The following is a 57,671-nucleotide window of genomic DNA, read 5'->3' as shown; positions in this document are numbered from 1 at the left end:
AGCTCGAGCGGTCGCTGCCCGAGCGGCGTAGCGAGCGTGTTGTCGACGGCGACGAGTGCCCCGCCGGCGTGCGCCGCGTCGACGAGCCGCCGTACGTCGCACACATCGAGCCCCGGATTGGACGGCGTCTCGATCCACAGCAGCGTCGCCCCGTCGAGCACGGCCAGCTGGGCGTCGCCGCCCGTCGGCGCTGTCCGCACCTCGACGCCGTACGCCTCCAGCTGCTCGCGCACCAGCGGAAGCGCCTGATAGCCGTCGTCGGGGAGGACGACGACATCGCCCGCCCGCACCTGGGACAGCAGGACCGCGGAGACCGCGGCCATCCCGGAGGCGAAGACGACGGTCTCCACGCCGGACCCTGGGCCCTCCCGGCCCTCCCCCGTACCGCCCTCGGCGTCCGACGGCGCCTCCAGCTCGCCGATGGCCCGCTCCAGCAGCGTCCAGGTGGGGTTGTCGTCGCGCCCGTAGGTGTACGGACCCGTCGGCTCGCCCGGCAGGTGGTAGTGCGCGGCGAAGACCGGTCCCGGGAGCGTCGGTTCGTACTTCCGTGCCTCGGGCAGCCCTGCCCGTACGGCCCTTGTCCCGTCACCCATGCTCATGCCGCTCGCTCCTCAACGGATGTACGTACCGCGGCGAGCAGGCCCTCGCTCGCCGCCTCGACCATCTCCAGGCACTCCTCGAAGCCGTCCATGCCGCCGTAGTAAGGGTCCGGGACATCGAGCTCGCCCTGGGCCCGGGCGGCCGGATCGAAGGAGCGCAGCAGCCGCACCTTCGCGGCGTCCGCCTCCGTCGGCGCGAGCCGTCGCAGCTCGCGCAGATGCCCGTCGTCCAGGGCGATCACCAGATCGAGCCGGGCGAACCAGGACGCGCGGAACTGTCGTGCCACGTGGCCCGACTCGTAGCCGTGCGCCCGTAGGACGGAGACGGTTCGGTGGTCGGCGCCGTCGCCCTCGTGCCAGCCTCCGGTGCCGGCGCTGTCCACGTCGACAAGGCCGTCGAGCCCGGCCTCCTCCAGACGGGAGCGGAAGACGGACTCGGCCATCGGGGAACGGCAGATGTTGCCGGTGCAGACAAAACAGACAGCGAACGACATCGGATGATCAGCCCTTGTCGTCGGGGAGCACCATGTTCAGTGCCCACGACACGATCGAGATGATCAGACCGCCGAGCACCGCCGTCCAGAAGCCCTCGACGTGGAAGCTCAGCCCGAGCTCGTCGGCGAGCCAGGAGGTCAGCAGCAGCATCAGGGCGTTGATCACCAGCGTGAACAGCCCGAGAGTGAGGACGAAGAGTGGAAGCGTCAGCAGCTTCGCGACAGGCTTCACGAGGAAGTTGACCAGGCCGAAGAGCAGCGCGACGAGGACCAGCGTCAGCGCCTTCTTACCGGTGCTGCCACCCGTGAGCGTAATGTCCTGGATCAGCCAGATTGCCACGGCCAGGGCCCCGGCGTTCGCGATCGTCTTGACTACAAAATTCTTCATGTGTCTGATCGTGGCAGACGTGATCGGACCAATGGCAGGGGCGGACGGACGATGAAGGCATTCCGACTGGACGAACTCGAGGCGGAGCGCGCCGCGAACGACGGGGCATATCTGCAGTTCCTTCGCGAGCGGAACATGTCGGCCGGGCTGTACGCACTGAACGCGGGGGAGCTCGACCCCCAGCAGCCGCACCGGCAGGACGAGATCTACTTCGTGGTCAGCGGCCGTGCATCGATCACCGTCGGGACGGAGACGACGCAGGTCGGGCGGGGCAGCGTGGTCTACGTGCCGGCCGGGGTGGCCCACAAGTTCCATCACGTCACCGAGGACCTGCGCGTCATGGTCGTCTTTTCTCCCCCTGAGAGCTGACCGGCCGCCCCGGGTTTCCCTAGGGGACGGATCAGGGGAGTCCAAGGGCTGCGGAGGCACCGTCGGCCCTCCCTCACCCCTAGCATCGAAGCCAGGACAACTCACAGAAGCGAGGTAAGGACGATGGCGGTGCGGGAGATATTCGCGGGGATGCCCTGGTGGGTGAAGTGGGTTGCGGTCCCCTTGATCGCCATCGTCGTATTCGGCGGGCTTATCTCGGCAGTGATCGGGTTTGTCATCGGACTGCTCTTCAAGGTGCTGGTGTTCGTGGCGCTCGTCGGCGGACTCGTCTACGTCGTACGGAAGTTCATGAACTCCTCCTCGTCGTCGAGCGGCGACTGGTAGCGCGTACGCACGTTAGCCCACGCGGGGGAACGGAGAAGGGGAATCCAGCGCCCGAACGGAGGCTGCCATTAGAGTGGCGAACGTCTGCCGCCCCTGGGAATCATGGGTCGACGACCGCAATGAACAGCGGTTTGTACGACTTCCTGGGTAATTTCTGGGCTTGAATCCAGGCATCTTCGACCCGCCCTCAGGCGAGCGGCAGACGCGCGGGGGCGGCCCCCGCGGGCGGGCGTGCCGCCCGTCACCATGCCTGGGGGTGACCTTTGGCTACGGCTACGGCTACGGCTACGGCTCCTGCACCTGCGGCTGCACCCGCACCTGCATCCGCACCCGCGCCCACATCCGCGCCGGCGCCCACGCTGATCGGCTCGGTGCAGCGGGCGTTGAGACTGCTGGAGGCCGTGGGCTCCCACGTGGCCGGAGCCCCCGCCAAGCAGCTCGCGCGCGAAGCGGGCCTCCCGCTTCCCACCGCGTACCACCTGCTGCGGACGCTGACCCACGAGGGCTATCTCCGGCGCGAGAAGGGCGTGTTCGTCTTCGGTGAAGCGGCCGTGCGACTCGCGGGCGGCGGAGCGATGCAGAATCGTCGCAGCACGATCGAGGACTCGCTGGCCCACTGGCGGGACGCGATCGGCGTGCCCGTCTACTTCGCCCTCTACCGGGAGGGCGAGATCGAACTCGCCGCCGTCGCGGACACTTCGTACGCACCCGCCGTGGACGAATGGGCCGACTTCCGCGAGACGGGGCACGCCCATGCGATCGGGCAGTGTCTGCTGAGCCAGCTCGACGAGAAAGCCCGCGAGGACCACCTCGACCGCCATCCCGTAGAGGCGATCACGCCGTATACGGTCCGCGACCGGCGGGCGCTGCTGGTGCGGCTCGGCGCCATGGGTCGGATGCAACCCGTCGTCGAGCGTCAGGAATATGCAATCGGCACGGTCTGTGCGGCTATTCCGATCACGGTGGGTTCCATGGCGGCCACCATGGCGATTTCGCTCCCCCTTCACCAGGAAGCGCGATTGCTGCCCGCAGTTGAGCAGTTGCGCAGCGGGATAGGGAGCCTGCTCAGTTCGTTCGCGTTCTCTATCAGTATCTGAAATATCACTCCTTGTGATCTGCTGGGCGGGTACAGCACGATGGCGTCAAGAGGGCCAAGGGGGACCATTCCTGGCCGTTTTCATCTACTGCGGGGTACATGATGCGCGAGTCGGTTCAGGCCGAGGTCCTGATGAGCTTCCTGGTGTCCGAGGAGCTCTCGTTCCGGATCCCGGTGGAACTCCGATATGAGACGGAGGATCCATACGCGGTTCGGATGACCTTTCACCTGCCCGGGGACGCGCCCGTGACCTGGGCCTTCGGCCGGGAACTGCTCATCGACGGCATCAACGGGCCCAGTGGTGACGGCGATGTGCACATCGCGCCGGCCGCGCCCGAAGGGCTGTCCGATGTGTCCATCCGGCTCCAGGTCGGTGGTGACCGGGCGATGTTCCGGGCGAGCGCCGCGTCCCTGGTGGCCTTCCTCGACCGAACGGACAAGCTCGTGCCGCTGGGGCAGGAGCGCACGCTCGGCGACTTCGAGGACCATCTGGAGGCGGCGCTCGGACGCATCCTCGCGGAGGAGAACGCCGGCTGAGGTCACCTCTTGCGGCGGCGGCCCCTCCCGCCGCGTACTGCGGCTCCACCGTTACCCCCACCGGCACGAGCTCCAGCGGCGGCAGCCGGCCGGTCGGCAGAGACGACGAGGGCCGCCAGCGCTGTGGTCACCGGCACCGACGCGACCAGACCGATCGAGCCGACCAGCGTCCGTACGATCTCCTCCGCCACCAGCTCGCTGTTGGCCACCGTCCCCACGCCGGACTGCGCGATCGAGAACAGCAGGAGGAGGGGCAACGACGCACCCGCGTAAGCGAGTACGAGTGTGTTGACGACCGAGGCGATGTGGTCCCGGCCGATGCGGATGGCGGCCTGGTACAGGCGGCGCGGGCCCATCGTCGGATCCGCCTGGTGCAGCTCCCAGACCGCTGATGTCTGGGTCACCGTCACATCGTCGAGCACACCGAGCGAGCCGATGATCACGCCTGCCAGCAGCAGACCGGACATGTCGATGTTCGGGTACAGGCCGTGGATCAGGCCGGTGTTGTCGTCCGTGTTCCCGCTCAGGGCCGCCCAGCCGATGAAGAGCGAGCCGAGCAGCCCGATCAGCAGCAGCGAGATCAGCGTCCCGAGCACCGCGACCGAGGTGCGGGCGGACAGGCCATGGCACATGTACAGCGCGATCAGCATGATCGCACTCGCCCCGACCACGGCCACGACCAGCGGATTCGAGCCCTGCAGGATCGCGGGCAGAATGAACAGCGTCAGGATGGCGAAGCTGATGGCGAGCGCGATCAGGGCCGCCACCCCGCGCATCCGTCCGACCACGACGACCACGAGCGCGAAGATCCCGGCGAGCAGTGCCATCGGGAATTGCCGGTCCACATCGGCGACCGAGTACTGGAGATCGCGCGGGGCGTCGGGCGCGTACGCCACGACCACGCCCTGGCCCTGGTGGAGTTGCCGAGGAGCGTCCGGCTGCACGATCTCGACGAACGTACGGCCCTTGTTCTCACCGGTCGTGACCTCGACCGTCGCCCTCGCGCACGTTCCTTGCTGGGAGTTGACCGCTTCGCGTCCTTCAGGGGTCGAGGTGTCGCCGGTCGGCGGTACCTGCGCGGCGTTCACGTCCTTGCAGTCGACCTGCTCGACCTTCACCACCCGCCCTTCCTCGGTCTGCCGGTCGAAACCGACTCCGGTGCGCTCGTGGCCGGGCGCCCCGCCCGGCCAGAGCACTACGAGACCGACCAGGACCGCGGTGGCGAAAGGAATCAGCACTGCGGCGATGACCCGCCGCAGATGCTTCGAAACGGGCTCGGCAGGCCCGTGGCTGTGCGTGTGGCCATGGGCGTGATCGGCCGCCTTGCCGTCCGCGGGGCCGTGAGGTTCGGGCGTCTGCTGCGAGGAAGTCACCGCCAGATCATCGCAAGAACGGAAGGGGCCCACTGTTCAGCACGCCCGCTGGGGCGCTAGCGTGGTGACACCTTTGCACACGCGGGAGCTCGGAGCACCGGGCTGAGAGGGCGCTGACCTCCGTCATCCGTACGGGACAGCTGCGCCGACCGCCGAACCTGTTACCGGGTAATGCCGGCGTAGGGAGTAGGTCACGATGACCATTGAGGACACACGCACGCCTGCCTCCAGCTCGAACGAGGGTGGCAACGAGGGCGGCAACGAGAGCGGGAAGTCCATCGGCTGGCACAAGGGATATGTCGAGGGTTCCCGCCCCGACATCCAGGTGCCGGTCCGCCAGGTGCACCTCACCAACGGCAAGGACGTGACCCTGTACGACACGTCCGGGCCGTACACCGACCCGAATGTCGAGACCGACGTCCGCCGCGGACTGCCGCCGTTGCGGGAGAACTGGATCATCGGCCGCGGCGACACCGAGGAGTACGCCGGCCGTCCCGTCCGCCCCGAGGACGACGGGATCAAGCACACCTCGCCCCGCGGCGGGCTCCGCAACCTCGACGCGGTCTTCCCCGGCCGACCCCGTCAGCCCCGCAGGGGTCGCGAAGGCCAGGCGGTGACGCAGCTCGCGTACGCCCGTCGCGGCGAGATCACGCCGGAGATGGAGTACGTGGCGATCCGGGAGAACGTCTCTCCCGAGGTCGTACGCGAGGAGATCGCCGCCGGGCGCGCGGTCCTGCCGGCGAACGTCAACCACCCGGAGATCGAGCCGATGATCATCGGCAAGCGGTTCCTGGTGAAGGTCAACGCCAACATCGGCAACTCCGCGGTGACCTCCTCCATCGAGGAGGAGGTGGAGAAGATGACCTGGGCGACCCGCTGGGGCGCGGACACGGTCATGGACCTCTCCACCGGCCGCAACATCCACACCACCCGCGAGTGGGTGCTGCGCAACTCCCCCGTGCCCATCGGCACCGTCCCGCTCTACCAGGCGCTCGAGAAGGTCGACGGCAAGGCCGAAGAGCTGACCTGGGAGATCTACAAGGACACCGTCATCGAGCAGGCCGAGCAGGGCGTCGACTACATGACGGTCCACGCGGGCGTGCTGCTGCGGTACGTGCCCCTGACCGCCCGCCGAAAGACCGGCATCGTCTCGCGCGGCGGCTCGATCATGGCCGCCTGGTGCCTCGCGCACCACAAGGAGTCGTTCCTGTACGAGAACTTCGAGGAGCTCTGCGAGATCCTCGCGGCGTACGACGTGACGTACTCGCTGGGCGACGGCCTGCGGCCCGGCTCGATCGCGGACGCCAACGACGAGGCGCAGTTCGCCGAGTTGAAGACCCTCGGGGAACTCAACACGATCGCCAAGCGTCACAACGTACAGACGATGATCGAGGGCCCGGGACATGTCCCGATGCACAAGATCAAGGAGAACATCGACCTCCAGCAGGAGATCTGCGAAGAGGCGCCCTTCTACACCCTGGGCCCTCTGACGACCGATGTGGCGCCCGCGTACGACCACATCACCTCCGGCATCGGTGCCGCCATGATCGCCTGGTGGGGTACGGCGATGCTCTGCTACGTCACGCCCAAGGAGCACCTGGGCCTGCCGAACCGGGATGACGTCAAGACCGGCGTCATCACCTACAAGATCGCCGCACATGCGGCCGATCTCGCCAAGGGGCACCCGGGCGCGCAGGAGTGGGACGACGCCCTCTCCGACGCGCGCTTCGAGTTCCGCTGGGAGGACCAGTTCAATCTGGCCCTGGACCCGGACACGGCACGGGAGTTCCACGACGAGACGCTGCCTGCGGAGCCGGCGAAGACCGCGCATTTCTGCTCGATGTGCGGGCCGAAGTTCTGCTCGATGAAGATCAGTAGAAGCATCACGGAGCAGTTTGGCTCCGATGAGCCTCTGACCGGCGACGATGAGATCATGACAGGCATGATGGCCAAGTCCGCCGAGTTTGCCGCGCAGGGCAACCGGCTGTACCTGCCAATTGCGGACTGATCTTCTGGCATCTCGGCGTCCCCCGGCACACATTCCGGGGGACGCTGCCGTTCTATGAGGCTCTGCGCACTCGGCAGGCTTCGAACCTGCAACGCTCTGATCCATAGGATCGGGCACCATGCCGTGGGGAGTAGCGACCGCCTCTCACCCCGATCGCTGGCTGAATGCCCACGTACGGAAAGTGCGACCTTGCCCGGATTCGCGCGGTTCACGGCTGGCAAGTCCTTGCCATGGCGAGGACTTGCCGTCATCAGGCCTTCTCGTCGGCGTTACTGGCCGATAGACCCATGGCATGTTCTCCCCCTCACGATCTTCCGCCTTCCGGCGCAGGCGCTGGCAGCTGATCTCGGCCGCCACCGCGGTGCCGCTGCTGGCGTCGGGGCTCGCAGTTCTGCAAGCGCCCGCTCAAGCCGCTCCGAACAAGCCCACCGTTCCCGCCAAGCCCTCGGCGACCCACAAGGTCACCCTGGTCACCGGCGACGTCGTCACGGTCAGCACGATGGCCGACGGCAAGCAGACAGCCGACATCGACCGGCCGGACAGCGCCGTCGGCGGTGTGAAGGTCCAGGAGATCAAGGGTGACCTGTTCGTCATCCCGGACGAGGCGGTGCCGCTGCTGGGCACGGACAAGCTGGACCGGCGGCTGTTCAACGTCACCGACCTGATCGAGATGGGCTACGACGACGCGAAGTCGGCCGTGGTGCCGCTGATCGCGACGTACGCCCAGCCGAAGTCCCGCTCGGCCGTCGAGCCGACGGCCCCCCGGGGCAGCAAGCTGACCCGCAAGCTCAAGGGCATCCGCGGTGCCGCGCTCAGCACCGAGAAGCGGCAGGCCCGCACCTTCTGGACCACCGTCGCGCCGCAGGGCCGCGCGACGTTGGGCGCGGGCGTGGCGAAGCTGTGGCTCGACGGTCGCGTGAAGGCCAGCCTGAAGGAGAGCGTGCCGCTGATCGGCGCGCCCGAGGCCTGGGCGGCCGGCTACACCGGCAAGGGCGTCAAGGTCGCGGTGCTCGACACCGGCATCGACGTCAACCACCCCGACTTCGCCGGCCTGATCGACGGCACGGCCAGCTTCGTGCCGGGTGAGGCCGTCACCGACGTCAACGGGCACGGCTCGCATGTCGCCGGCACGATCGTCGGTTCGGGCGCCGCCTCCGGGGGCGACAACAAGGGCGTCGCCCCCGGTGCCGACCTGTTCGTCGGCAAGGTGCTCGGCGGCGCGGAGGGCTACGGCCAGGACTCCTGGGTCATGGCCGGCATGCAGTGGGCCGCCGAGTCCGGTGCGGACGTCGTCAACATGAGCCTCGGCGACTCCTACCCGACGGACGGCAGCGACCCGATGTCGCAGACGGTCGACGCGCTGTCCGCCCAGTACGGCACCCTGTTCGTCATAGCCGCCGGCAACGCGGGCCCGGAGAGCATCTCCGCCCCGGGCGCGGCCGCCTCGGCGCTGACCGTGGCCGCCACGGACAAGCAGGACCGGCTCGCGTACTTCTCCAGTACCGGCCCGCTGGCCTACTCCGGCGGCATGAAGCCGGACATCGCGGCGCCCGGCGTGGACATCACCGCGGCCCGCTCGCAGGAGATGACCGACGGCGGCGAGGGCCTCTACCGCACCATCAGCGGCACCTCGATGGCCACCCCGCACGTGGTCGGCGCGGCGGCGATCCTGGCCCAGTGGCACCCGGACTGGACCGGCGCGCAGCTCAAGGAACACCTGATGAGCACCGCGAAGGGCCTGGACGGCGGGTACTCGCCGTACGAGGTCGGCACCGGCCGTCTCGACGTGGCCGCCGCCGTGCGCACCACGGTCCGCGGCACCGGATCGCTCTTCTTCGGCAACTACACCTGGCCGCACGAGCCGAGCGACGGCGCCGTCACGAAGGACCTGACCTTCACCAACTCCGGTTCCGCCGACGTCACGCTGAACCTGGCGCTGACCAACGACGGCGGCCCGTTCACGCTGGGAGCCACCACGGTGACCGTCCCGGCGGGCGGCACCGCCGCCGTCCCGGTGACCGGTGACCCGCAAGCCGCCTCGGCCGGCCGGCACGCCGGCTACGTGACAGCCACCGACGCCGCCACCGGGCAGCCGGTGACCCGCACGTCCGTGGCGCTGCTCAAGGAAGAGGAGCGCTACGACCTGAACATCAAGCTGGTCGGACGGGACGGCAAGCCCGCCGCCGGCTGGGTCACGATCAACCTGGCCGGCGACTTCTGGCCGTGGTCGCTCTACGTCGACGGCTCGACCACCATGCGCATGGCACCCGGCCTCTACACCGTCGCGGCGTACCTCGACGTGGCCGGCGAGAAGGCGGACCGCTCGGGTCTCGCCGTGCTGGTCGACCCCGAGACCGTACTCAAGGACGGCTCCGCGGACGTGGTGCTGGACGCGCGCAAGGCACGCCTGCTGCAGACCGAGGCGCCGCAGCGCACCGAGGACCGCCAGCGCAAGGTCGACTTCAACGTCCACTACAAGGGCCTCGACCCGTTCATGGACTACCGCAGCGCGTACGTGCTGCCGCCGACGTACGACGACGTCTACGTCGCGCCGACGGAGCCGATGAAGCAGGGCGAGTTCATGCTGACCACCCGCTGGCGCAAGGGCGAGCCGCAGCTCAGCCTGAGCACATCGGGCGGCCGGCTCCAGTTCGAGGCACTGGTGCAGGCGGGCAGCGCCCTGGGCACCGCCACGGACACGCTGGACGCGGTCTACGCGGGCAACGGCGCGGCGGCCGCATACGAGAAGGTCAGCGCCAAGGGCAAGGTCGTCGTCATCGAGCGCAGCGACGAGGTCTCGCCGCAGGAGCGCACCGAGGCCGCGGTCGCGGCCGGTGCGAAGGCGCTGATCGTGGTCAACGACGGTGTCGGTGCTCTGATGGAGTACGTCGGCGAGTCGCCCATCCCGGTCGCCACCGTGCACCGCGACGCGGGTAAGGCCCTTATCTCGACGGCCAAGGCCGGCATCTTCAAGCTGACCGCGAAGCAGACCGAGTACACGCCGTTCGTCTACGACCTCACCCGGGAGTACCCCGGCCAGGTGCCGGACCGGGCCCTGGTCTACAAGCCGACCAAGGATGACCTCGCCCGGATCGATGCCCGCTACTACTCGGCCACGGACGGCGGGGTGGCGGAGGGCTACCGGTCCGACTTCACCCTCAGCCCGTCATTCAACTTCCCCGAGCGCGAGTGGCACCCGGGCACCCGCACCGAGTGGGTGACGCCGGGCCAGGTCTGGAGGGAGTTCCACGCGCAGGGCGTCGACGGAGACCTGCCGTGGGTGATGGTGTCGGGCGACAACACGTATGCCAAGGGCAGCACCACCCGGCTGGACTGGTTCGCACCGGCGACCCGGCCCGGCCAGGGCGAGGCCTTCGGCGTGTACAACTCCCGCTGGCAGAACTACATGACCTGGAACGTGCAGGCGTGGGCCTCCGCCAGCGACAACATGCGGCTGGGCGGCTTCCTGCAGTGGGGTGAGACGCCGACCCACCTGCAGGTCTTCCAGGGCGACACGCTGATCCACGACAACCCGTACAGCACGGACATGCAGTGGGTGGAGGTGCCGGCGGGCAACCTGCCCTACCGCGCCGTCCTCGACGCGGAGCGGCCCGCTGACGTCTTCCGGCTGTCGACGCGCACCCACACCGAGTGGACGTTCATGTCCGACACCGTCGACTCGGAATTCTTCGAGCCGTTCTCGGTGCTGAACCTGAACTACAAGCTGGAGTCGGACCTGCACGGCGACGTCAAGGCCAATGCGACCCAGCAGATCGCGCTCAAGCCGGTGTCGATGGACCTCGGCACCGTGCCGGGCACCGTCACCACGGTGAAGCTGGACGTCTCGTACGACGACGGCGCCACCTGGCAGAAGGTGACCCTGACCAAGGGCGCCGGCGGCTACTGGACGGGTTCGTTCAGGACGGCGAAGAAGCCCGGCGGCTTCATCTCGGTCCGCGCGAGCGCCGAGACGGACAGCGGCTTCAGCGTCAAGAACGAGATCATCCGGGCGTACGGCCTGCGATGAACCGCACTGTCGGGCCCCGGGGAGGCGACTCCCCGGGGCCTTTCCCGTCACACCTGCTCCCAGCAGGGACTATTCAGGGTTTGCCGCCATGGCGCATACTCTCCCCGCTGCGGAAGGCGGAAGGGAGTCGGTCGCCGATGCTGGATGTTCTGGGCCTCGGACCCGATGACGAGCGCGTCTACCGGGCGCTGCTCGGACGGCCCGATTCCACCGCGATGCTGCTGGCGGATCTGCTCGTCGTATCGCAAGCCGACGTGGACAAGGCCTTGTCCCGCCTGGTCGAGTGGGGACTGGTGATCAGGTCGGCGGATGAGCAGTTCACCGCCGCGCCGCCGGCCATGGCGCTCGGAGCTCTCATCGGCCAGCGCCGAGACGGGCTGCGCATGGCTGAGCAGGCACTGGTGACCTTCGCCGAGGAACACCGGGCGGCGATGACCGGGAGCAGCATCAACGATCTGATCGAGGTCGTCTCGGGCGTCGATGCCATCCGTCATCGCTTCCTACAGGTGCAGCAGGCAGCCCGCACGCAGGTCCGCACCTTCATCACCGCACCGTTCGTCGCCGTGCCGCCCGACGAGAACACGGCCGAACCCGTGGCCATCGGCCGCGGCGTGCACTTCCGGGCGGTACTGGACCGGGCCGTGCTGGCAGAGCCGGGCATCATCACCGATGCGATCGATTCACTGCACAACGGCGTGCAACTGCGTGTCGCCGACCAGCTGCCGATGAAACTCGTGCTGGCCGACGCCGACCTCGGCCTTGTCCCGCTCGCGGTCACACCGGACGGAGAGCCCGGCGCCGTGCTGCTGCACCGCAGCGGCCTGTTGGATGCGTTGGACGCGCTGTTCGAGACGGTATGGCGCACCAGCCACCCGCTCGAGCTGTCGGGCACCGGCGGAGAAGCCGAAACCACCGTCGAGCTCGGTGCGGAAGGCCCGACCGACGTCGACCGAAGGATCCTCGCGCTACTGCTGGCCGGCGTGACCGACCCGACGGCCGCGACACAGCTTGGTCTGTCACCGCGCACGCTGCACCGACGCCTGCGCCACCTCATGGACATAGCCGGAGTTCGGACCCGGATGCAGCTTGGCGGTTACGCCATCCGACACGGCTGGGTAGAGCCACACTGAAGGTCCTGCGCCGTTCAGAAATGCGTCGCTGCAAGTCGTAGGGACCTGGTGGTGCTCGTAGCACGCACCCGTGATCGAGCTGAGCACGTTCACCTGTGCGAGCTGTGCATCCGTCAGCACGAGGGCGTCGCCCGGAGCTCCTGGGACCCAGATGCGGTTCAGGATGAACAGCGTGAACGCTGCCGCGACCCCGAGCAGAGAGAGCACGAGGAAGCCCACGATGGCCAGGGCGCACCCGCAGCCGCCACCGCCGAGCGCCCAGGGCCACCACCGCAGACGCGGGACGGGACCACCCGTCATCGGCGCGGCGTAGGCCAGTTGTCCATGCTCGGCATCCACCCGTCGCGGTCGTCACATCGGCCACCGCCTGGTCCGGCTGCGCCATCATGCACCTGCTCCGGCCGGGAGCCGACAGCGGGTCCTCGTGGTGGGGACGCTGCCCGACCTCACGCTGCTGCCCAAGTAGCGGCTGATGACTGGTTTATGACGACACATCCCTTCTCTTCGTGATTGCACCGGCCTTTTGGCGTCGGAACGGACACGGTTGGGCGGCAGGAAGGTGAACGTTCTCCCAGTAGTCGGGCAGCTATTGACCGCGTCTTTATGTGTGCCTTACGTTCCGCCTTGCTTGGCCGAAATTCGATGCGTCCCTGACAAAGGGAATGAAAGGAACCGAAGTGAGCTGGTACCTGGCTGTGCTCAAGAACTACGCCGGATTCGGCGGTCGTGCACGCCGCAAGGAGTACTGGATGTTCGTACTCTTCAACGTCATCTTCGCCCTGGTGCTGCTTGGCATCGGCGTCGCTCTCAAGACGCAGATCCCCTACGCGGTCTACCTCCTCGGGACGCTGATCCCGTCGCTCGCCGCCGCGGTTCGCCGACTGCACGACACCGGGCGCTCGGGCTGGTGGCTGCTCATTTCCTTCGTCCCCTTCGGCGGCATCGTCCTGCTCGTCTTCCTGGCGTCCGACGGTAAGCCGGAAGAGAACGAGTACGGCGTGAACCCGAAGCTCGCTCCCGCCGCGGCGTGAGTCGACGATCCGTCAGGATCGGACCAGGGGCCGGGCGCAGCATCGAAGCTGCCCCGGCCCTCGCCATGGAAACCGTCAGCTGTCAGCAGGGAATCCGTCAGTGCTGTCCCGCGCGGTAGAGGTCCCGTGGCAACGCGATCCCGGGTCCGTCTACTCGGGCTGGTGCTCCGGAGGGCCGAAGTCCGGGCTGGTGAAGTCCGGGCTGGTGAATGTCGGCCGGGAGCCGGCCGATGAGCCCTCGCTCGGGCTGGAGAAGTCGGGCCCGCTGTAGCCGACTTTCGGGATGCGGTTCACCCGGCGCGGTGGGGCCGGGGAAGCCGGGTCGGCGCTGGGGTCGGCGAGGGCGGCGCGCAGGAACGGGATGATTCCGCGCTCCAGGAGGGCGTGCCGCCAAGCTTCCCTGGCACGTGCCACCTCGTCGGGCAGTTCGCCCCCCGCCTCCTCGGCGGGCACCTGGGTCGCACCGTTCCGCAGGGCCGTGATCAGCAGGCCGATCGCGGCGGCCAGGAGACCCGCCGCCGTGAGTGCCCCGAAGAACCAGCCGGCCGTCACCAGGGTCTCCGCGAAGGACGGTTCAGGGCTCAGCGCCTTGAGGGCATAACCCACGAGCAGGAAGATCACCGCGGCGGTGCCCGCCAGGACCGGTGCCAGGACGGTGAGGACGGCACCGAAGCCGGCCCCGGCACCCGGTTCGGCCGCTTCACCGAGCGCGGGGCCCAGAACCGAGCTCTGGACCGATCCCGTGGAGGGCGAGCGCAGATCCTCGCGGACCTTCACGAAGTGCTCGTACTCCGCGGACGCGGCGCTGGTTATCAGTGCGGTGGCGTTGAGCGCCATCGTGCGTAGCTGTTCGGCGTTGAGTCGCTCCCCGACGGCGTCGAGATCCGGACGGTCGTGTGCGTTGCGCAGCGCGTCATCGAGGATGCGCTCGTATTCGGCGCGGTCCTCGGTCAGCAGGTGCGGAGCGCTGTTCATGTGCATCCCCCGATGCTCCGTAGGGCCGGATTGCCCGCGTGGGTGGGCAGTTGGGCGGAAACGGAGGAGAGCCTGCTACGGATAAGCCGATGGTAGAGCGGTTACGGCACGGGGTGACAGGGGGTTTCCGGAAATCGCCTTCCCCGGATTGGCTCAGCCATGCAGCGGGAGCTGCGCCACCAGCAGCTTTCCGGCCATGGTCACTCCGCCGTCCATCGCGATGGCGAGTCCGTCCGCGTACACATGAGGGCCCTCGACCACCGGACGCGAGCCCTCCTCACCGTCCGCCGCGTCCTCGGTGCCGACCTCGCCGAGCAGATACGGAATCGGGCTGTGGCCATGGACGATGCGCTGTCCGCCATAGGCGTCGAGCAGCTCGCGCACGGCCTGCGGTCCTTCGTCGTCACGGAAGGCGAAGCGCTTGGTGAACTTGCGGAAGAGGTCCCAGCACTCGTCGGCGTCGTTGCGGTTCAGGATCTCGTGGACGTTGTCGTTGACGTCCGCGATCGTGGTGCCGTACTCGAGGTAGGCGGTCGTGTCGGAGTGCATCAGCAGATGCCCGTCCTCCTCGACCACCGCGTCCAGCCGGGCCATCCACTGGAGGTGGACGTCCTGGAGGCGGTCCATGTCGTTCTTCTGGCCGCCGTTGAGGAGCCAGGCCGCCTGGAAGGTGGCGGTGCCGGCGCCGGAGTTGACGGGGGTGTCGCCGAAGCGCTTCGCGCCGATGAGCAGCAGCTCGTGATTGCCCATCAGGGCCTTGCAGTAGCCGCCGGCGGCCGCGGCCTCCGCGGAAAGCCGCATGACGAGGTCGATGACTCCGATGCCGTCGGGGCCGCGGTCGGTGAAGTCGCCGAGGAACCAGAGCCGGGTGTTGCCCGCCGACCATTGGCCCTCGGAGTCGATCAGGCCCTGCTCGACCAGCGCCGCGACGAGCTCGTCGAGATAGCCGTGGACGTCGCCGACGACGTAGAGCGGGCCGAGGCCGTCCTGGACGGCGGCCTGTGTCTCGACGGGCGCGACGGTCACCTGGACGGTGTCCCCACGGTTGATCACCGGCAGGTCGCGCTCGGTGGGGGTGTAGCCCTCCGGCGGCTCGTCCTCCGGATAGGCGTTACCGGGGTGATCGAGGACGTGTTCGTACGACGGCGCCTGCGACTGCACCGGGACCTGTGCGTACGGGGGCACCCGGAAGTCACGCAACGTCGCCGTCCGCACCACGGGTCCTTGACCGGCCCCCTGAGTCATCGACCCCTCCACCACCGTCGCGCCGCCGTACCCCGTCGGACCGGCCTGGTCGGGGAGGCCCGCGGTGTCGTGCGCCCATCATAGGAATGCGGCTCGTGCTGTGTGACGCACCAGGGGTGCTGAATCCGGGTACAGCCTCGGTTCGCTGGCCGTTTCGCCCGAATTGGGCTGGTCTAGGGCCTGATCCACAAGACGGGCCCTAGACCTGAGAGGGTGACCGCGGGTGGCTCACCGTCGTCCGCGGGGGGCGGCGCTGTGAGGACGTACGGACGATGAGTTCCGTCGGTATCACCTGCTCGACCGGCCCGCCTCCGTCGATGCCCTCGATCGCGTCGATGAGCAGCTGGACGACGGCGGTGCCGATCCTCCGGGGCTTGAGCGAGAGGGTGGTGATGGGGGGCTCGGTGTTGGCGTACACCGTGGACTCGCTGCAGCAGACCAGCAGCAGGTCGTCGGGCACGCGCAGCCCGTACCGCCGGGCCGCCGCGAGCAGATCGGTGCCGTTGGGGTCGAAGAGTCCGTAGACGGCGTCGGGACGGTCGGGGCGGGCGAGCAGTCGGTCGGCGGCGACGGCGCCCGCGCACGGGTCGTGCGCGGGGTAGGCCTCGTAGACGGGGTCCTGGCCGACCCGCTCGCACCAGTCGAGGTACGCGGTGGTCGACAACCGGGTGTAGGTGTCGGTGGAGGTACCGGTGAGCAGGCCGATCCGGCGGGCGCCGGCGGCGGCGAGATGGTCGAGCAGATCGAGTACGGCGGCTTGGTGGTCGTTGTCCACCCAGGCGGTGACCGGGAGGGTGCCGGCCGGGCGCCCGTCGGAGACGACGGGCAGGCCCTGGCGGACCAGCTCGGTGACGACCGGGTCGTGGTCGGAGGGGTCGATGACGACGGTGCCGTCGAGGGCGACGTTCGACCAGACGTCATGGCGTGAAGTGGCGGGCAGGATGACAAGCGCGTAGCCGCGGGCGAGCGCGGCGGAGGTCGCGGCTCTCGCCATCTCGGCGAAGTACGCGAACTCGGTGAAGGTGAAAGGTTCATCCCCGTACGTCGTCACGGTCAGGCCGATGAGTCCCGACTTGCCCGTACGGAGCGTTCGGGCCGCGGCCGACGGGCGGTAGCCCAGCCGGTCCGCGACCTCACGGACGTGGCGGCGCGTGGCGTCCGGCAGTCTGCCCTTGCCGTTGAGGGCGTCGGAGACAGTCGTGATGGAGACACCGGCAGCGGCGGCCACGTCCCGGATGCCCGCCCGACCTTGCCGGCTGCCCCGGCGGGATGTTTCCGTCCGGCTCACTTGGTGCTTCCCTGCTGCTGTCATGGCGAGCCGATAGTAGGGCGATGTCGTGCGGTTGGGCCGGTCGCATATGCAGCCGTTGACAGGCACGTTTCTGCATGGTGCGTAATGCCCAATTGCCTTAGAAACCAAGGGAGTTGGACACTTCCACACTGGTCTCACGGTTGTCGACCGGCATAGACCTGCCAAGGGCCCGAGGTCTCGAAGAGGTCTCAACTCACTACTACGGGCGATGCGCGCCACGGAGTGAGCCACCGGCGCGCGCCGGCTTGGGGAGCGCTCCCCCTTTTTCCGGGATCTGCCACCGCCCATTCGCAGGGGCCGGGAATCCTCATAAGGTGAGCAGTATTGGTGAGCCTGTACGACGGTCGAGGAGGACCTGCGGTGAGCGAGACGAGCCCGAAGCTGCGCCCCGAGCTGGACGGCATCCCCACCTACAAGCCGGGCAAGCCCGCCGCGGCCGGCGGTGAGGGACCCGCCGCCTTCAAGCTTTCCTCCAACGAGAACCCGTATCCGCCCCTGCCCGGGGTGATGGAGACCGCGGTCGCCGCGGCGGCGGGCTTCAACCGCTACCCGGACATGGCCTGCACCGGGCTGATGAACGAGCTCTCCGACCGTTTCGGGGTGCCGGTCTCGCATCTGGCGACCGGCACCGGCTCCGTGGGTGTGGCGCAGCAGCTGCTCCAGGCCACCTCGGGCTCGGGCGACGAGGTCATCTATGCGTGGCGGTCCTTCGAGGCATACCCGATCATCACGCAGATCAGCGGGGCGAAGCCGGTCCAGGTGCCGCTGACCTCGGGCGATGTGCACGATCTGGACGCGATGGCGGACGCGGTCACGGAGCGGACCCGGCTGATCTTCGTCTGCAACCCCAACAACCCCACCGGGACCGTGGTGCACCGCGCCGAGCTGGAACGGTTCCTCGACCGGGTGCCGTCGGATGTGCTGGTGGTGCTGGACGAGGCGTACCGCGAGTTCATCAGGGACGCGGACGTACCCGACGGCATCGAGATCTACCGGGAGCGGCCGAACGTCGCCGTGCTCCGGACCTTCTCCAAGGCCTACGGTCTGGCCGGCCTGCGGGTCGGCTTCGCGATCGCCCATGAGCCGGTGGCCGCGGCGCTGCGCAAGACGGCGGTGCCCTTCGGCGTCAGCCAGCTCGCCCAGGACGCGGCGGTCGCATCCCTGCAGGCCGAGGACGAACTGCTCGGGCGGGTCGGTTCGTTGGTCGCCGAGCGGACGCGGGTGTACGACGCGCTGGTGAAGCAGGGCTGGACCGTGCCGCCGACCCAGGCGAACTTCGTCTGGCTGCGCCTGGGCGAGCGTACGGTCGAGTTCGCGGGGGCGTGCGAGCGGGCCGGGGTCGTGGTGCGGCCGTTCCCGGGCGAGGGGGTGCGGGTCACGATCGGCGAGTGCGAGGCGAATGACGTCTTCCTGCAGACCGCGGAGGCGTTCCACAAGGATCTGTAGCCGGCCACGTCCCCCGGGGTGCGGCCACACCCCGGGAGTCCCCCGCCGGGGTGCGCTGCTGTAGCCCGGGAGTCCCCCGCCGGGGTGCGCTGCTGTGGCCAGGGAGCCGCCCCGCCGGGGTGCCCCTTGTCCCCGCGGGGTGCGGCTCAGTCCTGGTCGCTCACGTGCTCGACGCGGATCGGGTCGCCCGAGCGCACTGTCGCCAGCACGCGCGGGTCCCCGTCGATCCGGCCCAGGATGTTGCACGGGCTCGCGAGGCGCGATTCGTCGCCGCGCGAGATGGGCGTCGGTCCGTACGGCAGTGCCAGCGCGTCGCCCTCGGTCCAGAACGCGACCGTGCCCGGGTCCACCACCTGCCGGGCGTCCGCTTCGAGCGCGGGGGAGACCGGGGTCTCGAAGTAGACCTCTTCGCCCCAGGTGTGGGCGGTGGACGAGATCGGGAGAGCCCCCGCGAGCGCCTTGCTCGTGGGGGTTTCCTCAAGGGTCGCCGTGAGCTGTCCGGCGGGCCAGGAGATTCGGATCCTCATTCCTCAGATTCAACAATATGTTGAAGAAGACGGGAAGAGTGACCGGCGGGTAACCGTAAGAGGGACCCCGCTCGTCAGTACGGATTTCGTATGAGCCATAATGCTTGTGAATGTGAACGCGTTCACAAGCGCGCCCTGAACCTCCTGGAATGGGGTGGATCTACGGGGCAAAGTGCCGGGACGCGCCGATGTAGTACGCCGATGTGACCACGCCGAGGTAAGGAGAGCCGACGTGGACCTAGCTCTGGCGCCAGAGACTCTGGCGCGCTGGCAGTTCGGCATCACCACCGTCTACCACTTCCTCTTCGTCCCCCTGACGATCTCGCTGGCCGCGCTCACAGCCGGACTGCAGACGGCATGGGTGCGCACAGAGAACGAGAAGTACCTCAGGGCGACCAAGTTCTGGGGCAAGCTCTTTCTGATCAACATCGCGATGGGTGTGGTCACCGGCATCGTGCAGGAGTTCCAGTTCGGCATGAACTGGTCCGACTACTCGCGCTTCGTCGGCGACGTGTTCGGAGCCCCGCTCGCGTTCGAGGCGCTGATCGCCTTCTTCTTCGAGTCCACCTTCATCGGCCTGTGGATCTTCGGCTGGGACAAGCTTCCGAAGAAGATCCATCTCGCCTGCATCTGGATGGTCTCCATCGGCACCATCCTCTCCGCGTACTTCATCCTGGCGGCCAACTCCTGGATGCAGCACCCCGTCGGCTACCGGATCAACAAGGAGAACGGACGGGCCGAGCTCACCGACTTCTGGATCGTGCTGACCCAGAACACCACGCTCACCCAGGTCTTCCACACCCTGTCCGCGGCCTTCCTCGTGGGTGGCGCGTTCATGGTCGGCATCGCCGCCTTCCACCTGGTGCGCAAGAAGCACGTCCCGGTGATGAAGAGCTCGCTGCGCCTGGGGCTGGTCACCGTCGTCGTCGCGGGTCTGCTGACCGCGATCAGTGGTGACTTCCTCGGCAAGGTCATGTACGAGCAGCAGCCGATGAAGATGGCCGCGGCCGAGGCGCTCTGGGAGGGCGAGCAGCCGGCGCCGTTCTCCGTCTTCGCCTACGGGGACGTGGACAAGGGGCACAACAAGGTCGCGATCGAGATACCCGGTCTGCTGTCCTTCCTGGCCCACAGCGACTTCACGTCGCACGTGCCCGGTATCAACGACACCAACGAGGCCTTGCAGGAGAAGTTCGGGCCCGGCGACTACCGGCCCAACATCGCCGTGGCGTACTGGGGATTCCGCTGGATGATCGGCTTCGGCATGACGTCCTTCGCCATCGGCCTGGCCGGACTCTGGCTGACACGCAAGAAGTTCCTGCTGCCGCCGGCGCTTCGGGTCGGTGAGGACGAGGTGCCGCATGTGGTCCTCTTCAGGAAGCCGCTCGGCCCGAAGCTCACGAAGCTGTACTGGCTGACCGCGATCTGGACGCTGGGCTTCCCGCTGATCGCCAGCTCCTGGGGTTGGATCTTCACCGAGATGGGGCGGCAGCCCTGGGTCGTGTACGGGGTGCTCCAGACCCGTGACGCGGTCTCCCCCGGTGTCTCGCAGGGCGAAGTGCTCACCTCGATGATCGTCTTCACGGCGCTCTACGCGGTGCTCGCCGTGATCGAGGTCAAGCTGCTCGTGAAGTACGTCAAGGCCGGGCCTCCCGAGCTCACGGAGTCCGACCTCAACCCACCCACCAGGATCGGCGGCGACGACCGTGACGCCGACCGGCCTATGGCTTTCTCCTACTGAGACCGAGGACTGGGAGCTGAGGCATGGAACTCCACGACGTCTGGTTCGTACTCATCGCCGTCCTGTGGACCGGCTACTTCTTTCTCGAGGGCTTCGACTTCGGCGTCGGCGTCCTGACGAAGCTGCTCGCCCGTGACCGGGCCGAGAAGCGCGTCCTCATCAACACCATCGGTCCCGTCTGGGACGGAAACGAGGTATGGCTGCTCACAGCGGGCGGTGCGACGTTCGCCGCGTTCCCCGAGTGGTACGCCACGCTCTTCTCCGGCTTCTATCTGCCGCTGCTGATCATCCTGGTGTGTCTGATCGTGCGCGGTGTCGCCTTCGAGTACCGCGCGAAGCGGCCGGAGGAGAGCTGGCAGCGCAACTGGGAGACGGCGATCTTCTGGACCTCCCTGGTGCCCGCAGTGCTGTGGGGTGTGGCCTTCGGGAACATCGTGCGCGGCGTCAAGATCGATGCGGAGATGGAGTACGTCGGCACCTTCGGCGATCTGCTGAATCCGTACGCGATTCTCGGCGGGCTGGTGACGCTGTTCCTGTTCACCTTCCATGGGACGGTGTTCGCCGCCCTGAAGACGGTCGGGGACATTCGGGAGCGGGCACGGAAGCTGGCACTGACGCTGGGGCTGATCACGGCTGTGCTGGCGCTCGTCTTTCTGGGCTGGACCCAGGCGGACAAGGGCGACGGGACCAGCTTGGTCGCGATGGTCGTCGCGGTGGTGGCGCTGGTCGGGGCGATCGGTGCGAATCAGACGGGGCGCGAGGGGTGGTCGTTCGCGCTGTCCGGTGTGACGATCGCGGCTGTGGTCGCGATGCTCTTCCTGACCCTCTTCCCGAACGTCATGCCGTCGTCGCTCAATGAAGAGTGGAGCCTGACGGTGACCAACGCCTCGTCGAGCCCGTACACGCTGAAGATCATGACGTGGTGTGCGGCGGTCGCGACGCCCGTGGTGATGCTGTACCAGGGGTGGACGTACTGGGTGTTCCGGAAGCGGATCGGCACGCAGCACATCGCTGATTCGCACTGAGCTCTCCGTGTCCGCCGAGCCGCCGCCATGAAGTAGGGGATGTTTCACGTGAAACCCGTCGACCCGCGTCTGCTCCGGTACGCCCGGGCCACCCGCTTCTTCATGGCGGCTGTGGTGGTCCTCGGCCTTGCCGGGGCGGCGCTGGTCGTTGCCCAGGCGATGCTCATCGCCGAGGTGGTGGTGGGGGCGTTCCAGCGAGGGCTGGACGCCTCCGGGCTGTGGACGCCGCTGGTGCTGCTGGCCGCGGTCGCGGTGGGGCGCGGGCTGGTGTCGTGGCTGACCGAGCTGGCGGCGCACCGGGCGAGCGCGGCGGTCAAGAGTGAGCTGCGGATGCGGCTGCTGGAGCGGGCGGCGAAGCTCGGCCCGGGGTGGCTGAGCAGGCAGCGCACCGGGTCGCTCGTCGCGTTGGCCACGCGTGGAGTGGACGCTCTCGACGACTACTTCGCGCGCTATCTGCCGCAACTGGGGCTCGCCGTGGTGGTTCCGGTGGCGGTTCTGGCAAGGATCGTCACCGACGACTGGGTGTCGGCGGCGGTCATCGTGGTGACCCTGCCGCTGATCCCGATCTTCATGGTGCTGATCGGCTGGGCCACGGAAGCCCGGATGAACCGTCAGTGGAAGCTGCTGTCACGGCTGTCCGGGCACTTTCTGGACGTGGTCGCGGGGCTGCCGACGCTGAAGGTGTTCGGCCGGGCGAAGGCGCAGGCCGAGTCGATCCGGAGGATCACATCCGAGTACCGGCGGGCGACGCTGAAGACTCTGCGGATCGCGTTTCTGTCGTCGTTCGCGCTGGAGCTGCTGTCGACCCTGTCGGTGGCACTGGTGGCCGTGGGCATCGGCATGCGGCTCGTCCACGGTGAGCTCGACCTCTATACCGGGCTGGTGGTGCTGATCCTCGCGCCCGAGGCGTATCTGCCGATCCGGCAGGTGGGGACGCAGTATCACGCGGCGGCGGAGGGGCTGTCGGCGGCGGAGGAGATCTTCGCGGTGCTGGAGAGCCCCGTGCGTGGCGGGGGTGCGGGGGAGCCGGCCTCGGTGCGGCTGGAGCTGTCCGGGGTGACGGTCCGTCGTGCGGGGCGGGGCGAGCCGTCGTTGGACTCGGCGTCGCTGGTGGTGGAGCCGGGCGAGGTGGTTGCCCTGGTGGGGCCCAGCGGAGTCGGGAAGTCGACGCTGCTGGATGTGGTGCTGGGGTTCATCCCGCCGGACGAGGGCCGGGTGCGGGTGGGCGGCGCGGACCTGGAGACCCTGGACCTGGAGCGGTGGCGGGAATCGATCGCGTGGGTGCCGCAGCGGCCGTACCTCTTCGCGGGAACGATCGCCGAGAATGTGCGGCTCGCGCGGCCGGACGCGGATGACGCCCAGGTCATGGCAGCGCTGCGGGACGCCGGGGCGTACGACTTCGTGGCCGGGCTGGCGCGGGGTGTGGACACGATCCTGGGCGAGGACGGCACGGGGCTGTCGGCCGGACAGCGGCAACGGCTGGCGCTGGCCCGGGCGTTCCTCGCCGACCGGCCGTTGCTGCTGCTCGACGAACCGACGGCGGCGCTGGACGGCGAGACCGAGGCGGGGATCGTGGAGGCGATCCGGCGACTGTCGGCAGGGCGGACGGTGCTGCTGGTCGTCCACCGGCCCGCGCTGCTGGGCCTCGCGGACCGGGTCGTCGAGCTTCGGCCATCGGGGGCGGTGCGTTCCGGGTCGGTGGATGTCGCGGCGGTGGGTTCCCCCACGCCCTCCGGGCTTCCGCAGCCGTTGCCAGCGCCCGTGCGGGACGGAGTCGTGGATGGGCCGGCTGTGGCCGGCCGTGTGCGCCCCGATGGTGGGGAGAGCGCGGGAGCCGAGACCCTGCCGCAGGGGCGGCAGGCCGGGGTGCTGGCCCGGGTACGGGGGATGGCCGGAAGGCTGCGCGGGCAGCTCGTTCTCGGCCTGGTGCTCGGGAGCCTGGCGCTGGGATCCGCCGTGGGGCTCATGGCGGTGTCCGGATGGCTCATCTCGCGGGCGTCGGAGCAGCCGCCGGTGCTGTATCTGATGGTGGCGGTGACGGCGACGCGGGCGTTCGGGATCGGGCGGGCCGTGTTCCGGTACGCGGAGCGGCTGGTGTCGCACGACGCCGTGTTGTCGATGCTCGCCGATCTGCGGGTCGGGGTGTACCGGCGGCTGGAGAGGATCGCGCCGGCCGGGCTGGGCCGGGCTCGGCGGGGCGATCTGCTGTCGCGGCTCGTCGCCGATGTCGACGCGCTGCAGGACTACTGGCTGCGGTGGTTGCTGCCCGCGGGCGTCGCGGTCGTTGTCGGGAGCGGGGCCGTCGGGTTCACGGCGTGGCTGCTGCCCGAGGCCGGTGCCGTGCTGGCCGTCGGGCTGCTCGTCGCCGGGGTGGCCGTGCCGATGGTCAGCGGCGCCTGCGCGCGGCGGGCCGAGCGCAGGCTCGCGCCGGCGCGCGGTGTGCTGGCCACGCGGGTCGTCGATCTGCTCCGGGGTACGGCCGAGCTGACCGTCGCCGGGGCGCTGAAGGACCGGATCGCCGCGGTGCGGGAAGCGGACCGCACACTCACCCGGATCGCGTCGCGCGCCGCGTCCGCCACCGCGCTCGGCGGCGGGCTCTCCGCCGTGGCCTGCGGGCTCACCGTCGCGTTCGCCGCGTACGCGGGTGTCATGGCCGTGCACACGGGCCGGATCGAGGGCGTCGAGCTCGCGGTCGTCGTACTGACCCCGCTCGCCGCGTTCGAGGCGGTCATCGGGCTTCCGCTCGCCGTGCAGTACCGGCAGCAGGTCAGGCGCAGTGCCGAGCGGGTCTTCGAGGTGCTCGACGCCCCGGCGCCGGTGCACGAGCCCCTGGACCCGGCACCCGCACCCGCGTCCGCGTTCCCGCTGGAGGTCCGCGGGCTCACGGCCCGCCACGGGGGACAGGGCCGCGACGCACTCACCGGTTTCGATCTGAGCCTCACCGAGGGCAGGCGGATCGCGGTCGTCGGTGCATCCGGTTCCGGCAAGACCACACTCGCCCAGGTGCTGTTGCGCTTCCTGGACGCGCGGGAAGGCACGTACACCCTGGGCGGGACGGACGCGGCCGCGCTGGACGGGGACACGGTCCGGCGGTTCGTCGGGCTCTGCGCCCAGGATGCCCACATCTTCGACAGCACCATCCGCGAGAACGTCAGGCTCGCCCGCACCGATGCCTCCGAGGACGAACTGCGCGCGGCACTCGCCGGTGCCCGGCTGCTGGAGTGGGCCGACAGCCTCCCCCAAGGCCTGGACACCCTCGTCGGCGAGTACGGCGCCCAACTCTCCGGCGGCCAGCGCCAGCGCCTCGCCCTCGCCCGCGCACTCCTCGCCGACTTCCCCGTACTGCTCCTCGACGAACCGGCCGAGCACCTCGACCTGGCCACGGCGGACGCGCTCACCGCCGATCTGCTGGAGGCGACACAGGGGCGTACGACGGTGTTGATCACCCATCGGCTGCGCGGTCTCGACGCGGTGGACGAAGTGCTCGTCCTGGACGACGGCCGGACGGTACAGCGCGGCCCGTACGCGGAGCTGGCGCAGACGGAGGGGCCGCTGCGCCGGATGCTGGAGAGGGAACGCGCCGGTGATCTGCTGGACAGCCGACTCCGAGAGCCGACTTTCCATGTCAAATAGGGCTTATTAGTCTCAAGGGCATGACAGCCCCCGAGATGAGGGACCCCGTGGGTTCCGTGGGCCCCGCGGAGTCTGCGGAGCCCGCGGAACCGGCGGAACCCGTGGGGCCCGCGGAGCCCACGGGCATCGAAGCCGCCGCTCAGGCGACCCGCAGTCTCCAGGGCCTGTCCGCCGAGCTCACCGCACGCGTCCCCCAGCTGCTCGAAGCGATGCGCTCCATCGGCGCCGGCCTGGAGCTGCGCTCCACCCTCGACCGGATCTGCGCGACCGCAGCGGAGCTCGGGGACGCCCGCTATTCCGCCGTCGGCGTCGTCGACAAGGAGGGCCGGGGCCTGTCCGACTTCGTGACGTACGGCGTCCCCGAGGGCGTGGCACGGCGGATCGGGCATCCGCCCGACGGGGACAAGGGGCTCCTCGGCGCGCTGATACATCATCCCGAGGCCATCCGGCTCGCCGATCTGACGAAGGACCCGCGCTATGCCGGATTCCCGCCGGGCCATCCGCCGATGCGGACGTTCCTCGGGGTACCGATCCAGGTCCGGGGCGAGATTTTCGGCAATCTCTATCTGGCGGAGAAGCGTGGTGGGGCCGAGTTCAGCGAATACGACGTGCACATGGTGCGGGTCCTCGCGACCGAGGCGGGCATAGCGATCGGCAACGCCCGGCTCTACGAGGCTGCGCGGCAGCGCGAGCGCTGGATCGACGGCTCGGTCGCCGTCACCACCGCCCTGCTCGCCGGCGGTGACGCGGACGACGCTCTCGCCGTCGTCGCGGAGCAGGCGCGCAAGCTCGCCGACTCGGCCGCGGGGATCGTGCTGCTCCCGGCCGAGGACGGTGGTCTGGAGATTGTCGCCGTCTCCCCGCCCCAGCCCTCCATGGATCTCGGCGCGGTCGTGCCGGCCGAGAGCCCGGCCGTCGAGTCGCTGCTCGCGGGTGAGGCGGTGTTCGTCGCGGACGCCGCCACCGATCCGCGCATGCTCACTCGGCTGGTGAGCGACTACGGGCCGGTCATGCTCCTCCCGCTGCACAGCGGCGGCAGGGTGCTCGGCGCGCTGGCCACCCCGAGGGCGCGGGGAGCACGCCAGTTCACCGAGGCCGAACGCACCCTGGCCACGCAGTTCGCCTCGCAGGCCGCTGTGGCGCTGATGATGGCCGAGGCGCAGCGCGACCGGGAGCGGCTCGCCGTGTACGAGGACCGCGACCGTATCGCCCGCGACCTCCACGACCTCGTGATCCAGCGGCTGTTCGCCACCGGGATGATGCTGGAGAGCGCGCAGCGGCAGTCGCTCGTGCCCGCCGTGCAGGAGGGCGTCGGCAAGGCGGTCGACGAACTGGACGTGACCATCCAGGAGATCCGTACGGCCATCTTCGCGCTGCAGCAGGGGCCGGCGGAGGCGCCGTCCGGGCTGCGTACGCGCGTACTGAGGGAGATCAACATGGCGGCCGTGCCGCTGGGATTCAAGCCCTCGCACCGCTTCGTCGGGCCGGTCGACTCGGTGGTCGGGGAGCTGACGGGCAAGAACCTGATCGCGGCGCTGCGGGAGGCGCTGTCCAACGCCTTCCGGCATGCGGAGGCGACCCGTATCGAGGTAGTCGTCGACGCGACCGTACGACTGGGTGACCGTGGCGCGGGCGCCGGGACAGGTTCAGGCGCAGCCGGCGTGCGGCTGTCGGTCGCGGATGACGGTGTGGGGATTCCGGAGGGCGGGCGGCGCAGCGGGCTGCGCAACCTCCAGCGGCGTGCCGAGTCGCTCGGCGGTTCGAGCTGGTGCGAGCCGGGGATCGCGGAGGGCGGCGGGGGTACGACGGTGATCTGGGAAGCGCCGCTCGAGCCGCGCGCGGTGACGGCCGCGGACCGCGATTCGCTGGACGCCTGACAGGCTCCCGCGTCCTGGACCGGGCACTGGACGGGGGCTTCGCGGGGACTGCGCGGGGCTGCACAGGGACTGGGCCGGTTGGCGGTACGACACCGTCTATATGTCGCACATGGGGCAAATCGGATGTGACGATCCGAGAATGGGTCACCAACACCGCGACTGGCAACGGATTCTGATGGTGTCGTTGCTGTGCCTGCTGCCGGCCCTTTTCGCGCCACCGGCGAGCGCCAACGACGGGCCAACCGCAAGTGCCGAGGTTGCCCGGCTGTTCGAGGAGGCGGCGAAGGCCACGCAGTCGTATCAGCGAGGTCTGCACGCCGCGGAGATCGAACGGGCCCGCACCGAGCGGCTCCAATGGCGGCTGGCCGAGCGGCGTCGTGAACTCGACGAGATACACGACAAGATCGGCGAGGTGGCCCGCGCCCAGTACCGCACCGGCGGCAACCTCGCGCTCACCGCAAGGCTGCTGCTCGCCGACGACCCCGCTGTGATGATGCGCGGATGGGAGCTGGCCTGGAAGGCGGAGCTGGCGGTGAACCGGCTGCTGGACCAGGCCAGACATGCCGAGCGCCGAGCCAGTCAGGCCGAACAGCAGGCCCGCGCCGCCTGGCTCGACCTCCAAGCACGCACAGAGCGGCTGGCGTGGCTCAAGCAGAACATCGAGACGAAGCTCGAGTCGGCGCAATGGACTCTGCAGGGCGAGGCCAACCGCAGTGCGGCCGCGGGTCAGTGCGCCGGAGCGGTACGGCTCGATCAGCCGCCGCTGCCGGAAGGGCCGAACTGGGTGGCGCCCGTGGAGCACTACACGCTGTCGGCAGGATTCGACAGCGCGGGCGGACACTGGGCACACCGGCACACAGGGCAGGACTTCGCCGTCCCGATCGGTACGCCGGTGCGGTCGATCGGTGCCGGCCGGGTGGTCTCCGTGTCCTGCGGCGGTGGTTTCGGCATCCAGGTCGTCGTCGAGCACTCCAACGGCTGGTACTCGCAGTACGCGCACCTCGCCGCGATCACCGTCGACCAGGGGGAATGGGTGCGTACCGGCCAGTGGGTCGGGCAGGCGGGCACCACCGGCAACTCGACCGGCCCGCACCTGCACTTCGAGGTGCGGCTCACGCCGTATCTGGGGTCGGGGGTGGATCCGGTGCCCTGGATGCGCGAGCGCGGAGTCTGGCTGTAGCGGCGGGCGGGACCTGCGTCCGCCCTGCGTCGTTCGTCGTGCGCCGCGGCTTACGCCCGGCGTGCGGCCTACGCCCGGCGTGCGGCCAGGATCTGCTCGATGACGACCGCGACGCCGTCCTCGTTGTTCGCGACGGTCCGGCCGGAGGCGGCGGTGATGACGTCCGGGTGGGCGTTGCCCATCGCGTAGGACGTGCCGGCCCAGGTCAGCATCTCCACGTCGTTGGGCATGTCCCCGAACGCGACGACCTCGTCCGCCGAGATCCCGCGCTCCGCACAGCACAGCGCGAGCGTGGAGGCCTTGGAGACGCCCAGACCGCTGATCTCCAGCAGCGCGGTCGGGCTGGAGCGGGTGAAGGAGGCCAGGTCACCCGCGGCCGTACGGGCCAGGGTGAGGAAGCCGTCCGGGGTCAGCTGCGCGTGCTGGGCGAGCAGCTTGAGCACGGGCGCGTCGGAGTCCGGGCCGTCCTCGTGGAGCAGCTTCTCGGCGGTGGCGACGGTGGCGCCCGGGTCGAGATGGAACGGCGGGTAGTCCGGCTCGTAGTGGATCCCCGTGCTCAGCTCGACCGCGAACGACGTCCCGGGCGCCGCGTCGCGCAGCGTCCTGACCACGTCGAGCGCGGTCTTCCGCTCCAGCGGGCGGGCCTCGAGCAGTTTGCCGCCGGCGTGGAGGTCGACGACCGCCGCGCCGTTGGCGCAGATCGCCAGGCCGTGACCGTGGACGTGGTCGCTCACGACGTCCATCCACCGGGCCGGGCGGCCGGTGACGAAGAAGACCTCGATACCGGCCTCTTCGGCGGCCGCGAGCGCCGCGATGGTGCGGTCCGAGACGGACTTGTCGTCGCGCAGCAGGGTGCCGTCGAGGTCGGTGGCGATCAGCCGGACGGTGGCGGGGAGCGGCAGAGGATCGTTAGCTGAGGTCACCCACGCATTCTCCCGCACCAGGCGCACGGCCGTGCAGGGGGGTGCACATTTGAGTGCACGCCCCCTAACGCGGAGTAGTCGCGACGCTCTCCGGGCCTCCGGCTCAGCGCAGCTGTGCCAGGGCCTCCGTCGCGATCCGCTCGAAGACCGCCTGGTCAGCTGCGAAGACCGAGTCCGCGACGGGCCAGTGGACGACGATCTCGGTGAATCCGAGCTCCGCGTGCCGGCCCGCGAAGTCGACGAAGGCGTCGAGGGACTCCAGCGGACGGCCCGGCCGGGGCGCGGTGACGGCCGGGTTGAAGTCGGGGGTGAAGCCGGTGAGCAGGATCTTGTCGAGCTCGGCCGCGTCCCGCCCGGCCTCGGCGCAGGCCTTGCCCAGTTTGGTGAGCTGCCCCGCGACGGCCTCGACCGACTGCTCAGGGTTACCCGTCTCGTACAGCTTCGGGTCGCCCGTCGTCACCCAAGCCTGCCCGTACTGCGCGGCGAGCTTCAGCCCGCGGGGGCCGGTGGCGGCGACGGCGAAGGGAAGCCGCGGGCGCTGGACGCAGCCGGGGACGTTCCGCGCTTCGGACGCGGAGTAGAAGCGGCCTTCGTACGTCGCCCCGGCCGGCTCGCGGAGCAGCTTGTCCAGCAGGGGTACGAACTCACCGAACCGGTCCGCGCGCTCGCGCGGTGTCCAGGGCTCCTCGTCGCTCTTCAGCAGGGTCGTCGCGTCGAAGCCGTTGCCCCCCGCGCCGATGCCGAGGGTGATGCGGCCGCCGGAGATGTCGTCGAGGGTGATCAGTTCCTTGGCCAGGGTGACCGGGTGCCGGAAGTTCGGCGAGGTCACGAGGGTGCCCAGGCGTAGCCGGTCCGTGGCCGCGGCGGCGGCGGTCAGGGTGGGGACGGCACCGAACCACGGTCCGTCGCGGAAGGTCCGCCAGGCGAGGTGGTCGTACGTGTACGCGGCGTGGAAACCGAGCTCCTCGGCACGCTGCCAGAGCGCCCGGCCTCCCTCGTTCCAGCGGTGCACGGGAAGGATCACGGTGCTGAGGCGCAGAGGAGACGTCATGCCCTCCAGCGTACGGGGGGCCTGTCGGTGCCCTGTTCAGCTGCAGGGAAGGCGCAGGTCAGTGCGGGAGGCCGGGAGAAAGCCGCAGGTCAGCGGGGAAGGTCGAGAGGACCGCGGGTCAGCCGGGGAAGCGCAGGAACTCCGGGGGGACCCCGTCCGTGAGCCAGACCCCGTTGGCGCTGACGTGGAACACATGGCCGGCGCGGTGCATCGCGCCCGCGTCCACCGAGAGGACGACCGGGCGGCCCCGGCGGGCGCCGACGCGGGTCGCGGTCTCACGGTCGGGGGAGAGGTGGACATGGTGGCGGGCCATGGGGCGCAGGCCCTCCGCGCGGATGACGTCCAGGCTGCGGGCGACCGTGCCGTGGTAGAGGTACGCGGGCGGCTCGGCGACCGGCAGATCGAGGTCGACCTCGACGGTGTGGCCCTGATTGGCGCGGATCCGGGCGCCGTCGATCGTGAAGCGCCGCTTGTCGTTGACGGCGACGACGTGGTCCAGCTCGGCCCGGGTGAAGGGGAAGCCGTGCGCGGCAGCAGCCCGCATCAGCTCGTCGATCGCGACCCAGCCGTTCGCATCCAGGGTGATGCCGATCCGCTCGGGCTGATGTCTCAGATGCTTCGAGAGGTACTTCGACACCTTGACGGTGCGCTTCTCGTTCATGCTGCCCACGCCACTCATGTCAGCTTCGCCGTCTTCGGTCACGTCTGTTTTGTCCATGCCGTCAGAGTGCCCGTGGCGTCAGCGCGGCGCCACGCGATTTTCATCCGGACGAAAGTACTCCACATGTTTGATCCACAGCCAAGTTCGTTATCCACAAGGGGAATTGACGCTCCTGTGGACAATCACCGTTCGACTCAAGGTATTTGATCAACTTCAAACCTTTCCTTGGTGCTTGCCGTAAGTGCGTCCAATGTCCGTGCATGCAACTCGCGTTCGGTCGCTGCCGTGATGAATGCCTCTGCGTTCTCCGGTCCAACGAGCTGATGCACGGCCCGGATCGTCGCAGCGGGCAGTGCCACCGATCGTGGCTCGTCGTCGTGCTCCAGCGGTGCCGCGCCCAGATGGTGCTGCAGATGCCGGGTCGCGAACAGCTGCATCGCCCTGGCGAGTTCGGCATCGACCGTCTGCTGTGCGAGCGGCCGCAGCCGCCGCACCATCGACGCCGCCTCCGCCGCGTCCGCTTCGGTCGGCGGCTGATGTCCGAGATAGCGGGCGAAGACATGCTCGGTGGTGAACTCCAGGAAACGGGAGGCTATGTGCTCGACCTGTCCGCGAAGTTCCCGCAGATGACCGGAGATTGCCAGCAGTGGTACACCCGCCGCGTACAACTCGGCGGCCACTGCGAGTTCCTGGGGACTCGGCACCAGGAACTCGTCGGCCCGGCCCGGGATGCGCACCAGTACGCCGAGCTCCACCGCCTCGGCGACGGCCTCCTCGTCCGGCTTTCCCCCGAAGGTCTCGTCCAGCTCCGCGCGGGTGATCCGGGCGGCTTCCTCGTCGGTCCAGGGACCCTGGACCTCGGCGACCAGGCCGAGCACCCCACCGAGTCCGCGCCCCGCATCCCAGGCCTCCAGCAGTTCCTTGATGGACGCCAGTGTGTACCCCCGGTCGAGGAGGTCGGCGATCTGCCGCAGCCGGGCCAGATGGGTGTCCCCGTACACATTGGCCCGGCCGCGCCGCTCCGGCTTGGGAAGCAGTCCGCGGTCCTGGTAGGCGCGGATCGTCCGGACCGTGGCCCCGCTGTGATGGGCCAGATCCTCGATCCGGTACTCGGCTGCCGGCTCCCCGGACACGATCACTCCCTACTGCCCCATGGCGGCGCGTCCCACCGCTCCCGCCGCCGCACGGGCCGCAGGCGATGCGGCGAGATACTCGACCGCCTTGCGAAGCGACCCTTCCTGCGAGGGATGGTACGACCGCCGGAAGTATCGGGGTATTGCGGCGCCTATCTCCCGCCAGCCGGGCAGCAGGCCCTTCGCCACCGCCCTGTTGTGCTCGCGCAGCGAGTACCGCAGTCGCCCCGCGAGCCGGGGGTCGTGGCGGATCAGATACGACGCGCCCCACACCCACAGCCACAGCAGCACGGGGGCGGTGACCACCATGCCCTCGATGCGCCGGGCATAGCGCGGCAGCCCGCTGCCGCCGCAGTGCTGGTACATGTCGAAGGCGACCGCGCGGTGCTCGACCTCCTCCGCGCCGTGCCAGCGGAGCAGGTCCAGCATGATCGCGTCGGAGCCGGCCCGGTCCAGTGCCTCCGCGTGCAGCACCCAATTCCCCAGGACCGCCGTGAACTGCTCGATCGCGGCGATCACGGAGAGCCGGAAGCGCAGCCACTCCTGGGCCGGTACCGGGACACCGAACGGCGGCTCCTCACCGAGGAGTTGCTCGAAGAGGAAGTCCACATGGCGCGTGTACGCCGTGGTGTCCAGCCGCTGCTCGGCCAGATGGTCCAGGACGTACGCATGCTGCACGCTGTGTGTGGCCTCCTGGCCCATGAAGCCCTTGACGTCACCGAGCAGCATCGGGTCGCGGACCAGCGGCAGGGCCTCCTTGAAGACCTTGACGAACCACCGCTCACCGGCCGGCAGCAGCAGGTGCAGCACATTGATGACATGGGTGGCGGTCGGCTCGTCCGGGATCCAGTGCAGCGGAGTCCCGCGCCAGTCGAACGACACCCTTCGCGGCGCGATCACATGCTGGTCGCTCACAGCGGCGGCTCCCATCGGGCTATCACGCGCAGGGCCCTGGGGGTGAACCGGGACATGAGGTGGGCGCCGCGGGCCTCCGGGGTCACGGGCACCACCGCCTGGTTCTTCACGACCGCCCGCAGGACCGCGTCGGCGACCTTCTCCGGCGGATAGTTGCGCAGTCCGTACAGCCGGGAGGACTTCTTCTGCCGGCGCTTCTCCTCCTCGGCGGAGACACCCGTGAAGCGCGCGGTCGCCGTGATGTTCGTGTTCACCAGGCCCGGGCAGATCGCCGAGACCCCGATGCCCTGCTCGGCCAGCTCCGCCCGCAGGCATTCGCTGAGCATCAGCACCGCGGCCTTCGACGTCGAGTAGGCCGGCAGGGCCTTGGAGGGCTGGTACGCGGCGGCCGACGCGGTGTTGACGATGTGGCCGCCCTGGCCGCGCCGGGCCATCTGCCTGCCGAAGATCCGGCAGCCGTGGATGACCCCCCACAGATTGACGTCGAGGACCTTGCGCCAGTCCTCGCTCGTGGTGTCGAGGAACGAGCCGGAGAGACCGATCCCCGCATTGTTGACCAGCACGTCCACGATGCCGTACTCGGCGGCGACCTTCCCGGCGAGCTTCTCCATCGCCTCCTCGTCGGACACGTCCACCGCCTCGCCCCAGGCCGCGGGCGCGCCGATCAGCCGGGCCATCTCCGCGGTCCTGGCCGCCCCCTCCGCGTCCAGGTCCACGGCGACGACCCGCGCACCCGCCTCCGCGAAGGCGAAGGCCGTGGCCCGCCCGATACCGCTGGCCGCACCCGTCACCAGCACCAGCTGCCCGCCGAACCGGTCCGCGTACCGGCCGGGTGCCGCGCTCGCCGGGGCCGGCCGGCCCTCCTCGGTCGCCGTCACGAACTCCGTGATCCACACCGCCAGTTGGTCCGGACGGGTGCGCGGTACCCAGTGCTTGGCGGGCAGCGTGCGGCGCACCAGCTGGGGCGCCCACCGGCCCAGGTCGTCGTAGAGCCGCTCGGACAGGAAGGCGTCGTCGGTAGGGGTGATCAGCTGGACCGGTGCGTGGGCGTACGCGTCGGAACGCGGGCGGCGCAGCCGGGCGCGCACATTGTCGCGGTAGAGCCAGGCGCCGTGCGCCGCGTCGGACGGCAGCGACGGGGTCGGGTAGTCACCGCCGGGCACCTTCTCGACCCGCTGGAGGATCTTCGGCCACTGCTTGCCGAGCGGTCCGCGCCAGGCCAGCTCGGGCAGCACGGGCGTGTGCAGCATGTACACGTACCAGGACTTGGCGCCCTGGCCGAGGAGCTGGCCGACACGGCGCGGGGTGGGCCGGGTCATGCGCTGCTTGATCCAGTGCCCGAAGTGGTCGAGCGACGGCCCGGACATCGAGGTGAACGAGGCGATCCGGCCCTCGGTCCGCTTCACCGTGACGAACTCCCAGGACTGCACGGACCCCCAGTCGTGCCCGACCAGATGCACCGGCCGGTCCGGACTGACGGCGTCGGCGACCGCCAGGAAGTCGTCCGTCAGCTTCTCCAGGGTGAACCCGCCGCGCAGCGGCACCGGCGCCGTCGAGCGGCCGTGCCCCCGGACGTCGTACAGCACGACATGGAAGCGCTCGGCCAGCCGGGCCGCCACCTCGGACCACACCTCCTTGCTGTCCGGATAGCCGTGCACCAGCAGCACCGTCGGCTGTGTCTCGTCACCGAGCTCCGCGACGCACAGCTTGATCCCGCCCGTGCGCACCCATCGCTCGCGCGCGCCCTCGATCCCCACGCTCACGTCGCTCAAGAGTCCTCCTCGGCCCAGCGCCGCACGTGCGGCAGATCGTCATCCAGCCAGAACGCGCTCTGCTCCGGGTCCTTCGAGTCCGTGACCACCAGGATCTCCTCGAACTTCGCGCCCGTCCCCCGGAAGCCCAGGTGCGGCTCGACCGCCCACAGTCCCGGCTGCGGCGGGTGGTCGGAGAACCTGTACGGCGACCACAGCGGCGACCAGCCGTCGCGGTGGCCGTGCAGCGCGTCGCTCGCGAGCCCCTTCAGCGACTGGGTGCCGAAGCCGAACAGGGTCGGCGACCACCGGCGCTCCCTGACCCGGTCGACCTTGTGGGCGATGACCCCGAAGGGATACGCCCTGTGCCGGTTGGCGTAGCCCTGCCGGACCATCAGCCGGTCCACGTCCTCGTAGATCTCGCGCAGCGAGTGGCGCTCACGCACCTCGCGCAGGATCAGCTCGCGGTGCGCCCGCAGGTCGGCGAGCAGCTTGTCGTGCACGGGGTGGGGCCCCAGGCAGCCCGAATAGCCGATGTCGGCCGTGAAGCCCTTGTGGACAGGAGCCATGTCGAGGATGAAGGGCATCCCCGCCTCCAGCCTCCGATCGGTCGGGAAGAACTGCAGCGGTATCCGGAAGCCGACGAAGGCCGTGCGGTCCCCGAACCAGGCGAAGGGGAGGTGGAACCAGTCGCGCACCCCGCGCTCGCGCAGCCACTCCCGCTGCATCCGCGCCGCCTCGCGCTCGGTCACGCCGGGCCTGAGCTGGGCCGCGACCGCTTCCGCGCATTCGTACGCCAGGCGCTGCACCTCCCGGAACCCTTGCAGATCCGCCTCGCGCCCCGTCGTCACTGCTGAGGTCTTGCCGGCCATGCCACCGTCCGTCCCTCGTCATGTGCGGTCCGTGCTCGTAACTTGACACTGATGAATGTGACAATGCCTGGCGGCTGCGTCAAGGGCCGTGCACAGACCTGTGGACAACTCCTGTCGAGTCCTCCTTCGGCGTGGCCCCCCTACGGGTCCGTACGCCTGGAGTCGGATGCGGAACCAGCCGCCAGGGTTGACGCCGCCTGTGGTCTGCGCCACTACCTTCGAAGCGTGACTGTGATCGTGACCGAAAGCCTGAGCAAGCGGTTCCCCCGGGTGACCGCGCTTGACCGGCTCTCCCTGGACATCGGGCCCGGCGTGACCGGACTCGTGGGCGCCAACGGAGCCGGCAAGTCCACACTGATCAAGATCCTGCTGGGTCTGTCCCCCGCCACGGAAGGCCGGGCCGAGGTGCTCGGCCTGGACGTCGCCACTTCCGGCGCCGCCATCCGTGAGCGCGTCGGCTACATGCCCGAGCACGACTGCCTGCCGCCCGATGTCTCGGCCACCGAGTTCGTCGTCCACATGGCGCGCATGTCCGGACTCCCGCCCACCGCGGCGCGCGAGCGCACCGCCGACACGCTGCGCCATGTCGGCCTCTACGAGGAGCGGTACCGCCCCATCGGCGGCTACTCGACCGGTATGAAGCAGCGCGTCAAGCTCGCGCAGGCGCTGGTCCACGACCCGCAGCTGGTACTCCTCGACGAGCCGACCAACGGCCTTGACCCGGTGGGCCGTGACGAGATGCTCGGCCTGATCCGCCGCGTGTACACCGACTTCGGCATCTCGGTCCTGGTCACTTCCCATCTCCTCGGTGAGCTCGAGCGCACCTGTGACCACGTGGTGGTCGTCGACGGCGGCGCGCTGCTGCGCTCCAGCTCCACCAGCGACTTCACCCAGATCACGACCACCCTCGCGGTCGAGGTCACCGACTCCGACGCCCACCCCGACGGAACGGCGGCACTGCGCGAGGCCCTTGCGGCCGCCGGCATCACGCTGCACGCGGGCGTCGAGGAGGGGCTGCCGGGAGCCGGCCACATCCTCCTGCTGGAGGCGACCGGCGAGGAGACGTACGACACCGTCCGCGACACCGTCGCCGCCCTCGGCCTCGGACTCGTACGGATGGAACAGCGCCGCCACCACATCGCGGAGGTCTTCCGCCCCGAAGCAGCGGCCCAGCCCATGGAGGTGCCGGCGCGATGAGCAACGGGACAACCCGCACCGAGACAACCCGTATCGAGACGACCCGCACCGAGACGACCCGTATCCACAACATCGGATACCGGAACTACGAGGGCGCCCGGCTCGGCCGTGCCTACGCTCGGCGCTCCCTCTACTCGCAGTCGCTGCGGGGCGCGTACGGACTGGGCCGCAGCGCCAAGTCCAAGGTGCTGCCGATGATCCTGTTCGCGGTGATGTGCGTGCCCGCGGCGATCATCGTCGCCGTCGCGGTCGCCACCAAGATGAAGGACCTGCCGCTCGACTACACGCGCTACGCGATCGTCACGCAGGCGGTCATCGGCCTCTTCCTGGCCGCCCAGGCCCCGCAGTCGGTCTCCCGGGACCTGCGCTTCAAGACCGTGCCGCTGTACTTCTCGCGGCCCATCGAGCGCATCGACTACGTCCTTGCCAAGTACGGCGCGATGGCGTCGGCGCTGTTCGTCCTCACCGCCGCCCCGCTGCTGATCCTCTACATCGGCTCGCTGCTGGCGAAGATGGACTTCTCCGACCAGACCAAGGGATTCGCACAGGGACTGGTCTCCGTGGCTCTGCTCTCGCTGCTCTTCGGCGGCCTCGGCCTCGTCATGGCGGCGCTCACCCCGCGCCGCGGCTTCGGCGTCGCCGCCGTCATCGCCACCCTGACCATCACCTACGGGGCGGTCTCCACGGTCCAGGCCATCGCACACGAGACCGGATCCGGCGGCGCGGTGGAGTGGCTGGGGCTCTTCTCGCCCATCACACTCATCGACGGTGTGCAGACAGCGTTCCTGGGCGCGACCTCCTCCTTCCCCGGCGGGCAGGGGCCGGATACCGGCGCCGGCACGGTCTATGTGCTGGTCGTCCTCGCGCTCATCCTCGGCTCGTACGCCGTGCTGATGCGCCGCTACCGAAAGGTCGGGCTGTGACAACCATCAACATCGACCACACCTCGCGCTGGTTCGGAAACGTGGTCGCCGTCAACGACGTGACCATGACCATCGGCCCGGGCGTCACCGGACTCCTCGGTCCCAACGGGGCCGGCAAGTCCACGCTCATCAACATGATGGGTGGTTTTCTCGCCCCCTCCACGGGCAGTGTCACCCTCGACGGGCAGCCGATCTGGCGCAACGAAGCGGTGTACAAGCAGATCGGCGTCGTGCCCGAGCGCGAGGCGATGTACGACTTCCTGACGGGGCGGGAATTCGTCGTCGCGAACGCCGAACTGCACGGCCTGGGCGCCAAGGCGGCCCAGCGCGCGCTGGCCACGGTGGAGATGGAGTACGCGCAGGATCGCAAGATCGCGACGTACAGCAAGGGAATGCGCCAGCGCGTCAAGATGGCGTCCGCACTCGTGCACGAGCCGAGCGTGCTGCTCCTCGACGAGCCCTTCAACGGCATGGACCCGCGCCAGCGGATGCAGCTCATGGAGCTGCTGCGGCGGATGGGGGCCGAGGGCCGTACGGTCCTGTTCTCGTCCCACATCCTGGAGGAGGTCGAGCAACTCGCCTCGCACATCGAGGTGATCGTGGCGGGACGGCACGCGGCGAGCGGCGACTTCCGCAGGATCCGCAGGCTGATGACGGACCGGCCGCACCGGTATCTCGTCCGTTCCAGCGACGACCGGGCGCTGGCCGCGGCGCTCATCGCCGACCCGTCGACGGCCGGCATCGAAGTGGATCTGCAGGAAGGCGCGTTGCGGATCCAGGCGGTCGACTTCGGGCGGTTCACCGAACTGCTCCCGAAGGTCGCCCGTGAGCACTCGATCCGGCTGCTGACGGTCTCGCCTTCGGACGAGTCCCTCGAGTCGGTCTTCTCGTACCTCGTTGCGGCCTGAAAGGAGCCATCGACATGTACAACCCAACAGTCGCCCGGCTCACGTACCGGGCCCTCCTCGGCCGGCGCCGGGCGGCGGTCCTCTTCATCCTTCCGGGGCTGCTGCTGCTCATCGCCGCCGCGGTGCGCGCGCTCAACGGGGTGGACGACCAGGTCGCCGCCGATGTGCTGGGCGGTTTCGCCATCGCGACGATGGTGCCGCTGATCGGTGTCATCGCAGGCACGGGCGCGATCGGGCCGGAGATCGACGACGGCTCGATCGTCTATCTGCTCGCCAAGCCGGTGAAGCGGCCGACGATCATCGTCACCAAGCTCATCGTGGCGATCGCCGTGACGATGGCCTTCTCCGCGATCCCCACGCTGCTGGCGGGGCTGATCCTGAACGGGAACGGCCAGCAGATCGCCACGGCGTACATGGTCGCTGCACTGGTCGCGTCGATCGCGTACAGCGCGCTGTTCCTGCTGCTCGGCACGGTCAGCCGGCATGCGGTCGTGATCGGGCTGGTCTACGCGCTCGTGTGGGAGACGCTCTTCGGCAGCCTGGTGCCGGGTGCGCGCACGCTCAGTGTGCAGCAGTGGTCGCTGGCGCTCGCCGAGAAGATCGGCGGCGAGGGAATGATCGCCTCGGACGTGGGGCTGCCGCTCGCCGTGGCGCTGCTGGCCGGTGTGACGGTGCTGGCCACGGGGTACGCCGGGCAGAAGCTGCGGACCCTGAAGCTGGCCGGGGAGGAGTAGGGACGGATCCCGGGGGCTCACGCCCCTCGTCGGCCACCGGGCCGGGCCTCGGGGTGCTCCCGGCCCGGCCCGCCGTCGTCCTCGGACCCGCTTGGCGGGCCGGCAGGGACCTGGATGCACGAGGCGGAGGACGACGCCATGGGCACCGGCGCCGACGGCCGAAATTCAGTGGCGCGGAACTTCCCGGGCGGTCACAGTAGTTGAGACAGAGTCGCGCAAACGTGCGACGACTTTCGAGACCGGGGAGGGGCGCGGCGATGACCGAGAGTTCGAGTCCGTCGAGCTCCCAGCAGGGCAGTGTGCGGCAGGCTTCGGAGTAATCATCGGACTCCGTAGAGCCGCTGCAGACAGCTGCCCGGGCGGCCGCTTCGAGCGCGCATTCGCGCGGGCCGCCCTCCCGGAGGATTGGCCGAGTGGTAAGGCACCGGCTTGCTAAGCCGTGGTCGGGGTCAACCCCGCGCGCGTTCGATCCGCGCATCCTCCGCGACGCCCTTGAGTGGGCGGCAAAACGGTACGGGCCGACCTGGGTCGGCCCAGGCCCCTGAGGTGGGCCCGGACCGTAGCGGCGCCTCGCACCGGGGGCTGAGCCCACCCTCCCCCAGAGCTTCGCCTGGGGGTGCCCCCAGCCCAACGGAACGACTGCCCACAGCTAGGACCCACAGCTAGGACCCACAGCTAGGACATGAGCTCCTCGAGCACCACCGCAATGCCGTCGTGCTCGTTCGACGCGGTGATCTCGTGGGCCACCGCCTTCAGGTCCTCGTGGGCGTTGGCCATGGCCACGCCGTGGGCGGCCCAGGCGAACATGGGGATGTCGTTGGGCATGTCGCCGAACGCGATCGTCTGCGTGGACTTCACGCCGAGGCGGCGGGCCGCCAGCGAGAGGCCGGTGGCCTTGCTGAGGCCCAGCGGAAGGATCTCGACGATCCCGGGGCCGGCCATCACCACGTCCACCAGACCGCCCACCGTCTCGCGCGCGATGCGCGCGAGGGTGTCGTCGTCGAGGGACGGATGCTGGACGTAGACCTTGTTGAGCGGGGCGGACAGCAGCTCGGCCGGGTCGGTGAAGGGCACCACCGGGAGCGGGCCTTCCTGCACCTGGTAGCCCGGCCCCGCGATGACCTCGCCGTCGAGACCGTCGCGGCTCGCCGCGAGGGCCAGCGGGCCGACCTCCGCCTCCAGTTTGGCGAGCGCCAGCGCGGCCAGCTGCCGGTCCAGGGTCACCGAGGTCAGCAGCTTGTGCTCACCAGCGTGGTACACCTGCGCGCCCTGCCCGCAGACCGCCAGCCCCTGATAGCCCAGGTCGTCCAGGATGTGCCGGGTCCACGCGACGCCGCGCCCGGTGACGACGATGTGCGCGGCGCCCGCCGCCGTGGCGGCGGCGAGCGCGTCGCGCGTGCGCTGCGAGATCGTCTCGTCGGAGCGCAGCAGCGTCCCGTCGAGGTCGGTGGCGATCAGACGGTACGGAAACAGCGCCGGGCTCACTTGGAGACCGGCTCCAGGACCTCACGGCCGCCCAGGTACGGACGCAGCACCTCGGGCACCCGCACCGAACCGTCCGCCAGCTGGTGGTTCTCCAGGATCGCCACGATCGTGCGCGGTACGGCGCACAGCGTGCCGTTGAGCGTCGCGAGCGGCTTGACCTGCTTTCCGTCCCGCATCCGCATCGACAGCCGGCGCGCCTGGAAGCCGTCGCAGTTCGACGCCGACGTCAGCTCGCGGTACTTGCCCTGGGTCGGGATCCACGCCTCGCAGTCGAACTTCCGCGAGGCCGACGCACCCAGGTCGCCCGTCGCGACATCGATGACCTGGAACGGCAGTTCCAGGGCGTTGAGCCACTGCTTCTCCCAGTCCAGGAGCCGCCTGTGCTCGTTCTCGGCGTCGTCCGGGTCGACGTACGAGAACATCTCGACCTTGTCGAACTGGTGGACGCGGAAGATGCCGCGCGTGTCCTTGCCGTACGTACCGGCCTCGCGGCGGAAGCACGGCGAGAAGCCCGCGTACCGCAGCGGCAGCTTGTCGGCGTCGATGATCTCGTCCATGTGGTACGCCGCGAGCGGGACCTCGGACGTGCCGACGAGATAGAAGTCGTCCTTCTCCAGGTGGTACACGTTCTCCGCGGCCTGGCCGAGGAAGCCCGTGCCCTCCATGGCGCGCGGGCGGACCAGCGCCGGGGTCAGCATCGGGATGAAGCCGGCCTCCGTCGCCTGCGCGATCGCCGCGTTGACCAGGGCGAGCTCGAGCAGGGCACCGACGCCCGTCAGGTAGTAGAAGCGCGAGCCGGACACCTTGGCGCCGCGCTCGACGTCGATGGCGCCCAGCGCCTCGCCGAGCTCCAGGTGGTCCTTGGGCTCGAAGCCCTCGGCGCCGAAGTCGCGGATCGTGCCGTGCGTCTCCAGGACGACGAAGTCCTCCTCGCCGCCGACCGGGACGTCCGGGTGGACCAGGTTGCCCAGCTGGAGCAGCAGCCGGCGGGTCTCCTCGTCGGCCTCGTTCTGCTCGGCCTCGGCGGCCTTGACGTCGCTCTTCAGCTGCTCGGCCTTCTTCAGCAGCTCGGCGCGCTCGTCCGGGGACGCCTTGGGGATGAGCTTGCCGAGCGACTTCTGCTCGGAGCGGAGTTCGTCGAAGCGGACGCCGGACGACCTGCGCCGCTCATCGGCGGAGAGCAGGGCGTCGACGAGCGCGACGTCCTCTCCACGGGCGCGCTGGGAGGCGCGAACACGGTCGGGGTCCTCACGGAGCAGGCGAAGGTCAATCACCCCACCAGGCTACCGGTGCGCGCTCCCGCCTCCCCAGTTGATATTGCTTGCGTGTTACTTTGCCCGAATTGTCGGAATTGGGGAAAGCGGCGGTAAATCGTGAGCGACATCAGTCAATGAACGGGATGCTGTTCGCCGAAATGGGGCAAGTCTCGCTTCTTGCTTGACCTGTTCCCCTTCCTCCTCCTCGTTTCTCCTTGCGGGGTGGGGACTCGAGGCGTGTTGTCCACAGGAGTGCATGGCTCCATGGAGTTATCCACAGGGCGTGCCCACGGTCTGTGGATTACGGAAGAGATCATTCCGGAAGCCGCATGAGGAGCGGAGGATTCCTCTTTCAAACCTCGTCCATGCACTCATTCGAGTGGGAATTCCTCGCTCCAAAGAGTTGATCAAAGGAATTGGGCTGACACGGGCGACCGAGTGGGCTGTGGACGCATGTGGGGCGACTGGGGCGATTTGTCGACGTTGTGGATCGACGTTGTCGACTTGTCCCCAGGTCGAGAAGCAGCCCTGTGGATAACTTCTGTGGGTAACGAAAAGTGGGAAGATCGCGCGGACAGAACGGGTGAAAGGAAACGCAGGGTTACGCCCGGCCGTCCTGACAGCGGGCCAGCCACTCCGCCGCGTCCACGAATTCCGTGTCCGACGTCCCGGCCCGCAGTGAACGCATATTCTCCGCCGCGACCCCCGCCTGCGGATACGACCCCAGGAACCGCACCTCCGGACAGATGCGCTTCAGACCCATCAGCGCCTCGCCGACCCGTCGGTCCGCGATATGGCCCTCGGCGTCGATCGCGAAGCAGTAGTTCCCGATGCCCGCCCCTGTCGGCCGCGACTGCAGCAGCATCAGGTTCACGCCGCGCACCGCGAACTCCTGGAGCAGCTCCAGCAGCGCGCCCGGATGGTCGTCGCGCTGCCAGATGACCACCGACGTCTTGTCCGCGCCGGTCGGGGCCGCGGGGCGGGCCGGCCGGCCCACGAGCACGAAACGCGTCTCCGCGTTCTCCGCGTCGTGGATCTCGGTGACCAGCGGTTCGAGGCCGTACGTCGCCGCCGCGAACTCACCGGCGAAGGCCGCGTCGAAGCGGCCCTCCTGCACCAGCCGCGCGCCGTCCGCGTTCGAAGCCGCCGACTCCCAGACGGCGTCGGGCAGATGGGCGCGCAGCCAGTTCCGTACCTGCGGCTGGGCGACCGGATGGCCGGTCACCGTCTTCACGTCCGACAGCTTCGTGCCCGGTCGCACCAGCAGCGCGAAGGCGATCGGCAGCAGCACCTCGCGGTAGATCATCAGCGGCTCGCCGGAGGCCAGCTCGTCGAGGGTCGCGGTGACGCCGCCCTCCACCGAGTTCTCGATCGGTACGAGCGCGGCCGCGGCCTCCCCGTTCCGTACGGCGTCGAGCGCGGCCGGTACGGACACCATCGGGACCAGCTCCCGCGTCGCGGCCTCCGGGAGCGTGCGCAGGGCGGCCTCGGTGAAGGTGCCCTCGGGGCCGAGGTAGGTGTATCGGGTGGCAGACATACGGCATCCCTGCTGGCGCTCGCGGCAACTGCTGGCGGATACCAGCCACCCTAGTGCGCCCGCGCCCCCTTACGATTCCAGCAACCTTTGCCCCACGTACTCGCCCTTCCTCGGGCCGCCGGGGACGGCGAACAGCCCGCTCGCCTCGTGCCGGATGAACGGGGACAGCGCATCGCCCCGGTCGAGCTTGCGCTGCACCGGCACGAAGCCCCTCAGCGGGTCCGCCTGCCAGCAGATGAAGAGGAGTCCCGCGTCCGGCGTGCCGTCGGCGGCGATTCCGTCGTGGAAGGAGTACGGGCGCCGCAGCATTGCCGCACCCCCGTTCTGCTCCGGTGCCGAGATCCGGGCATGGGCATTGTCAGGAATGATCAGCTTGCCGTCAGGACCGGTCTTGTCGAGATCGAGTTCGGTCGTCTCGCTGCCACCGGTCAGTGGAGCACCGTCGGACTTGCGCCGGCCGATCACCCGTTCCTGCTGCTTCAGGGACAGCTGCTCCCAGTCGTCGAGGAGCATGCGGATCCTGCGCACGACGGCGTACGAGCCTCCGGCCAGCCACGGGTGCTCCGTCCCCGCGGGAGTGTCCGCCTGGACGAAGATCCGCCGGTCGAAGTCCGGTTCGGACGGCTTCGGGTTGCGGGTGCCGTCGATCTGGCCCATCAGATTGCGTGCGGTCATCGGCTGCGCGGTCGCGCCCGGCGAACGGTTGAAGCCGTTCATCTGCCAGCGCACCCGCGCCGCCTCGCCCGCGTCCTTCTGGATCGCGCGCAGGGCGTGGAAGGCGACCAGCGCGTCGTTCGCCCCGATCTGCACCCACAGATCGCCGTTGGAGCGCCGCGGGTCCAGCTGATCGGAGGAGAAGGCGGGCAGCGGGTCCAGCTCGACGGGGCGCCGCGCGGCCAGGCCCGTCCGGTCGAAGAAGGTGCGGCCGAAGCCGAAGGTGATCGTCAGCAGAGAGGGGCCCGCGTCGAGGGCGACGCCCGTGTCGCCGTGACCGGCCGGTTCGCCGGCCATCAGCCGGGAGGCCGTGGCCGACCAGCGGCGCATCAGCGCGATCGCCGCCTTGCGTGCCGCAGCGCCGTCCGCGCCCGCGCCTGCGCTCGCGGTCAGGTCGAAGGCGATCAGATGGCCGCGGGCCTGCATCGGCGTGGTGATGCCCGCCTGGTGGTCGCCTTGGAAGGACTCGGCGGCGGAGCCGACGGTGGTCAGTGCGGTCGCCGGCTCGCCGGCGGCAGCCGCGTACACCCCGGCGCCGCCCGCCGCGCCCAGTGCCAGCCCGGTCGCTCCCGCGGCGCCCACCGTGCCGAGCAGCCGCCGTCGCGAGATCTCGATGTCGCTCGTGCCGGTGTCGCTCTTGTCGATTTCGCTCGTGCCGGTGTGGCTCTTGCCGGTGTCGCTTTTGACGGTGTCACTCATGCGGTTCGTCAGCCGATCTTCACGTTCTTGTCGACGGTCGTCTGATCGATGTCGGACGTCCGTACGGTGATCTGGATTTTCCACTCGCCCGGCAGCGGGATCTGGAGGTTGCTCGCGCTCCAGTGGCCGCTCGCGATGCGGTCGGGGACGACGGGCAGCGGGCCGATCTTCTCGGCGGTGAGGGTGAAGGCGACCTTCACCTCGGGGATGTCCAGGGGCCGCCCGTTGGGCCGGTTCACCCACACGTGCAGCTCGTTGGCGCCGGAGCGGCCCGGGTCGATGTTCAGCCGTACGGTGCCCTTGCCGTCCTTGCCGCCGGTGTCGAACGGCAGCGTGATGTCGACGGGCCGGTCCGGTACGGCGGTGGACGCCTGTGTGCCCCCTGCGCGCGCGGCTTCCTCCTCAGTACGTCCCGGCTCGGTCGACGTCAGCACGGTCGTCACGGCGAGGAGTACGACGGCGATGCCCGCCTCCGCGAGCACCGAGCGGCGCAGTCCGGTACGGGCGGGGTCGGCATCCCTGATCCGCTTGCGCCGGGCCGTCGCCAACGCGGTCCTCTGACGGGCGAGTTGCGCGGCGCGCTCGGGGTCGACGGACTCCTGGTCCGGTACGGTCTCCGGTTCCTGCTCCCGCTCCTGCTCGGAATCCGGCTCGGTTTCCGCTTCGGTCTCCGGCTCGGTTTCCGCAACAGGCCCCGTACCCTCCGCCAGCTGTGCCGTCCACCGCCGCGATATCCAGGCGACCCCGACGAGCACGGCGACCAAGCCCACCTTGACCAGCAGCAGCCGGCCGTACGAGGTGCCGGTCAGCGCCGACCAGGAGCCGACCTGGCGCCAGGACTGGTAGAGCCCGGTGAGGGTGAGCACGACGACCGAAGCGAAGGCGATCCGGGAGAAGCGGAGTACCGCCGTACGGTCGAGAGAAGGGGTCCGGTACAGCGCCACCAGCACTGCCGCCAGGCCGCCGAACCAGCCGGCGACGGCGAGCAGATGCAGCACGTCCACGGGCATCGCGATGCCCGGCTGGAGACCGGTCGAGGCGTGCTCGGAGAGGGCCCAGGTGCCGGCGATCCCGGCCGCGACGACCGTTCCGCCGACCGCGAGACCGAAGGTGAGGTCCCCCCTCTCCTTCTTCTCCTGCGCGCTCTCCTCTGCGTCTCCGGCGTCGCCCCGCCTTGCGTACGCCCCGAACAGCACCGCCACGAAGAGCGCCGCCGCCCCGAGCAGCAGCAGCCGCGACACCAGCGCCGCACCGGTCTTGGTCTCCAGCACGGCCTTCAGCCCACCCAGGTCGAAGGCGTCGGCCAACTCCCCCGACCCGGTGTACGGGTTGCGAAGGAGCAGCATCGCCAGGGTCGCCGCCGTGAGCGTCACCCAGCCCTGCACGACCAGCCGCTGCAGCGGCCGCTCGGCCGCGCCGCGCGGCCAGCACGCGAGGACGAACGCGGCGCCGCCCGCGAGCACGATGAACCCGGCGTACGCCGCGTACCGCGCGATGTCGTAGAGCGTGCCGACGAGTCCGCCGCCCGCCTCCTGCTTCGGCAGCTCCGCCTTGGTCTGCGACGGCGCTCCGATGGAGAAGGTGAATGCGCCGGCGACCGGATGGCTGTCGGCCGAGACGGCCTGCCAGGCGACGGTGTACGTGCCGTCCGGCAGGCCGGCGTGCAGCGGGACGCCGTACTTGACGATGCTCCCGCTGCACAGGTTCTGCAGCTCACCGGTGTCGACTCGTTTGCTGCTGGGGTCGAGGACCCGGATCGAGTCGTTCCCCATGGCGACCTGCTCGGAGAAGGTGAGCGTGACGTCCTTGGGGGCGGTGGCGAGCACCGCCCCGTCCTTCGGGTTGCTCCCGGTCAGCGCGGCGTGCGCGCTCGCCGTGCCGGAGAGCACGGTGCCGAGCAGCGCCGCGGTGATGAGCAGCAGCCGCAGAAGAGTCGCGGTTCCGAAGCGCGGGGCGGTGGTGATCATGATGTGTCGTCAGTCCCTCAAGTAGCTCAGTGCTGCTTCGGGTTGTGGGTCTGCGCCTCCACGGGAAGCTCGACCGTGATCGGGTCCGACTTCTCGAAGTGCAGCTCGATGTCGACCTTTTCGCCTTGCTTCGGCTGCTTCTTGATGGCCATGAACATGATGTGGCTGCCACCGCGTTCGAGCTTCAGCTCACCGTTTGCAGGTATGTCGAAGGACTTCACCTGCTGCATCTTCTGGTTCTTCGTCTCGTGGATCTGGACGTCGTCCGAAAGGCTGCTGGTGACCGAGGTGAGCTTGTCCGCCGTGTCGCCGCTGTTCGTGACGGTGAGGAAGCCGCCCGCCATGTCGCCCACGGGCTGCGGCATGAACGCCCCGCTGACCTTCAGCTCGGGCGCGGAGTCGGACGACGAGCAGCCCGCCAGCGTCAGTCCCGTGGTGAGGGCCACGACGGCGGCGAGGGTGGTGCGGCGGTTCACGGGTTCTCCCCCTTGATGATCTTCGGCAGGTCCTTGGCGTAGTCGTCCGCGGTGGTGCTCTCCCCGTACAGGACATAGCCCTGGTCGGTCGTGGGGGAGAAGGCGATCACCTGTGCCCCGTGCATGGAGACGACGGAGCCGTCCTTCTCCTTCTTCGGCGGGTCGATGCCGATGCCGAGCTGGCGCGCGCCTGCCTGGATGGTCGGGAAGTCACCGGTGAGGCCGACGAACGAGGGGTCGCCGGCGGCGGGCAGCCACTTGGCGAGTTCGGCGGAGGTGTCCCGGTCGGGGTCGGTGGTGACGAAGACGACCTGGAGCTTGTCCTGGTCGGCCTTGGGGAGCTTCTTCTTGGCGATGGCGATGTTGCTCATCGTCAGCGGGCAGACGTCGGGGCAGTGCGTGTAGCCGAAGTAGATCAGCGTCGGCTTGCCCTTGGTCTGCTCGCGGAAGTCGAACTTGTTGCCCTTGGTGTCCGTCAGGACCAGGTCGGGCTTCTCGAAGGGGCGGTCCAGGACGGTTGCCGCCTTGTCCTTCGGCTGGACGGAGACGTCGGCGACGGCGCCGCCGGACGAGGAGCCGGTTCCGTCGCCCTGTGTGAGGGCGAAGCCCGCGGCGACGGCCAGGGCCGCCGCGGTGACGATCAGCGCGATCCATGGGGCGCGCCGGCGCGGGCGGGCCTGGTCGTCGGTCTTCTGGATGTGCATGGGGTTTCTCTCTCGAAGGTTTCGTGCCGGTCGTCAGGCCGAGCGGCGCCGGCCGGCCAGCACGCCGAACGCGACACCCGCGGCACCGATGACGATGCCCACGACACCCAGGACACGGGCGGTGGTGTCACTGGCGTCGGAGTGGGCGGCGGCTTCGGTCTTCGCGTCCGCGTCGTGGTGCCCGGCGCCGGCCTCATCGTGGGACTTGTCGTCGGCCGCGTCCTTGGTGGCGCCGCCACCGTGGTGGTCGCCGGTCGCCGCGGACAGCGTGAGCACGGGCGCGGGGTGCTCGGGCTCCGCGGCGCCCTCCTTCGACTCCTCGATCCAGCGCACGACCTCCTTGTTGTCGTACGTCTGGAGGGCCTTGAAGACGAGCTGGTCGGTGTCCTCGGGAAGCTTGCCGAGCGAGACGGGGAACTGCTGGAACTGGCCCGGCGCGATCTTGCCGCCGTCCGCGGTCCAGGTGATCTTCGAGACGGCTTCGGTGATCTGCTTGCCGTGCACCGTGAGCGGCTTCGCCAGCTTGGTCTTGGTGACCTCGGCCTTCCAGCCCGGGACGGGCTGCGGCATCACGGAGGAGAGCGGGTGGTCGGCGGGGACGGTGACCTCGAGCTTCACGGTCGAGGCGTTGTCGCGCTCGTTGGGGACCTTGAAGTTGACCGTGGCGTAGCCGCCCTTGGCGGCCTCGCCCTGCGGCTGCACGCTGACGTGTGCGAAGGCCGGGCCGGAGAGCAGCAGCACGGACGAGGCGGCGACGGCGCCGGCGACGGCGAGACGAGAGACGTTGTTCATGGCCGAGAACACTCCACGTGAGAAGGAAGGGTGAGCGGCCCGCGGCGCGGATGCGCACGGACGCTGCGGCACCACTCCCGTCGAGTGGGCCGCGTCAGGCTGCGAGTGCGTACGCGGCCGGGGGGCCGCGCCTGATCACCGTGTGCTGGAGTGCCCCTGCCACCGGGGGCCGGGGTGTGTCGAGGGTCGTACGGACAGCGCGCGGAGCGGTGCCGGGCGACCCGGGCAGTCCGGCGAGCAGGGCCCGTACGAGGACGAGGGCGGCGCGCAGCGAACGTACGAGCGCGCCTTCCGCGATCTCGGTGGCGCCGTGCGCCGACAGCCGTGCCAGGCGGAACAGCGCGACCTCGCCGCGCCGCAGCAGCCAGCCGGTCACGACCGCGGCCAGCAGATGGCCGAGCAGCATCGGAACGTCCGGCAGCAGCCCGGCGGCCTCCACCGTGGCGGACGCCGAGGCGCCCGCCGCGTGCTGGTGTCCGGCGTGGGCGGCTCCCGTGGCGTGCCCGACGCTCGCGGGGTCGATTCCGGCGCGCGTGATGATCCGGTGGGCGTCGGCGGCGCTCAGCGAAGTGCCACCGGCGCCGCAGAGGAGTTTCGCCGCGGTCCTGATCAGCGCGTCGTCGGCGGTCGGCGCGACGACGAGCTGCCGCTGGCCGAGGCCGAACAGGGTGTGCAGGGCGAGCTGTCCACCTGCCAGGGCGGTGGCGATGACGGGCATCGCACGCTCGCGCCCGGCCAGTGGCGACGTCACCGCGAAGACGATCAGGAATCCCGCCAGGAGCGTCCACCAGGGGACGGTCGCGCACCCGGCCAGCACATGGCCCAGCGCGGACAGCACGACGCAGACCGCGGCGAACACCGCGGCCCTCAGCAGCCGCAGACCGGCTCCGGCGTGTGCGATCGAGGGCTCGACCGACGGGTGGGCAGACATGGCCGGGACATCATCGCACTGTGCCCGTGGCCGCCGGGCGGCAGGTCCGGAAGATCACGTTTGCGGCGGCTTCGCGCGCACGCTCGGGCGCTCTCCGCCCGGCATTCACGGACATACACCCGTTTACGCCGTACGCGCGTCCGCCGAATGAGGGTCAATGACGCTTCTTACGTCAACCAGGCGCTTACGAACGAGGCCTTGCGGCAATACGTAACGGTATGTCGAGCCGCAGCCAGGAGGCTGGAGCATGAGCATCTGGTGGTCTCTCCATTTGCGGCGCGAGGCTGCGAGCGTCCCGCTCGCCCGTCGCCTTCTCCTCGGCACGATGGAGACCGCGGGCGTCGACCCCGACATCTCCTACGACCTCTCGGTCGCGCTGAGCGAGGCGTGTGCCAATGCCGTTGAGCACGGTGGGGACGCGGGGCCCGGCGGTCCGTCGGAGGCGTACCGCGTGACGGCGTATCTGGACGGCGAGAAGTGCTGTATCGAAGTGGCGGACTCCGGTCCCGGCTTCCCCGACCGCTGTTCCGCAGCCCCCCTCGCCCCTCTCGCTCCTGTCGCCCCCTCCCCGTCCCTCTCCGCGGAGCACGGCCGCGGACTCTGTCTGATCGAGCAGCTCGCCGACCACGTCCACTTCCGGAACCGGCCGGGGCACGGCGCGGTGGTGAGCTTCGACAAGATCCTGAAATGGCGGGAGGACGCCCTGCTCAGAGTCAACTGAGCCGGACGCCCTCCCTCCTGTACGGCTGTGCGGCAGCCTGCCCCGGCCGTACGGCCTCGGCTCAGCCCTTGAGCTGCGCCATCCAGGTCTCCACCTCGTCGGCCTGCCGCGGAAGCGACGCCGAGAGGTTGCGGTTGCCGTCCTCCGTGACGAGGATGTCGTCCTCGATCCGGACGCCGATGCCGCGGTACTCGGCGGGCACGGTCAGGTCGTCGGCCTGGAAGTACAGCCCCGGCTCGACGGTCAGACACATGCCCGGCTCCAGGACCGTGTCCACGTACGTCTCGGTCCGCGCGGCCGCGCAGTCGTGCACGTCCATGCCGAGCATGTGGCCGGTGCCGTGCAGGGTCCAGCGGCGCTGCAGGCCGAGCTCCAGCACCTTCTCCACGTCCAGGTCCCCGAGCAGGCCCCACTCGACCAGCTTGGTGGCGAGGACGCGCTGTGCCGCGTCGTGGAAGTCGCGGTAGGCGGCGCCCGGCTTCACCGCGGCGATCCCGGCCTCCTGGGCCTCGTACACCGCGTCGTAGATCTTGCGCTGCAGCTCGCTGAAGCGGCCGTTGATCGGCAGGGTGCGGGTGACGTCCGCCGTGTAGAGCTCGGTGGTCTCGACGCCGGCGTCGAGCAGGAGCAGCTCGCCGGGGCGCACCGCGCCGTCGTTGCGCACCCAGTGCAGGGTGGTGGCGTGCGGTCCGGCCGCGCAGATCGAGCCGTAGCCGATGTCGTTGCCGTCGACGCGGGCGCGCAGGAAGAACGTGCCCTCGATGTAGCGCTCGCTGGTGGCCTCGGCCTTGTCGAGGACTCGTACGACATCCTCGAAGCCGCGGGCGGTGGAGTCGCAGGCCTTCTGCAGCTCGGAGATCTCGAACTCGTCCTTCACGAGGCGGGCCTCGGAGAGGAAGACGCGCAGCTCCTCGTCGCGCTCGGCGGTGACCTTGTCGGTCAGGGCCGCCTCGATGGTGGCGTCGTGGCCGCGGACGTTACGGACCGGGCCGGTCGCCTCGCGCAGCTGCTCCGGCAGCTCGCGGACGTCCTTCGCCGGGAGGCCGAGCAGCTGCTCCGCCTCGCCGAGCGAGTGCCGGCGGCCGACCCACAGCTCACCCTGGCCGTCCAGCCAGAACTCCCCGTTCTCACGGTTCGAGCGGGGCAGCAGATAGATCGTCGCCTTGTGGCCGTCACCCTTGGGCTCCAGGACCAGGACGCCGTCCTGGGTCTGGTCACCGGTGAGGTACGCGTACTCGGTGGAGGCGCGGAAGGCGTACTCGGTGTCGTTGGAGCGGGTCTTCAGCCTGCCCGCGGGGATGACGAGACGCTCGCCCGGGAAGCGGGCGGAGAGCGCGGCGCGGCGGCGCGCGGTGTGCGCGGCCTGTGCGATCGGCTCCAGGCCGTGCAGCTCGGTGTCGGCCCAGCCGGACTTCATGTTCTCCGCGAGCTCGTCGGACACTCCCGGGTACAGCCCGTTCTTCCGCTGCTTGATCGGCTGCTCTTCAGTCTCTTCCGGGGTCTCCGGGTTGAGCTCTTCGGCCACGGGTCCGCCTCCTTGTTGGTACGACACTGAACCCTCACCCATCGTACGGTCGTGCGTAAGGGGGCCCAGGGCCCTTGGACCCATGGCGCGCATCACTGATCCACGCGCTGCCGGCGCGTGGTGCGCATCACTCGAACCGGGCCGCCAGCATCACCACGTCCTCGTCGTCCTCGTCGCCGTCCGCGCCGGTACCGAGTCCCTCGGGCAGTACGGTCCGCAGCACATGGTCGACGATCGCCGCCGGGTCGTCGCGCGCGCCCTTCGGGACGCTCGCCGCCGCCGTGTGCAGCCGTGCGAACGCCCGGTCCATGGGGTCGCCGGTGCGTCGCAGCAGTCCGTCGGTGTAGAGCAGCACCGTTTCTCCGGGCCCTGGCGAGAACTCCACGCTCGGCGCCTCCCAGCAGGCCAGCATCCCCAGCGGCGCCGACAGCGAGGTCTCGACGAACTCGGTCCGCCGCTCCCCGGTGATCAGCGGCGGGGTGTGCCCGGCCCCGGCGAGGACGACCTTCCTCAGCGCCGGCTCGCAGTACGCGAACAGCGCGGTCGCCGAACGGGCCGGTTCCGTCAGCCGCAGCAGCAGCTCCAGATCGGACAGTACGGCGACGGGGTCCTCGCCCTCCATCACCGCGTACGCCCGCAGGCTCGCCCGCAGCCGCCCCATCGCGGCCAGGGCGCTCGGCCCCGAACCGGAGACCGAGCCGACGGCGAGCCCCAGCGCGCCGTCGGGCAGCGGCAGCGCGTCGTACCACTCGCCGCCGCCGCGCGGTCCGCCGAGATGGCGGGCGGCGAGGCGGACCCCGGGCACCCGGGGCAGCCGGCTGGGCAGCAGTTCCTCGGCGATGGTCGCCATCCGCGCACGCGCCCGCTCGAGCTCGAGGAGACGGGCCAGATGCTCGGTGGCGTACCGCCCGTAGAGGCCGACGAGATGGCGCTGGCGCTCGACCGGTTCGGCGGGCTCGTCGTAGAACCAGACGGCGACGCCGAGCCTTCCCGCCTCGGCGGTGGCGAGCGGCAGGGCGTAGCTGGCCGCGTAGCCGAGACGGACGGCGACTTCGCGGAGGCGCGGGTCGAGGCCCTCGTCGCGGAACAGATCGGCCTGGGCCACCGGGCCGGCGACGCTTGTGGGGGCTCCGTCGAGGATCCGGCCGTAGGGGGTGGCGCTGCGCGGGACGGTCTCGATGTGGCCGAGGTCGGCGTGGGCGAGGCCGAGGCCGAGGGTGGTGGCCGGGCCGCGGCCGTCGGGTGGTTCGAGGACGACCATGCCGCGGCGGGCGCCGACCAGGGCGGCGCCCGCGCGCAGGAGTTCATGGAGTGCGTCGTCGCGCGTGCTCGTTCTGGCCAGGCGCTCGGTGAGTTCGTGGAGAGTCGTGAGGTCGGAGACCCAGCCGGCCAGCCGGTCCTGGATCAGCGCGCCGGGGGCGGCCGTCGGGGCAGGGGTGGGGGCGGGGGCGGCTGCGAGGGCCGCGGCAGTGTGCGCGGAAGCGGGAACCGCTGAATCGATTCCGGCCACTTTCGGCAGGTGAGGGGCGCTCATGGCAGCCGACTTTCCGACTGGTGCGTTTCGGCCAATAGCATCGCAAACCCCCATGTCATTCTGCGCAGCTATCAATGGATCCACATCTACACGCACACGTGAGGGGATGTCCAGCATTGTCCTGGCGGAATTGCTGGTGTCCACGGGGTGTTCGGAGGGTCGCTAACTTGGCCAAAAAATGCCCCCCATGGCATCTATTTGCGGTCGACTGAGGGAGTTCGAGAGGGGTACCTCCCGGGGCGAAGATCCAAAGTCCGAAGTCCCAGGAGGAGCGTCATCCCGAACGTGATGGGTACGTAAACGGTGATGGCCAGGGGCAGTTGGGACAGCTCCGGAACCTGGCGGGGAGCCCGGGCGTCTTAACGGCCGAGGCCGCCGCGCCCCATCCCGAGTGGCGGGAACAGCGGGACCAGTTCAGCGGGACAGCAAAGCGCCATGCACGCGCCACCCCTCGCCACGCGTTTAATGGACACAGCCCACGATCGTTCGGCCCCCGGGGTGCTGGTTGCCGCGGTTGACCAGGGGGCGCCCATGCCCATGGCACGCCCATGGCGAGGGGCGGTGATGTGCAGGGCTGCACGATGCACGCAGTAACGCCTGCAGCGATGTCTGCAGTGATGCACGCGCACGAAGCGCCTTGCACGAAGCGCCTTGCACGAAGCACCTGGCACGACGCGCCATGCGCGAGGCGTGAAGCGCGAAAGCGGAGCACGAAGCGATGCGCGCGCACGATGCACGCAGTGGTACGTCAGCAGTACGCACGGTGAAGTGATGCACACATGGTGTGATGTGGCCCTCGGCGTTCAACGGAAAGGAACGAGCGCTCATGCGCGAGATCCCCGGAAGGCGACGCAGGCTCCGGTTCCGGCACAAGGGGACGCCTGCCCAGCTCGATGCGGCGCTCACCTGCGCCACGGCATGGCACTGGCCCGTGCTTCCCGGTGTGGGGCTCGGTCCGGCCGCGCGCGATGACCGCGGCCGCGGCTGCGCCTGCCCCGACCCCGAGTGCGTCGTCCCCGGCGCGCACCCCTTCGATCCCGGAATCCTCGCGGCGACCACCGACGAGCGCATGGTGCGCTGGTGGTGGACCAACCGCCCCACGGCCCCGATCGTGCTGGCGACGGGAGGCCGGGCACCGTGCGCCGTGAGCCTGCCCGCGGTGGCGGGGGCGCGGGCGCTCGCCGAACTCGACCGCATGGGTATGCGGCTCGGCCCGGTCGTGGCGACCCCGACCCGCTGGTCGCTGCTGGTCGCTCCGTACTCGATGGAACAGCTGGGCGAACTGCTGTACGCCAAGGACTGGGTGCCGAGTTCGCTCCGCTTCCACGGCGAGGGCGGCTATCTGGTGCTACCCCCGTCGGAGGCCGGTACGGGACAGGTCCGCTGGGAGCGTGCGCCGCTGCCCGGCTCGGCATCGCCCTGGCTGCCGGATGTGGAGGCCGTCGTCGATGCGCTCGTCGAGGCGAGCGTCAGCGCGCCGGCAGGGGGATTCACCCCGCCCGAGGCCGGGGACGGCACCAGGCTCACGTACTGAACCCGGGCTCGGCCCACGTACTCAACGGGCTCGGCCGACGTACTGAACGGGCTCGGCTCACTCGTACGGGTGTGAGCTGAGCCCACTTGTCCGGGAATTGGGCGCGCGGAGCCCCGGGCGCCCTCGTGCCGTCGATATCTTCGGCCCACCGATGTACGTCACGTGTCACGCCGCACGCGTGACCGGACCGTCACACGTCCCCGCGCCGGCAGGTGGGCCGCCATGAACATCCGCATGACCGGACTCGTGCTCGTGGTCGTCTGCGCCGCCCTGCTGCCGGTCTCCGCCTCTGCGGGGCCGGCCCGTACACCGGGACCTGAAGCGTGGACCGTGGAGAGGTCCGTCGAGAGGTCCGTATCGGAGAATGACAAGAGGGCCGGTCGGCGCGGAATTCTGGCCGAAATCGATGCGGCCGTGTCACCCGGGCGCGCGCGGACCAGCGAACGTTGCGGCCCGGAACTCACCTCCCCCGACGGTGTCGAGGCCCAGACGTGCGTCCTGACCGAGGGCGCGGACACGTGGGCGCGTACGTACTACCGCAACGCGACGGGTGAACGGCTGAGCTCCGTGCTGAGCCTCATGGCCCCCGGAGGCAGGACCGTACAGACCCATTGCGATGTCGAAGCGGACGACGAGCCCGCGGCCTGTGAAACACCGCGTGAGAAGGTGCGGGGTGAAGCGGACGCGTATGCGGCGGTTGCGGAGTTCGCGAGTTCATGATCTCGGAGAAGGGCCGCTGTTGCTGCGTTCGGGGAGCAACTCCCCAGCTGCTACGGGAAGTTGATGCCCGGCTGTGCGGCGTGCCGTAATACGGAAATAGCAACGCCCGGTCGCTGGCGACGGGGGATGCACCAGCGACCGGGCTTCCAGAACGGTAACAAGAGATCTGCCGTTCGCAAATTCGATCTCGGGTATTCGGACAAGGAATTACCGGTCCGCGTGGCACTTGTGACCGGAATCACCTGTCGGGCGACAGAAATCGTCACTGTGCCCATCCGGACCGTCAGCTGAGGGTCACCTCCGGACCGTCAGCCGACGGTCGCCTCCGGGCTGTCAGCTGAGGGTCACCTGGCGGTTGGTGAGACCGCCGCGCGCCCGGCGCTCGTCCGCGGTGAGCGGGGTGTCGACGGCGAGCGCCGCCGCCAGCCGCTCGGCGAACTCCGCGGCCGGCTTCTCGCACTCCTCGGCGCCCATGGCGCGGGGCAGGTCCCAGACCGGGACCATGAGCCCGTGCGCCCGGAACGAGCCGACCAGTCGGGTGCCTTCGCCGAGGCTCGACGTCCCGGCGGCGTGCAGCCGGGCGAGCGCGTCGAGGAGCTGCTCCTCGGGGTGCGGCATGACCCAGCGCAGATGGTTCTTCTCCGGGGTCTCGCACCAGTACGCCGCGTCCACGCCGGTCAGCCTGACGGTCGGGATCGCGGCGGCGTTGGCGCGCTCCAGCGATGCGGCGACCTCCGGGCTCGCGTTCTCCGCGGAGTCCGGGATCCAGAACTCGAAGCCCGAGTGGATGACCGGCTCGAACGGTGTGGCCGGGTCGAGCAGATCCTGCAGCCGCGGTCCCTCCGCGGTCACGCGCGCGGCGGAGACCGGGCTGCCGGGCTTCGCGACGAGCGCGCGGGTCAGCGTGTCGGCGATGTCCCGGCTCAGATCGCCGGAGGTCGTGTCGTTCTGCAGGGCGAGCAGTACGGCGCCGCTGTCGCGGCGCAGCGCGGGCCATGCCATCGGGAGGACGGTCGCGAGCGTCACCGACGGAACGTCGTCGGGCAGGCCGTCCTTCAGGGTCAGTTCGACGGTCGCGGCGGGGACCAGTTCGCGCAGGGCGACCCAGTCGCACTCGTTGGGGAGCCCTTCGAAGGGGCGCTGGACCCGCTCGGTGGCTGCGTGCGCGGCGGCCCGGCCGTGGCAGGCCTTGTAGCGACGACCCGAACCGCACGGGCAGGGCTCGCGGGCACCGACGACAGGGATCTCCCCGTCGGCGGTCTGCGGCTTGACGGCCTTCGTCTGGGGGCGCTTCTTGGCCATGGTGTGGCTCTCTCCCGAGGACTGCGGTGCTGTGTGGTGCCTGTGTCTCGGGCGCGAGCCTAGCCGTTACGGCGCGTATGCCGGCCGCGACGTGTCTGGCGATGTCGTCCTGCGCGTCGCGGTAGGCGTGGTCGTGCGCGTCGTCCTAGGCATCCCCGTACGTGTCCTCGTACGCGTCCACGAAGTCGAACCCGGTACCGGGGCCGGAGCCGGTGACGCGCGTAGCGAAATCGTCGCGGCGGTGCCCTTCGGTAACAAGCACCCACACGGTGACCTCACCCGTTGCGCTGTCCCGTACGCCCCAGTCCTGGGCGAGCGCACTGATGATGTTGAGCCCACGGCCGCCGCGCG

At 69.7% G+C, this 57,671-nt stretch carries 48 protein-coding genes, 1 tRNA gene and 1 pseudogene (2 of these 50 only partly in view); 22 read left to right on the top strand and 28 right to left on the bottom strand.

Translation table 11 applies throughout. The features are described from left to right. The 3 genes in view from ACWCXB_RS15400 to ACWCXB_RS15390 are tightly spaced (at most 7 nt apart) and all read right to left on the bottom strand, a layout consistent with a single transcriptional unit that may run on beyond the window. Positions 1–599 carry the 5' portion of a cystathionine gamma-lyase gene (locus tag ACWCXB_RS15400; RefSeq protein ID WP_450722950.1) on the bottom strand. It extends 571 nt beyond the left edge of the window, so only the first 599 of its 1,170 coding nucleotides appear in the window; its start codon is at positions 597–599; the stop codon falls past the left edge of the window. Then, on the bottom strand, positions 596–1,093 hold the full coding sequence (locus ACWCXB_RS15395; protein ID WP_450722948.1) for a low molecular weight protein-tyrosine-phosphatase: 498 nt from the start codon (positions 1,091–1,093) through the stop codon (positions 596–598). The genes ACWCXB_RS15400 and ACWCXB_RS15395 overlap by 4 nt, the downstream gene beginning before the upstream one ends. Positions 1,094–1,100: 7 nt before the next feature. Beyond that, positions 1,101–1,481 (bottom strand): phage holin family protein, encoded by a 381-nt coding sequence (locus tag ACWCXB_RS15390; protein WP_450722946.1) that lies wholly within the window; start codon positions 1,479–1,481, stop codon positions 1,101–1,103. A gap of 51 nt (positions 1,482–1,532) precedes the next feature. Here ACWCXB_RS15390 and ACWCXB_RS15385 point away from each other — a divergent pair, with 51 nt between their 5' ends. From ACWCXB_RS15385 to ACWCXB_RS15370, 4 genes are all read left to right on the top strand, one after another. Next, complete coding sequence (locus ACWCXB_RS15385) at positions 1,533–1,850, top strand: cupin domain-containing protein (RefSeq protein ID WP_450722944.1); 318 nt, start codon at positions 1,533–1,535, stop codon at positions 1,848–1,850. Positions 1,851–1,979: 129 nt separating this feature from the next. Further along, a complete protein-coding gene (locus tag ACWCXB_RS15380) occupies positions 1,980–2,195 on the top strand; it encodes a DUF5326 family protein (protein WP_450722942.1) in 216 nt (71 codons plus the stop codon). A gap of 359 nt (positions 2,196–2,554) precedes the next feature. Next, on the top strand, positions 2,555–3,292 hold the full coding sequence (locus ACWCXB_RS15375) for an IclR family transcriptional regulator (RefSeq protein ID WP_450723095.1): 738 nt from the start codon (positions 2,555–2,557) through the stop codon (positions 3,290–3,292). A gap of 101 nt (positions 3,293–3,393) precedes the next feature. Next, a complete protein-coding gene (locus ACWCXB_RS15370; protein ID WP_450723093.1) occupies positions 3,394–3,828 on the top strand; it encodes an SsgA family sporulation/cell division regulator in 435 nt (144 codons plus the stop codon). A gap of 2 nt (positions 3,829–3,830) precedes the next feature. Here the strand turns inward: ACWCXB_RS15370 and ACWCXB_RS15365 are convergent, their stop codons facing one another. Next, positions 3,831–5,201, bottom strand: a complete 1,371-nt coding sequence (locus ACWCXB_RS15365; RefSeq protein ID WP_450722940.1) for a YibE/F family protein — start codon at positions 5,199–5,201, stop codon at positions 3,831–3,833. Positions 5,202–5,397: 196 nt separating this feature from the next. Between ACWCXB_RS15365 and thiC the strand changes: the two genes are divergently transcribed. The 4 genes from thiC (at position 5,398) to ACWCXB_RS15345 (ending at position 13,397) form a co-directional block, all read left to right on the top strand. Beyond that, positions 5,398–7,209, top strand: coding sequence for a phosphomethylpyrimidine synthase ThiC (gene thiC / locus ACWCXB_RS15360; RefSeq protein ID WP_450722938.1), 1,812 nt, complete (start codon positions 5,398–5,400; stop codon positions 7,207–7,209). Between the two features lie 292 nt (positions 7,210–7,501). Continuing rightward, the gene (locus ACWCXB_RS15355; RefSeq protein ID WP_450722936.1) at positions 7,502–11,236 is read left to right on the top strand and encodes a S8 family peptidase; all 3,735 of its coding nucleotides are present in this window, start codon (positions 7,502–7,504) and stop codon (positions 11,234–11,236) included. A gap of 137 nt (positions 11,237–11,373) precedes the next feature. Beyond that, positions 11,374–12,366: a helix-turn-helix domain-containing protein gene (locus ACWCXB_RS15350; RefSeq protein ID WP_450722934.1), complete on the top strand. Its 993-nt coding sequence runs from the start codon at positions 11,374–11,376 to the stop codon at positions 12,364–12,366. Between the two features lie 677 nt (positions 12,367–13,043). Next, positions 13,044–13,397 carry a DUF805 domain-containing protein gene (locus ACWCXB_RS15345; RefSeq protein ID WP_450722932.1) on the top strand — a complete coding sequence of 118 codons (354 nt, stop codon included), beginning with the start codon at positions 13,044–13,046 and terminating at the stop codon, positions 13,395–13,397. A gap of 150 nt (positions 13,398–13,547) precedes the next feature. Here ACWCXB_RS15345 and ACWCXB_RS15340 read toward each other — a convergent pair whose 3' ends face one another. From ACWCXB_RS15340 to ACWCXB_RS15330, 3 genes are all read right to left on the bottom strand, one after another. After that, on the bottom strand, positions 13,548–14,378 hold the full coding sequence (locus tag ACWCXB_RS15340; protein WP_450722930.1) for a hypothetical protein: 831 nt from the start codon (positions 14,376–14,378) through the stop codon (positions 13,548–13,550). A 147-nt stretch (positions 14,379–14,525) separates the two neighbouring features. Further along, positions 14,526–15,632 (bottom strand): metallophosphoesterase, encoded by a 1,107-nt coding sequence (locus ACWCXB_RS15335; RefSeq protein WP_450722928.1) that lies wholly within the window; start codon positions 15,630–15,632, stop codon positions 14,526–14,528. 184 nt (positions 15,633–15,816) lie between these two features. After that, on the bottom strand, positions 15,817–16,929 hold the full coding sequence (locus ACWCXB_RS15330; protein ID WP_450722926.1) for a LacI family DNA-binding transcriptional regulator: 1,113 nt from the start codon (positions 16,927–16,929) through the stop codon (positions 15,817–15,819). A 360-nt stretch (positions 16,930–17,289) separates the two neighbouring features. Between ACWCXB_RS15330 and hisC the strand changes: the two genes are divergently transcribed. Beyond that, positions 17,290–18,375: a histidinol-phosphate transaminase gene (gene hisC / locus ACWCXB_RS15325; protein ID WP_450722924.1), complete on the top strand. Its 1,086-nt coding sequence runs from the start codon at positions 17,290–17,292 to the stop codon at positions 18,373–18,375. A gap of 146 nt (positions 18,376–18,521) precedes the next feature. Here hisC and ACWCXB_RS15320 read toward each other — a convergent pair whose 3' ends face one another. After that, complete coding sequence (locus ACWCXB_RS15320; RefSeq protein ID WP_450722922.1) at positions 18,522–18,902, bottom strand: cyclophilin-like fold protein; 381 nt, start codon at positions 18,900–18,902, stop codon at positions 18,522–18,524. A gap of 232 nt (positions 18,903–19,134) precedes the next feature. Between ACWCXB_RS15320 and ACWCXB_RS15315 the strand changes: the two genes are divergently transcribed. The 5 genes from ACWCXB_RS15315 to ACWCXB_RS15295 all read left to right on the top strand — a co-directional run bounded on the left by ACWCXB_RS15315 (position 19,135) and on the right by ACWCXB_RS15295 (position 28,355). Further along, on the top strand, positions 19,135–20,640 hold the full coding sequence (locus tag ACWCXB_RS15315) for a cytochrome ubiquinol oxidase subunit I (protein ID WP_450722920.1): 1,506 nt from the start codon (positions 19,135–19,137) through the stop codon (positions 20,638–20,640). A 23-nt stretch (positions 20,641–20,663) separates the two neighbouring features. Beyond that, positions 20,664–21,665, top strand: coding sequence for a cytochrome d ubiquinol oxidase subunit II (gene cydB, locus ACWCXB_RS15310; RefSeq protein ID WP_450722918.1), 1,002 nt, complete (start codon positions 20,664–20,666; stop codon positions 21,663–21,665). 48 nt (positions 21,666–21,713) lie between these two features. Continuing rightward, on the top strand, positions 21,714–25,298 hold the full coding sequence (gene cydD / locus ACWCXB_RS15305; protein WP_450722916.1) for a thiol reductant ABC exporter subunit CydD: 3,585 nt from the start codon (positions 21,714–21,716) through the stop codon (positions 25,296–25,298). Positions 25,299–25,318: 20 nt separating this feature from the next. Further along, positions 25,319–27,175 (top strand): sensor histidine kinase, encoded by a 1,857-nt coding sequence (locus tag ACWCXB_RS15300; RefSeq protein ID WP_450722914.1) that lies wholly within the window; start codon positions 25,319–25,321, stop codon positions 27,173–27,175. Positions 27,176–27,314: 139 nt separating this feature from the next. Continuing rightward, a complete protein-coding gene (locus tag ACWCXB_RS15295) occupies positions 27,315–28,355 on the top strand; it encodes a M23 family metallopeptidase (RefSeq protein ID WP_450722912.1) in 1,041 nt (346 codons plus the stop codon). 68 nt (positions 28,356–28,423) lie between these two features. Here the strand turns inward: ACWCXB_RS15295 and ACWCXB_RS15290 are convergent, their stop codons facing one another. The 7 genes from ACWCXB_RS15290 to ACWCXB_RS15260 all read right to left on the bottom strand — a co-directional run bounded on the left by ACWCXB_RS15290 (position 28,424) and on the right by ACWCXB_RS15260 (position 35,661). Next, complete coding sequence (locus ACWCXB_RS15290) at positions 28,424–29,278, bottom strand: Cof-type HAD-IIB family hydrolase (RefSeq protein WP_450722910.1); 855 nt, start codon at positions 29,276–29,278, stop codon at positions 28,424–28,426. A 103-nt stretch (positions 29,279–29,381) separates the two neighbouring features. Continuing rightward, complete coding sequence (locus ACWCXB_RS15285) at positions 29,382–30,329, bottom strand: LLM class flavin-dependent oxidoreductase (protein WP_450722908.1); 948 nt, start codon at positions 30,327–30,329, stop codon at positions 29,382–29,384. Between the two features lie 118 nt (positions 30,330–30,447). Beyond that, positions 30,448–30,990: an RNA 2'-phosphotransferase gene (locus ACWCXB_RS15280; RefSeq protein WP_450723091.1), complete on the bottom strand. Its 543-nt coding sequence runs from the start codon at positions 30,988–30,990 to the stop codon at positions 30,448–30,450. A gap of 194 nt (positions 30,991–31,184) precedes the next feature. After that, positions 31,185–32,123: a MerR family transcriptional regulator gene (locus ACWCXB_RS15275; protein ID WP_450722906.1), complete on the bottom strand. Its 939-nt coding sequence runs from the start codon at positions 32,121–32,123 to the stop codon at positions 31,185–31,187. Positions 32,124–32,132: 9 nt separating this feature from the next. Beyond that, a complete protein-coding gene (locus ACWCXB_RS15270) occupies positions 32,133–33,053 on the bottom strand; it encodes a metal-dependent hydrolase (RefSeq protein ID WP_450722904.1) in 921 nt (306 codons plus the stop codon). Beyond that, entirely contained in the window at positions 33,035–34,795 is a 1,761-nt protein-coding gene (locus ACWCXB_RS15265; protein WP_450723089.1) for an SDR family oxidoreductase, read from the bottom strand. Before ACWCXB_RS15265 ends, ACWCXB_RS15270 begins: the two co-directional genes overlap by 19 nt. Positions 34,796–34,806: 11 nt before the next feature. Further along, entirely contained in the window at positions 34,807–35,661 is an 855-nt protein-coding gene (locus ACWCXB_RS15260) for a M24 family metallopeptidase (RefSeq protein WP_450722902.1), read from the bottom strand. Positions 35,662–35,892: 231 nt separating this feature from the next. Here ACWCXB_RS15260 and ACWCXB_RS15255 point away from each other — a divergent pair, with 231 nt between their 5' ends. The 5 genes from ACWCXB_RS15255 (at position 35,893) to ACWCXB_RS15235 (ending at position 39,907) form a co-directional block, all read left to right on the top strand. Then, positions 35,893–36,858 carry an ABC transporter ATP-binding protein gene (locus ACWCXB_RS15255; RefSeq protein WP_450723087.1) on the top strand — a complete coding sequence of 322 codons (966 nt, stop codon included), beginning with the start codon at positions 35,893–35,895 and terminating at the stop codon, positions 36,856–36,858. Further along, entirely contained in the window at positions 36,855–37,781 is a 927-nt protein-coding gene (locus ACWCXB_RS15250; RefSeq protein ID WP_450722900.1) for an ABC transporter permease, read from the top strand. The genes ACWCXB_RS15255 and ACWCXB_RS15250 overlap by 4 nt, the downstream gene beginning before the upstream one ends. Beyond that, positions 37,778–38,689 (top strand): ABC transporter ATP-binding protein, encoded by a 912-nt coding sequence (locus ACWCXB_RS15245; protein WP_450722898.1) that lies wholly within the window; start codon positions 37,778–37,780, stop codon positions 38,687–38,689. Before ACWCXB_RS15250 ends, ACWCXB_RS15245 begins: the two co-directional genes overlap by 4 nt. A 14-nt stretch (positions 38,690–38,703) precedes the next feature. Continuing rightward, the gene (locus tag ACWCXB_RS15240; RefSeq protein WP_450722896.1) at positions 38,704–39,423 is read left to right on the top strand and encodes an ABC transporter permease; all 720 of its coding nucleotides are present in this window, start codon (positions 38,704–38,706) and stop codon (positions 39,421–39,423) included. 399 nt (positions 39,424–39,822) lie between these two features. Then, positions 39,823–39,907 (top strand) — tRNA-Ser (locus ACWCXB_RS15235). 191 nt (positions 39,908–40,098) lie between these two features. Here the strand turns inward: ACWCXB_RS15235 and ACWCXB_RS15230 are convergent. The 9 genes from ACWCXB_RS15230 to ACWCXB_RS15190 form a co-directional block, all read right to left on the bottom strand. Beyond that, on the bottom strand, positions 40,099–40,908 hold the full coding sequence (locus tag ACWCXB_RS15230; RefSeq protein ID WP_450722894.1) for an HAD family hydrolase: 810 nt from the start codon (positions 40,906–40,908) through the stop codon (positions 40,099–40,101). After that, complete coding sequence (gene serS / locus ACWCXB_RS15225; protein WP_450722892.1) at positions 40,905–42,182, bottom strand: serine--tRNA ligase; 1,278 nt, start codon at positions 42,180–42,182, stop codon at positions 40,905–40,907. Before serS ends, ACWCXB_RS15230 begins: the two co-directional genes overlap by 4 nt. A 583-nt stretch (positions 42,183–42,765) precedes the next feature. Continuing rightward, on the bottom strand, positions 42,766–43,701 hold the full coding sequence (gene pheA, locus ACWCXB_RS15220) for a prephenate dehydratase (protein ID WP_450722890.1): 936 nt from the start codon (positions 43,699–43,701) through the stop codon (positions 42,766–42,768). 69 nt (positions 43,702–43,770) lie between these two features. Further along, positions 43,771–45,114: an iron uptake transporter deferrochelatase/peroxidase subunit gene (efeB, locus tag ACWCXB_RS15215; RefSeq protein WP_450722888.1), complete on the bottom strand. Its 1,344-nt coding sequence runs from the start codon at positions 45,112–45,114 to the stop codon at positions 43,771–43,773. An 8-nt stretch (positions 45,115–45,122) separates the two neighbouring features. After that, positions 45,123–47,081: a copper resistance CopC/CopD family protein gene (locus tag ACWCXB_RS15210; protein ID WP_450722886.1), complete on the bottom strand. Its 1,959-nt coding sequence runs from the start codon at positions 47,079–47,081 to the stop codon at positions 45,123–45,125. Between the two features lie 26 nt (positions 47,082–47,107). Then, the gene (locus tag ACWCXB_RS15205) at positions 47,108–47,557 is read right to left on the bottom strand and encodes a copper chaperone PCu(A)C (protein WP_450722884.1); all 450 of its coding nucleotides are present in this window, start codon (positions 47,555–47,557) and stop codon (positions 47,108–47,110) included. Then, positions 47,554–48,261 (bottom strand): SCO family protein, encoded by a 708-nt coding sequence (locus ACWCXB_RS15200; RefSeq protein ID WP_450722882.1) that lies wholly within the window; start codon positions 48,259–48,261, stop codon positions 47,554–47,556. The genes ACWCXB_RS15205 and ACWCXB_RS15200 overlap by 4 nt, the downstream gene beginning before the upstream one ends. A 33-nt stretch (positions 48,262–48,294) precedes the next feature. Beyond that, on the bottom strand, positions 48,295–49,053 hold the full coding sequence (locus tag ACWCXB_RS15195) for a YcnI family copper-binding membrane protein (protein ID WP_450722881.1): 759 nt from the start codon (positions 49,051–49,053) through the stop codon (positions 48,295–48,297). Between the two features lie 94 nt (positions 49,054–49,147). Next, the gene (locus ACWCXB_RS15190) at positions 49,148–49,984 is read right to left on the bottom strand and encodes a hypothetical protein (RefSeq protein WP_450722879.1); all 837 of its coding nucleotides are present in this window, start codon (positions 49,982–49,984) and stop codon (positions 49,148–49,150) included. A 247-nt stretch (positions 49,985–50,231) separates the two neighbouring features. On the opposite strand from ACWCXB_RS15190, the gene ACWCXB_RS15185 reads away from it, so the two are divergent. After that, positions 50,232–50,705, top strand: a complete 474-nt coding sequence (locus tag ACWCXB_RS15185; protein ID WP_450722877.1) for an ATP-binding protein — start codon at positions 50,232–50,234, stop codon at positions 50,703–50,705. A gap of 61 nt (positions 50,706–50,766) precedes the next feature. Here ACWCXB_RS15185 and ACWCXB_RS15180 read toward each other — a convergent pair whose 3' ends face one another. Both ACWCXB_RS15180 and ACWCXB_RS15175 read right to left on the bottom strand, forming a co-directional pair. Further along, positions 50,767–52,230: an aminopeptidase P family protein gene (locus ACWCXB_RS15180; RefSeq protein WP_450722875.1), complete on the bottom strand. Its 1,464-nt coding sequence runs from the start codon at positions 52,228–52,230 to the stop codon at positions 50,767–50,769. Between the two features lie 127 nt (positions 52,231–52,357). After that, the gene (locus tag ACWCXB_RS15175) at positions 52,358–53,881 is read right to left on the bottom strand and encodes a PP2C family protein-serine/threonine phosphatase (RefSeq protein ID WP_450723085.1); all 1,524 of its coding nucleotides are present in this window, start codon (positions 53,879–53,881) and stop codon (positions 52,358–52,360) included. A gap of 709 nt (positions 53,882–54,590) precedes the next feature. On the opposite strand from ACWCXB_RS15175, the gene ACWCXB_RS15170 reads away from it, so the two are divergent. Beyond that, positions 54,591–55,298: a bifunctional DNA primase/polymerase gene (locus tag ACWCXB_RS15170; RefSeq protein WP_450722873.1), complete on the top strand. Its 708-nt coding sequence runs from the start codon at positions 54,591–54,593 to the stop codon at positions 55,296–55,298. Between the two features lie 222 nt (positions 55,299–55,520). Further along, a pseudogene (locus ACWCXB_RS15165) lies at positions 55,521–56,082 on the top strand (hypothetical protein). A 269-nt stretch (positions 56,083–56,351) separates the two neighbouring features. Here ACWCXB_RS15165 and ACWCXB_RS15160 read toward each other — a convergent pair. Then, a complete protein-coding gene (locus ACWCXB_RS15160) occupies positions 56,352–57,320 on the bottom strand; it encodes a DUF5926 family protein (RefSeq protein WP_450722871.1) in 969 nt (322 codons plus the stop codon). A gap of 145 nt (positions 57,321–57,465) precedes the next feature. Then, positions 57,466–57,671, bottom strand: the 3' portion of a protein-coding gene (locus tag ACWCXB_RS15155) for an ATP-binding protein (RefSeq protein WP_450722869.1). Its footprint extends 415 nt past the window's final position; 206 of the gene's 621 nt are visible here — the last part of the coding sequence; its start codon lies beyond the right edge, outside the window; the stop codon is at positions 57,466–57,468.

This window comes from Streptomyces sp. NPDC001514 (assembly GCF_053597075.1).
This window is presented reverse-complemented; position numbering and strand designations above follow the sequence as displayed.

What these genes read in the sequence shown, in the direction of transcription:
- ACWCXB_RS15300 (WP_450722914.1), top strand. Translation starts at nt 25,319, where the DNA reads ATGACAGCCCCCGAGATGAGGGACCCCGTGGGTTCCGTGGGCCCCGCG.
- ACWCXB_RS15395 (WP_450722948.1), bottom strand. Translation starts at nt 1,093, where the DNA reads ATGTCGTTCGCTGTCTGTTTTGTCTGCACCGGCAACATCTGCCGTTCC.
- ACWCXB_RS15390 (WP_450722946.1), bottom strand. Translation starts at nt 1,481, where the DNA reads ATGAAGAATTTTGTAGTCAAGACGATCGCGAACGCCGGGGCCCTGGCC.
- ACWCXB_RS15185 (WP_450722877.1), top strand. Translation starts at nt 50,232, where the DNA reads ATGAGCATCTGGTGGTCTCTCCATTTGCGGCGCGAGGCTGCGAGCGTC.
- ACWCXB_RS15340 (WP_450722930.1), bottom strand. Translation starts at nt 14,378, where the DNA reads ATGCACATGAACAGCGCTCCGCACCTGCTGACCGAGGACCGCGCCGAA.
- thiC (WP_450722938.1), top strand. Translation starts at nt 5,398, where the DNA reads ATGACCATTGAGGACACACGCACGCCTGCCTCCAGCTCGAACGAGGGT.
- ACWCXB_RS15385 (WP_450722944.1), top strand. Translation starts at nt 1,533, where the DNA reads ATGAAGGCATTCCGACTGGACGAACTCGAGGCGGAGCGCGCCGCGAAC.
- efeB (WP_450722888.1), bottom strand. Translation starts at nt 45,114, where the DNA reads ATGAGTGACACCGTCAAAAGCGACACCGGCAAGAGCCACACCGGCACG.
- ACWCXB_RS15370 (WP_450723093.1), top strand. Translation starts at nt 3,394, where the DNA reads ATGCGCGAGTCGGTTCAGGCCGAGGTCCTGATGAGCTTCCTGGTGTCC.
- ACWCXB_RS15285 (WP_450722908.1), bottom strand. Translation starts at nt 30,329, where the DNA reads ATGACGTCTCCTCTGCGCCTCAGCACCGTGATCCTTCCCGTGCACCGC.
- ACWCXB_RS15355 (WP_450722936.1), top strand. Translation starts at nt 7,502, where the DNA reads ATGTTCTCCCCCTCACGATCTTCCGCCTTCCGGCGCAGGCGCTGGCAG.
- ACWCXB_RS15320 (WP_450722922.1), bottom strand. Translation starts at nt 18,902, where the DNA reads ATGAGGATCCGAATCTCCTGGCCCGCCGGACAGCTCACGGCGACCCTT.
- ACWCXB_RS15210 (WP_450722886.1), bottom strand. Translation starts at nt 47,081, where the DNA reads ATGATCACCACCGCCCCGCGCTTCGGAACCGCGACTCTTCTGCGGCTG.
- ACWCXB_RS15280 (WP_450723091.1), bottom strand. Translation starts at nt 30,990, where the DNA reads ATGAACGAGAAGCGCACCGTCAAGGTGTCGAAGTACCTCTCGAAGCAT.
- ACWCXB_RS15200 (WP_450722882.1), bottom strand. Translation starts at nt 48,261, where the DNA reads ATGCACATCCAGAAGACCGACGACCAGGCCCGCCCGCGCCGGCGCGCC.
- ACWCXB_RS15260 (WP_450722902.1), bottom strand. Translation starts at nt 35,661, where the DNA reads ATGGCCGGCAAGACCTCAGCAGTGACGACGGGGCGCGAGGCGGATCTG.
- ACWCXB_RS15190 (WP_450722879.1), bottom strand. Translation starts at nt 49,984, where the DNA reads ATGTCTGCCCACCCGTCGGTCGAGCCCTCGATCGCACACGCCGGAGCC.
- ACWCXB_RS15170 (WP_450722873.1), top strand. Translation starts at nt 54,591, where the DNA reads ATGCGCGAGATCCCCGGAAGGCGACGCAGGCTCCGGTTCCGGCACAAG.
- pheA (WP_450722890.1), bottom strand. Translation starts at nt 43,701, where the DNA reads ATGTCTGCCACCCGATACACCTACCTCGGCCCCGAGGGCACCTTCACC.
- ACWCXB_RS15195 (WP_450722881.1), bottom strand. Translation starts at nt 49,053, where the DNA reads ATGAACAACGTCTCTCGTCTCGCCGTCGCCGGCGCCGTCGCCGCCTCG.
- ACWCXB_RS15350 (WP_450722934.1), top strand. Translation starts at nt 11,374, where the DNA reads ATGCTGGATGTTCTGGGCCTCGGACCCGATGACGAGCGCGTCTACCGG.
- ACWCXB_RS15270 (WP_450722904.1), bottom strand. Translation starts at nt 33,053, where the DNA reads ATGGGAGCCGCCGCTGTGAGCGACCAGCATGTGATCGCGCCGCGAAGG.
- cydB (WP_450722918.1), top strand. Translation starts at nt 20,664, where the DNA reads ATGGAACTCCACGACGTCTGGTTCGTACTCATCGCCGTCCTGTGGACC.
- ACWCXB_RS15240 (WP_450722896.1), top strand. Translation starts at nt 38,704, where the DNA reads ATGTACAACCCAACAGTCGCCCGGCTCACGTACCGGGCCCTCCTCGGC.
- ACWCXB_RS15250 (WP_450722900.1), top strand. Translation starts at nt 36,855, where the DNA reads ATGAGCAACGGGACAACCCGCACCGAGACAACCCGTATCGAGACGACC.
- ACWCXB_RS15295 (WP_450722912.1), top strand. Translation starts at nt 27,315, where the DNA reads ATGGGTCACCAACACCGCGACTGGCAACGGATTCTGATGGTGTCGTTG.
- ACWCXB_RS15160 (WP_450722871.1), bottom strand. Translation starts at nt 57,320, where the DNA reads ATGGCCAAGAAGCGCCCCCAGACGAAGGCCGTCAAGCCGCAGACCGCC.
- ACWCXB_RS15330 (WP_450722926.1), bottom strand. Translation starts at nt 16,929, where the DNA reads ATGACAGCAGCAGGGAAGCACCAAGTGAGCCGGACGGAAACATCCCGC.
- ACWCXB_RS15175 (WP_450723085.1), bottom strand. Translation starts at nt 53,881, where the DNA reads ATGCTGGACATCCCCTCACGTGTGCGTGTAGATGTGGATCCATTGATA.